Genomic DNA, 51703 nt, shown 5'->3' with positions numbered 1-51703 from the left:
GGGTTATCGCCCTGATGCCGGGGCCACAGGGGGTGATGCAATGGCCTGCGGGTCTGCCCAATGTTTCGGTGCTGTGCGAAGAGACGATTTGGCCGATCGAGACGGGCCGGGTGGATCGTCTGGTGGTGATGCACGGCCTTGAGACCTCGGAGCGGCCAACCCAGCTTCTGGAGGAATGCCGTCGCGTGTTGGGACCTGGGGGGCGGGGAATCTTTGTGGTGCCGAACCGGGCCGGGTTCTGGGCGCGCTCGGACAAGACGCCATTTGGCTATGGGCGGCCCTATACGCTGACCCAGCTGGAAAACCAGCTTCGCCTGCATGAATTCACCATCGAGCGGCACGCCGCAGCCCTATATGGTTTGCCAAGCCAAAAACGGTTCTGGTTAAAATCAGCCGCGCTGTTTGAGCGGGTCGGCAGGCAGCTGCCCGCCATGCTGGCTGGGGGCGTGTTTATGGTCGAGGTCAGCAAGCAGACCCATCCGCAGCGCGGCCATATGACCAAAGTCCGGCGGGCCAACCCGATCCGGGTGCTTGAGGGATTATCCAACCCGATTGCCGAGCCAGCCTGATCCGCCCGATCAGTCCGCCTGATCAGCCCGCCTGATCAGAAGGGCGGGGCTGGATGCTGCGGCGAAAAACAGATCCACAGGCGGCCAGAGGGCGCCCAGGCCAGAGAAATCTGGTCACAATCTGGCCTGCGGTGTGCGGATGATTCTGTTTTGGTGAGTTTAGCGGCAAGGTCTTGTATTTGAGCTGCCGCCGACAGGGGTGTTTTGGACATTCTGGTCGATTTTGGCCCTTTTGGAATCGTAAATAGGGGCTGTTCAGAGGTAAAAATTGTCAGTCTTTGCAGAGGCAGAGGGCCGCACTTTGGCTAAGGTCTTGAAAACGCTACATTCAGGGTTTTTAGTGTTGCCATTATAGACAGTTGATAGGTTGCTACCGCTCTGTTACATCCACGCTGATTTTAACGCCCTGCCGCTCTGGCGGGGCTCGCTCACGCCCCCGGACGCCGTCTGCTCTCAGACATGCCAACCGGGGCCAAAATGTCGGAAGGGTGGACGTGTCCGAACCAGCTTCGATTTCAGCAGGCATTGCTGCGCGCTATGCCACTGCGGTCTTTGAGATCGCCGAAGAAAGCAAGGCGCTTGATAGCCTTGAAACCAGTATCAATGATCTGGCAGCTGCCCTGGCTGACAGTGACGATCTGCAAAACCTGATCAGCTCTCCGCTGATCACACGGGAAGAGCAGGGGGCCGCGATTGCCGCGATTGCCAAAAAAATGGGTCTTGCACCTGTTCTGAGCAATAGCCTGGCTCTGATGGCGCAAAAGCGCCGCCTGTTTGTGGTGCCTGCCCTGATCACAGCTCTGCGCGCCCGTCTGGCGGATGCGCGCGGTGAAGTGACCGCCGAGGTGATCTCGGCCAAGGCACTGACCAAAACCCAAAGCGAAAAGCTGGCCAAGACGCTGGCCGAGCGCGTGGGCAAAAAGATTACCATCAATGCAACCGTCGATGAAAGCATCATTGGCGGTCTCGTCGTTAAAGTGGGCTCAAAGATGATCGATAGCTCGATCCGCTCCAAGCTCAACTCCCTACAGAATGCAATGAAAGAGGTCGGATAAATGGGTATCCAAGCAGCAGAGATTTCTGCGATCCTAAAAGACCAGATCAAGAACTTTGGTCAGGAAGCCGAGGTGGCTGAAATTGGTCGCGTGCTGAGCGTTGGTGATGGTATCGCCCGCGTCTACGGCCTCGACAATGTTCAGGCTGGCGAAATGGTCGAATTCCCCGGTGGGGTTATGGGCATGGCGCTGAACCTGGAGGCCGATAACGTAGGTATCGTTATCTTTGGCTCCGACCGTGACATCAAAGAAGGTGACACAGTCAAGCGCACCAACTCGATCGTTGACGTTCCCGTTGGCCCCGAGCTGCTGGGTCGCGTTGTGGACGGTCTGGGTAACCCGCTGGACGGCAAAGGCCCGATCAACGCCAAGAAGCGCGGTGTTGCCGACTCTAAGGCGCCTGGCATTATCCCGCGTAAATCGGTTCACGAGCCGATGGCAACTGGCCTCAAGTCGGTTGACGCGATGATCCCGGTTGGCCGTGGCCAGCGTGAGCTGATCATTGGTGACCGTCAGACCGGTAAAACCGCGATTGCTCTGGACACCATTCTGAACCAGAAATCCTACAACGAGGCTGCAGGCGACGACGAGTCGAAGAAACTGTACTGCGTCTATGTTGCTGTTGGCCAGAAGCGCTCTACCGTGGCGCAGCTGGTGAAAAAGCTGGAAGAAGCCGGCGCGATGGAATACTCGATCGTGGTTGCTGCAACCGCCTCCGATCCTGCACCGCTGCAGTTCCTGGCCCCCTATGCCGCGACCGCAATGGCCGAATACTTCCGCGACAGCGGCAAGCACGGCCTGATCATCTATGATGATCTCTCCAAGCAGGCTGCTGCTTATCGTCAGATGTCGCTGCTGCTGCGTCGTCCGCCCGGACGTGAAGCCTATCCTGGTGACGTTTTCTATCTGCACTCCCGCCTGCTGGAACGCTCTGCGAAACTGAACGAAGACTTCGGCTCCGGCTCGCTGACGGCTCTGCCCGTTATTGAAACCCAGGGTGGCGACGTTTCCGCCTTTATTCCAACCAACGTGATCTCGATCACCGATGGTCAGATCTTCCTGGAAACCGAACTGTTCTACCAGGGCATCCGTCCTGCTGTGAACACCGGTCTGTCGGTTTCGCGTGTTGGCTCTTCGGCGCAAACAAACTCGATGAAATCTGTTGCGGGTCCGGTTAAGCTGGAACTGGCTCAGTATCGCGAAATGGCTGCCTTTGCGCAGTTCGGCTCTGACCTTGACGCCGCCACTCAGCAGCTGCTGAACCGTGGTGCCCGTCTGACCGAGCTGATGAAGCAGGCGCAGTACTCACCGCTGACCAACGCAGAAATCGTCTGCGTGATCTTTGCAGGCACCACAGGTTACCTCGACAAGATCGACGTCAAGGCGGTTGGCCGCTACGAGGCGGGTCTGCTGGCGCATCTGCGTGGCAAGCACGCTGATCTGCTCGCGTGGATTTCCACCGAAGATCCAAAGATCAAGGGCGATGCTGCCGACAAGATCAAAGCAGCGCTGGATGAATTCGCCGCAGATTTCGCGTAAGGGGATAAGGCAATGCCAAATCTCAAGGACCTGAAAAACAGGATCGCGAGTGTCAAAGGCACCCGTAAGATCACTAAGGCCATGCAAATGGTGGCGGCGGCGAAACTTCGCCGTGCCCAGGAAGCTGCTGAAGATTCACGGCCCTACACCACGCGGTTCAATGCCGTCATGGCTGGGCTGGCGGCTTCGGTTGGCAGCAGCGACAGCGCACCAAAACTGCTGCGCGGCACCGGCAGCGATCAGGTACAACTGCTTGTTGTCATGACCGCTGAGCGGGGCCTGTGCGGTGGCTTTAAACGGCAATATCGCCAAGCTGGCGCGCCACAAGGCGCTCGAGCTGAAAGCAGCTGGCAAGACGGTCAAGCTCCTGACCGCTGGTAAAAAGGGCCGCGACGCACTGCGTCGTGACCTGGCTGATGATTTTGTCGGCCATGTGGACCTGAGCGAAGTGAAACGGGTTGGCTATGCCGACGCGCAAAACATCGCAAAGGATATCCTGACCCGCTTTGACGCTGGTGAATTCGACGTTGCGACAATTTTCTTTGCAGGATTTGTCAACGTTGTGACCCAGGTGCCAACAGCGCAGCAGATCATTCCGGCCTCCTACGAGGGCGGTACCGCAGAAGAGGCTACGGCCGGTTACGACTACGAGCCCAGTGAAGAGGCGATCCTCGCCGACCTGCTGCCACGTGGCGTATCGACCCAGATCTTTTCAGCGCTGCTGGAAAACGGTGCATCCGAACAGGGTGCCCGGATGAGTGCGATGGATAACGCCACCCGTAACGCTGGCGAGATGATCGACAAGCTGACAATCGAGTATAACCGCTCGCGTCAGGCCGTCATCACCAACGAGCTGATTGAAATCATTTCGGGCGCTGAGGCGCTCTAAGAGACAACCGGAGACAAACACATGGCAAACGCAAAAGGCAAAATCACGCAGGTGATTGGCGCCGTTGTGGACGTGCAGTTCGAGGATGCCCTGCCGGAAATCCTGAACGCCGTTACCACAGACAACAACGGTAAGACACTGGTTCTCGAAGTTGCTCAGCACCTTGGTGAGAGCACCGTTCGGACCATCGCTATGGACGCAACCGAAGGTCTGGTTCGCGGCCAAGACGTGACTGACACAGGCGCGCCTATCTCGGTTCCAGTTGGCAATGCCACACTGGGTCGTATCCTCAACGTCATCGGTGAGCCGGTTGACGAAAAGGGCCCCGTAGACGCAACCGAAACCCGTGGTATCCACGGCGACGCGCCTTCGTTCTCGGAGCAGTCGACCGCAACCGAGATCCTGACCACAGGTATCAAGGTTATCGACCTTCTGGCCCCCTACACCAAGGGTGGTAAAATTGGTCTGTTCGGCGGTGCCGGCGTTGGTAAAACCGTTCTGATCATGGAACTGATCAACAACATCGCCAAGGTGCACTCGGGTGTTTCCGTGTTCGCCGGTGTTGGTGAGCGGACCCGTGAAGGTAACGACCTTTACCACGAGATGATCGAATCCGGTGTTATCGTTCCCGATAACCTGCCCGAGTCGAAAATTGCGCTGGTCTACGGCCAGATGAACGAGCCTCCAGGTGCGCGTATGCGGGTTGCTCTGTCGGGTCTGACCCTGGCGGAACAGTTCCGTGACGACAGCGGCTCGGACGTTTTGTTCTTCGTGGAAACATCTTCCGCTTCACACAGGCGGGTTCCGAGGTTTCGGCTCTGCTGGGTCGTATTCCTTCCGCTGTTGGCTACCAGCCAACACTGGCCACCGACATGGGTGCGATGCAGGAACGGATCTCTTCGACCAAAAATGGTTCGATCACTTCCGTTCAGGCCGTTTACGTTCCTGCGGATGACCTTACTGACCCTGCTCCTGCGACTTCGTTTGCGCACCTTGATGCGACAACCGTTCTGGACCGTGCGATCTCGGAAAAGGGTATCTACCCTGCCGTTGACCCGCTTGGTTCGACCTCGCGTTTGCTGGATCCGCTGATCATTGGTGACGAGCACTACAAAGTTGCCACCGACGTGCAGCAGATTCTTCAGCGCTACAAATCGCTGCAGGACATCATTGCCATTCTGGGCATGGATGAGCTTTCGGAAGACGACAAACTGGCTGTGGCCCGTGCGCGTAAGATCGAACGCTTCCTGTCGCAGCCGTTTGACGTTGCCAAAATCTTCACCGGCGCCGACGGCAAACAGGTTCAGCTGGAAGACACTATCGCATCGTTCAAGGCCGTTGTGGCTGGCGAATACGACCATCTCCCCGAAGGCGCCTTCTACATGGTTGGCGGCATCGACGAAGTGATCGCAAAAGCCGAGAAAATGGCTGCTGACGCGGCCTAAGGAGGGCTCTGATGGCTGATACCATGCAATTCGATCTCGTGAGCCCGGAGCGGAGCCTTGCTTCGCTGCAGGTGAATGCGGTCCTGATCCCCGGCGCGGAGGGTGACATGACGGCGATGCCGATGCATGCGCCCACCATCACCACCCTGCGTCCGGGTGTCCTGCGGGTGGAAAGCTCGCAAGGCACTTCGGAGTTTGTGGTCACCGGCGGCTTTGCCGAAATCAGTGCAGAGGCCCTCTCGGTCCTGGCTGAAAAGGCGATCCCAATGGATGAGATGACCCGTGCCCATCTGGACGAGCTGATTGAAGATGCTCGTCAGACCTACAAGACCGCCCAAGACGATGATCAGCCCCACGGGTTGGTTGAAGAAGCAGCCAAGCTGCTGGCGGACATGGAGGCTCTGGGCACGCATATGAGCCTGTAAAGGACCATACAGCGTCGCCGAGTGTGACCAGAAGATCTAAAAACCGGCCCTCCGATGTGATGGGCCGGTTTTGTTTTTTGATTGTTAGAAAGTATTGATGTGTAATGCTTTTGCTGCCGACCAAACGGGTGGCACAAACGGACAATGGAACGGCAAGATATGCAGAGACTACGCAATCCACGTATCGGAATTGATCAGGGCGATCTGCTGCTCTTTTCCGAATTCGACAGCGGCGGCAGTATGTGGACCGGCGAAGGGTCGCGGGAACGGCGCAAGCAGGTTTCCTTTCGCGAGGTGTACCGTCAGCCGCCTGCGGTGCAGGTGTCGATCTCGCTTTGGGATATGGACACAAATGCGGCCATTCGGGCTGAATTGGTTGCTGAGAATGTATCAGTTACGGGGTTTGAGATGGTGTTTCGCACCTGGGGCGATAGCCGCGTGGCGCGCCTGCGTGCTGCCTGGACCGCGATTGGCGAGCTGCCCTTTGAAGATGACTGGCATGAGGTAGACTGAGGCTTGGGGACGCGTTGGGGCCTTATCCGCCCTCTGGTCGTCGTGTTTTTCAGTCTTCGCGACTTTCAGCTGAGCGGACTTTTCAGTCGTTGAGTTGGCGTCAATCCGGGACTAGGCTCCCTGGATGGCTAAACCGGTTTTGAGAATTCTAGAGGGGCCTTCTCCTACAAAAGAAGGCATATCGCAGGCTGCAACAGCAGGACTGGCTGGCGTTCTATCGGCCGGGAGCAAAGCGGCTGATTTGTTCCCGCATGATCTCGAAGGTCTCCTTGGAATACTCCACTTCAGAAACGAAACAGCAAAAGCTGCGCGCCGCAGAAGCAGTTGGTTTGGCGGGAAGTTATACAACAAATTCTCGGGTGACGAGCCTGACTACATTCCAGTTTCGGGCACTCATCTTCGACAAGCGCTTTCCACCGTGGGAATAGAAACTCCAGACTTCATCGTAGCATCTGGAAAATACCAACTCCGGTTGGACATATCAGAAGAAGCGGTCAGTATCCTTTCGGAAAAGCGCAGATAGCCAGTGTGCTGATTTGGCTGTAGTTTTCGACACTCAGGGCTCATTGCAGCGCGCGCCCGAAAATACGTTCCCCGCAGCATCGCCAGCCACACTTGATATGAAAAAAGGGCCCCGGCAGGTCACTGCGCGGGGCCCTCTCAATGCGGGTTGATGGCTTAGACACCGGGCGCGTAGAGCGACTCGTAGATCGGTATCAGGGTTTTGTCATCAAACAGCGAGGACACGGAGGTGCCATGCCAGATGTTCAGGATCGCCTGGGTGAACAGGGGCGCTGTGGGCAGGACGCGGATGTTGGGCGTGTCCAGAATGTCCTGTGTTGGCTGGATGGAATCGGTCAGCACCAGGGATTTCATCACCGAGTTGCTGACGCGTTCCACGGCAGGGCCGCTCATGACACCATGGGTGATATAGGCGTGCACCTCTTTGGCGCCATTGTCCATCAGGATTTGCGCCGCCTTGCACAGGGTGCCGGCCGTGTCGCACATGTCATCCACAATGAGGCAGATCTTGTCTGTTACATCGCCAATCACGGTCATCTCAGCAATCTCACCGGCTTTTTCGCGGCGTTTGTCGACGATCGACAGGGGGGCGTTGATGCGCTTGGCCAGCTCGCGGGCGCGGGCCACGCCGCCAACATCGGGTGAGACCACCATGAGGTCGTCCATACGGTCTTTGAACTGGTTTTTGACATCCAGCGCAAAGATCGGCGAGGCATAGAGGTTGTCGACAGGGATATCAAAGAACCCCTGGATCTGGGCCGCATGCAGGTCCATGGTCAGCACCCGTTCGATGCCCGCACCCGTCAGCATATTGGCGACCAATTTGGCAGAAGTTGGTGTGCGCGCTTTGGTGCGGCGGTCCTGACGGGCATAGCCGAAATAGGGGATCACCGCCGTGATCCGCTGCGCCGACGAGCGACGCAGAGCGTCGGAAATGATCAGCAGCTCCATCAGGTTGTCATTGGCCGGATTTGAGGTCGGCTGAATGATAAACATATCTTCGCCGCGTACGTTCTCATAGACCTCGACAAAGATCTCGCCGTCGTTAAAGCGTTCAACGCGGGCATCAACCAGTCCTTGGTCGACACCGCGGTGCATGCTCATACGGCGGGCAATTGAGTTGGCAAGCGGGAGGTTGGCGTTCCCAGCGATAAGCTTGTGTTCGTTCAAAGTCGGCATTGGCTGATATCCCCGGCAGCAATGGCTATGTGACAGATTCGTGATCTTGCCCACCGCTTAACATGTGCGTAGCTATCAGCCTAGTTCTAAGCGGGAGAAAACCATTCATGGCTACCATTGATTATTACTTCTCGACCCTGTCGCCCTATGCATACCTGGCCGGAACCCGGCTTGAGGCGGCAGCGGCGCGACAGAATGCCCAGATCAATTACAAGCCTTTCGACATCATTGCGCTGTTTGGGCGCACTGGCGGCACGCCTCCAAAGGACCGTCACGTCTCGCGTCAGGAGTATCGGTTGATTGAACTTGAGCGTCAGGCCAAAAAGTATGGGCTGAAGATCAATCTGAAACCGGCGCATTGGCCGACCAATGCAGCACCCGCCTCATATGCGATCCTTGCAGCACAGGCGGCCGGCGGCGGTGATCTGGGCGCGCTTGTGCATGGGCTGATGCGGGCCGTCTGGGCAGAGGACCGAGACATCGCAGAAGACAGCGTGATCAAATCCTGTCTCGAGAGCGCCGGCTTTGACGCCTCTCTGGCGGATACCGGTCTTTTGGCCGGCGCGGAGAGATATGCGCAAAACCTCGAGGAGGCCGTCAAGGCAGGTGTCTTTGGTGCGCCCTTTTATGTGACGCAAGATGGGGACCGTTTCTGGGGGCAGGACCGGATCGAGGATCTTGAGCAGCATCTTGCAGGCTGACAGCGCTTTGCCCACTGAGAAAACGGGGCGGGCTGACAGAACCGGGCAGGCCGACAGAACGGGGCAGGTTGAGCCTGCCGCAGGAAACGATCACGACTAAAAGGATGGCATTTTGAGCGACATTTACTCTCGCAGTTTTGGGGCGGGGCCGCGCCGGGTTCTGGCAGTGCATTGCTCTCTGGCGCATTCCGGAGCCTGGCGCTGGCTGGCCAGCCAGATGGAGGCGGAGATTACCCTTACCGCGTTCGACATGTATGCCCATGGCCGCAGTCCGGACTGGACAGGTGCGGCGGATTTCCAGACTGCTAATGTCGACGCCGGGCTGGGGCTGCTGGAGGCAGAGGCTGGGCCGGTTGACCTGATCGGGCATTCTTTTGGCGCTACAGTTGCCCTGCGCATGGTGCAGGCGCGGCCAGAACGGGTCAATAGCCTCGCGCTGATCGAGCCGGTGTTGTTTGCCGTCACGCGTCTTGAGGCGCCGGAAGCACAGGCGGCGCTGGAGGCTGAAGAGGCCCCGTTTTCACAGCTCTATGCGGCTGGTGACGTTGAAGGTGCAACCCGATTTTTCAACCGGATGTGGGGCACGGGTAAACCAAAATGGAACGAGATGCCCGAGCAGGCGCGTGCGGCCATGGTGCGGGCGATGCAGGTGGTGCCTCAGAGCTTTGATACATTGTATCTGGATGACAAGGGCGTGTTGCTGCCGGGGGCGCTTGACCCTGTTGCAATGCCGGTTCTGCTGTTGAGCGGAGGGGAGAGCCAGCCGGTGATGCCGCTGATCAATGAGGGGCTGGCGCGGCGCCTGACGGATGCCCGCGCCATTGTGGTGCCGCAGGCCGGTCACATGCTTCCGATCACCCATGCCAGTGAAACAGCCTCCCTGCTGCGGGCCTTCTGGAACGAGGTGGCGCCGTAGAGGGATCCTTTTCTGGGCCGGTGTGTTGGGGGCAGCGTTTTTGGGCCAGCGTTTTTGGGCCAGTGTTTTTGGAGGCAGTGTTTCTGGGCCGGTTCTGAGCCTGTGCGTGTACCCTAGAGCAGGTCCAGAAACTGGTCGATGAGATCTTTGCTCAGGGCCCAGTCACAGACAAAACGGGCGGTAACCTCCTGCTCTGGATCGCCCTCCAATGGGCCATCCCACAGGTGATAGATCGCCCCGGCCTCAAACAAGCGCTGATGCGTGGCGCGGGGCAGGGCGGCAAAGATCATGTTTGCCTGGGCCTCGTGCAGAAACGGCGCACCTTTTTGCTCCAGCCCTGCGGCCAGGTAGGCGCAATTTGCGTTGGCCTTGCGGGCGTTGTCGCGCCACAAATCGTCGGTAAGATAGGCCAGCATCTGGGCCGACAGATAGCGGTGCTTGGAAAACAGATGGCCGCCGCGCTTGCGCCGCACCTCAAACTCCCAGGCATGTTTGGGGTCAAAGAAAATCACCGCCTCGACCCCCATCAGACCGTTCTTGGTGCCGCCAAAACAGACAGCGTCAACGCCGGCTTTCCAGGTCATCTCGGCGGGGGTGCATCCCAGCGCCACCAGAGCATTGGTGAAACGGGCGCCATCCATGTGCAGCGGCAGGCCGAAGTCCCGGGTGACCTGCGCAATCGCTTTGATCTCGTCCAGCGCGTAAATCGTGCCGCGCCCTGTCACCTGGGTGATCGAGACCGGTCCGCGCTGGGGGCCGTGCACGCCACGGCTCTCTTCCCTGGCAATCGTGGCATGCAGGGCTGCGGGCGTCATTTTGTCGTCTGAACCCGCCGCGCCGGGTACCAGCGTCAGTTTGGCGCCGCCCGTGTAGAACTCTGGCGCGTTGCATTCATCCTCATGGATATGCGCCACGGGGGTACAGAATATGGTTTCAAACGGCTGACACAGCGTCGCCAGCGCCAGAGAGTTGGCGGCGGTGCCTGTGGCGACCAGATGGACTGCGGCTTCGGGCGCCTCAAAGATCTCGCGAATGCGCGCTGTCACCTCTGCCATCTCATCATCCGCACCATAGCCCATGGCATAGCCGGTGTTTGCCTGTGTCAAAGCCTGCAGAACCTGCTTTGGCACCGGGCCGGAATTGTCAGAGGCAAAAAACATCAGATAGGCTCCTCGATGATATGATCTTCCCAGTCTTCTTCGGGAGTGTCGAATTCGGAAACGGTCCAGCCGCGGACGCTGACACCAGCCTCATGGGGGCTGTTGGGGTCACCGGTCAAAAGCGGGTGCCACTGGGGCAGGGGCTTGCCCTCCCAAAGCAGGCGATAGGCGCAGGTCTGCGGCATCCAATAGGCATGGGTGTCTAGGTTGCTGGGCTTGAGCACGATGCATTCCGGGATGAACTGGTGGCGGTTTTCATAATGGGCGCAGCGACATGTGGAATCATCCAGCAGGCGGCAGGCCACACGGGTCAGCGCGACCTCACCGCTGTCCTCGTCCTCTAGTTTGTTGAGGCAGCATTTGCCGCAGCCATCACAAAGCGCTTCCCATTCCTGTGGGTTGAGCTTTTCCAGCGGCTTCTTTTCCCAAAAGCGCTTACCAAGCCCCTGCCGGTCAATGCCCTCGCTCATGTGGCAGCCTGTCTGTCAACCTGGCTTTCTGCGGTAAGAATATCGCGGGCCCGATCACAATCGGCAGTCATCTGTGCAATCAGCGCCTCCAGCCCGTCAAATTTCATCTCAGGACGCAGATAGTCCACCAGGGCGACCGAGAGCGTCGCGCCATAAAGATTACCGGTGAAATCAAACAGAAAGGTCTCGATATTGGGGTGCGCCCCATCAAACATGGGCCGCACTCCAATCGAGGCCGCGCCCTGATAGCTGCCCTGATGCGGGCCATCCAGCACATCTATCAGTACGGCATATACGCCAAAGGCCGGCGGGTGCAGCCCGTCAATGGACATATTGGCAGTCGGAAAGCCAAGATCACGGCCGCGCTGCTCACCGCCAATCACTTTGCCCTCGATGCGGTGCCAATGGCTGAGCATAGCAGCGGCATCACGGGGGCGCCCCTCGCTGAGGGCGGTGCGAATGGCGGTTGAGGAAACGGTGGCCTTTGAGTGCGCCATCAGCGGTGCAATCGTCACGCCAAATCCCATCTCTGCGCCAAAGCGCTGCAGATCCTTGGCAGTGCCGCTGCGGCCCTTGCCCAAGCAGAAATCCGCACCGACCACCACATGGCGCAGGCCCAGACCGTCGGCGATCACTTTACGGGCAAAATCCTCAGGGGGCAGGCCGGACAGGGCGGCATTGAAGTTCAGCTGATACAGCCGCTCGACGCCCAGCTTTTCCAGCCGCGAGGCACGCGCCTCGGGGGACATCAGCCGAAAAGGGGCCGCATTGGGCGCAAAGAAGGCACGCGGGTGCGGCTCAAACGTCATGACGCCCAGCGGCGCATCTGGGGCGGCGGCGCGCGCCAGTTCAATCACCGACTGATGGCCGCGATGGACGCCATCGAAATTGCCGATCGCGACGCTGGCGCCACGATCTTGCTGCTCTACAAATTGATAGTCTTGGATGATGCGCATGTGGTCTGCCTAGCGCTCTGCACAGAGGCTTGCAAGCACCTGATTGGCACAAGGCCGCCGCGAAAGATCAGCCAGGGCAGAAACCGCAGCCAGGTCGCGTGGCGCGCCCTTAGTCGAACTTGCGCGAGGGGGCCATAACCATGGCTTCGCCCACCAGAACCTTCTTGCCATCAACCATGCAGCGGCACTCAAGTTTGACCCGGCGTTTGTCGATGATGATATCCGTCACCTCCACCTCGGCCAGCACCAGATCGCCGGGCCGCACGGGCGCGAGGAATTTGAGCGACTGGCTCATGTAGATGGTGCCGTGGCCAGGCAGCTGCTCTCCAATCACCGCCGAGATCAGACCCGCCGTCAGCATGCCGTGGGCAATGCGACCCTGAAAAATGGTGTCCTGGGCATATTCATCATCCAGATGCACCGGATTGCGGTCGGTCGAGACCTGCGAGAACATTTCGATATCTTCGTCGGTGATCACCTTGCGTACAAAGCGCGTCATGCCCATCTCGATATCTTCGATGCAGATGGTTCCGCGCGGCATGTTATCCAACATTTGACCCTCCATGAGATCGCCTCTGCCGAGGTGGTCTTGAAATTTTCGGGCGCGGTGCTGCACCCGTTTGCAACTTTATTACTTTGCAGGTGCAGAAAATCAAGAGGTTTTTAGGCGCATGCAGCATCTGCGCGCAGGGTGCAAAACAGGGGCTGCAGCCGCAAGGGGCGCAGCAGACCCTGCCTGCATTGCTATCTGAATACCTTCATAAAGTACTGAAAGTAAAGAGCTTTCCGGGTCAGAGAAGGAAGCCGATGCTATAGGTCGGAGCAGATTGTTCCTGGGTCAAATAGGCCGCGAGGGCTGTCGGGTCAGGCTGCTGCGCTGTTTTTGTTTCACTGGCCGCAAGGCCGCCGGTGATAAAAAGGGAATCGATGGCTTCGCCCATGGCGCCGGCAATATCGGTGTGCGGCCCATCGCCAATAGCCAGAATGTCACCGTCCGAAATATCGGTGCCCAGTTCCGCCAGACGGCGGCGGGCCAGATCGTAAATCGGCGGGTGCGGTTTTCCAAAGTACAGGCTCTCTCCGCCCATCTCGGTATAAAGCCGGGCCAGCGCCCCGGCACACCATTCACGGGTCTCGCCGCGATCAACGACGATGTCGGGATTGGCGCAGAGCAGCTTGATGCCTTTTTGTTTGGCCAGCAGGAAGTCAGCCCTGTTCACATCCGGGTGGGCCATAGGATCAGTTGGGCCACAGCAGACGATGCCTTCGGCCTCACTCAGGGGGACACGGGTGATCTCGACCGGATCATGGATCACATGCAGGGGCTCAAAGAAGCCGGCGTCGCGCTGCCAGTCGCCCATAAAATACACCTTGTTGCCGACGGCTCCGGTCAACATCGCCGAGCGCGCAGAATCGCCGGAGGTGGCGATGGTGTCATAGGCGTCATCGGGCACGCCGAATTGCGTCAGTTGAGTGACCACGCCTGCACGTGGCTTGGGAGAGTTGGTCACCAAAACCACCTTGCCGCCGCGGGCGCGGTACGCTTTCAGGGCGGCAACCGCATCGGGAAAGGCGGTGACCCCATTGTGGACGCAGCCCCAGAGATCGACAAACAGCGCGCGGTATTGATCGGAAACTTCGGCAAGCGTTTGAATGATGCGGGTATGATCGGAACCTTTCTCGTGTGAACCTGTGGGGCGGCGATGCGGCCAGATATGACCGAGTTCCCCGCGCGACGCCACCGGGAAAACCGGGCCTGTGGTCCGCGGCTTTTGGCGCCGGTGGCAGGTTTTTGCTCAGCTCATGGCCATGGCGAGACGGTAGGGGTTTTTTAAATATTCCAAAAATATAATATGACTGCGCGCGGGCAAAAATAAAACAGTCTTGAAAGGCAGTACAATGACATACAAAGGTTTCATTCAATTTCTTGCGCCGGCTCTGGCAACAGCGGTTATTGGAGTTTCAGCCAACCCCGCATTTGCGGATCACGGGAATCCCTGGGCGGAGGAAGACGATGTTGTGCGGTCACAGTTTCACGATGTGAACCAGGCAAAGTCTGTAGGTACGCCCGGGCAGGATGAGATGAAAGGCGCTATGGTCCAGAGCGCGCAGGGCAAACAGGGGTCGGCGAACCGTGGAAGCGGCGGGGTCGGAATCGGTGGCAGCGGCGAAGGTGCTGGTGGTGCTGGAAACGGTGGCGGCGGTGGTGCTGGTAACGGTGGTGGCGGCGGTGCTGGTAACGGTGGTGGCGGTGGTGCTGGAAACGGTGGTGGCGGCGGTGCTGGTAACGGCGGCGGAAACGGCGGCGGTCGCGGTTGATCAAGGCAGAGACGCCCACGAAAAAAAGGCGCCCTCAGGGGCGCCTTTTCTATTTCCTGACCAAAAAAGGAATCAGACCTTGAGGTTGGGGATGATCTGCTTTTTGCGGCTCATGATGCCGGGCAGAACCACGGCGTCGCCTTCGACAACAGCGCCAAAGCTCTTTTCGGCGACGGTTTTCACCAGATCGTTGGGCACCAGCAGAGTGGCTTCCTCGTTCAGGATGTCGACAACAAACAGCAACACCTGCTCGACACCGTCTTCGGCGGCAACAGTGGTCATTGTCTGCATCAAGGAGGCCTTGCGGTCGAGCACAACACCGGGGGCGGTTGTCTCAAGAACGCTGACGCGGAATTTGGTGCCCTCGACGGTGAATTCCTTGCTGTCCATGCGCAGAAGCTCTGCGTCAGAAAAGGACGAGACGTCGGATTTGGCGGCGAACATTTCGGCGGCATAGGCGGCGATGTCGATGCCCAGATCAGCGGCCAGTTTTTCGGCCACGGCGCGGTCGTGATCGGTGGTGGTGGGCGAGCGGAATTCCAGCGTGTCCGACAGGATGCAGGTCAGAGCCGCGCCTTTGATGGCCTCGGGCATTTTGGCCATGTCGTCACCGATCAGGTCATGCATGATGGTGGCGGTGCAGGCGAGGGGCCGGATGGTGATGTCGATGGGACCTTTGGTCTCCAACCCGCCAACCAATTTATGGTGGTCGATGATGGCCTGAACGTCGGCGCCATTGATGTTGGCAGGCAGCTCGGCCGGGTTGTTGGTGTCAACGATAACCACCGCCTGGTCATCGGCCACATCTGCGATGATCTCGGGCTTGTCCAGATTCCAGCGCTGCAGCATGAAGGCCGCCTCGGTGTTGGGTTCGCCAAGCAGTTTTGCTTCGGCAGCAACACCTTTGATCTCAGAGAGGTACCAGGCCCAGACAATGGGAGAGCCGGTGGAATCGGTATCGGGAGATTTATGGCCAAAAACTTGGACGGTCATCTTGCTATCCTGTGCACTTATTGGAGTTTGCGCGCCTTATAGGCTGGCAGGGCTGGCTTGTCACCCCACCAGCGCTGCAATGCAGCAATGCAGCATGCGTCTGGCGGTGCGGTGCCCGACTGGCTGCGGAGGCTAGGTTTTGGCAGGGTCTGCTGGAGCGTCGCAGCTTGAAAATATGCGGGGGAAAATGAGCGAGTGAAATTAAGCTGGGAAATTGGGCTGGCACCAATTTCAGGCCATGTTCCAGATGTGCGCTTTTGTTCGCCGGGCCCGGTGGCTATGGTCGCCGCCATGGAACGCGAAGATCAACTTTATCCGCCGGTAAAGGCCATGCTTGTGGCGCAGGGCTATGAGGTCAAGGGCGAGGTGGGCGCCGCTGATGTGATGGCGCGGCGCGGCGGCGAGGACCCGGTGATTGTCAGCTGAAGCTCAGGTTTTCATTGTCGCTGTTTCATCAGGCGGTGACGCGTCAATCAGTGACCGATCTGGTCTACATTGCGGTACCCCGGCCCACGGGGCGGCAGGCGCGCCGGATGCTCAAGGATAATCTGGCGCTGTGCCGCCGTCTTTGTCTGGGCCTGATTCTGGTGCTGCCAGATGGGCGCTGCGAGGTGCAATGCGACCCCGGCCCCTATGCGCCACGCAAGTCAAAGAAGCGTAAGCAACGTCTGCTGCGGGAGTTTGACCGTCTGCAGGGGGATCCCAACGCCGGTGGTGCAACGCGCCATGGTATCGTCACCGCCTATCGACAGGATGCGCTGCGTTGTGCGGCCTTTTTGGCGGGCGCCGGGGCCAGCAAAGGGTCTGAGGTTGCCAAGGCCACAGGGGTTGCCAGAGCGACAGGCCTGATGGCCTCCAATCACTATGGCTGGTTCGAACGGGTGCAAAAGGGCATTTACCAACTTACCGAGACTGGGCGTGACGGGTTGAAGCACTGGGCCTATAGCTGGGAAGCCGAGGGGGAGGGCGAAGGGGAAGGCCAAGGGCAAGGCAAGGCTGACGCGCCCGCGTCATAAAGCGGTGTCATAGAGCAGTGCTGTAGCGCTGTGCCATAAAGCGGTGGTACCTGATGACGCGGATCCTGTTTATCATCGCGAATTTTTCTTCCTCAATATGGTTGACACAGGCCCATCCCCTGCATAGCTGTTCGTCCGTTAGCACTCATCAAGTGTGAGTGATAACGCCTCGGCAGAGATGCGGAGGCTATCCAGAGATAACAACCTTTGAGCCTTATAAGGAGCTGCAAAGATGGCATTGAAACCACTCCACGACCGCGTGCTTGTTCGTCGCACTGAAAGCGAAGAAAAAACTGCTGGTGGTTTGATCATTCCAGAATCCGCTAAAGAAAAGCCCAGCGAAGGCCAGGTCGTCGCAATCGGCGAAGGCGCACGCAAAGACAGCGGTGAGTTGATCGAAATGGCTGTGAAAGCCGACGATACCATCCTGTTCGGCAAATGGTCCGGCACAGAAGTCACCGTCGACGGCGAAGAGCTGCTGATGATGAAAGAAAGCGACATCATGGGCATCATCGAGTAAGCCTCGCAGCTTCTCTGATCCCAACGCATATCGCTGACACACAAAGATTTTCTCGAGGAGAATAAAACATGTCTGCTAAGGACGTCAAATTCGACACCGATGCCCGCAACCGCATGCTGGCCGGCGTTAACATTCTGGCCGATGCTGTCAAAGTGACCCTGGGCCCCAAAGGCCGTAATGTCATTCTGGACAAATCTTTTGGCGCACCGCGCATCACCAAAGATGGTGTATCCGTTGCCAAAGAGATCGAGCTGGAAGACAAGTTCGAAAACATGGGCGCTCAGATGGTCAAGGAAGTTGCTTCCCGCACCAATGACGAAGCAGGCGACGGCACCACCACTGCCACCGTTCTGGCCCAGGCCATCGTTAAAGAAGGCCTGAAGCAGGTTGCTGCTGGTCTGAACCCAATGGATCTGAAGCGCGGCATCGACCTGGCAACTGCCACCGTCGTTCAGGGCATCAAAGACATGGCACGCGAAGTCAAAGACTCCGCTGAAGTTGCACAGGTTGGCACTATCTCTGCCAACGGTGAAGCCGCCATCGGCCAGCAGATCGCAGACGCGATGCAAAAAGTTGGCAACGAACGCGTGATCACTGTCGAAGAAAACAAAGGCCTGGAAACAGAGACCGATGTTGTCGAAGGCATGCAGTTCGACCGTGGCTACCTGTCGCCCTACTTTGTCACCAACGCTGACAAAATGGTTGCAGACCTCGAAGACTGCATGATCCTGCTGCACGAGAAGAAGCTTTCTTCGCTGCAGGCCATGGTGCCTCTGCTCGAGCAGGTGATCCAGTCGCAAAAGCCTCTGCTGATCATCGCAGAAGACGTCGAAGGCGAAGCGCTGGCAACTCTGGTTGTCAACAAACTGCGCGGCGGTCTGAAAATTGCTGCTGTTAATGCGCCTGGTTTTGGCGATCGTCGCAAAGCGATGATGCAGGATCTGGCCATTCTGACCGGTGGTCAGGTGATCTCCGAAGATCTGGGCATGAAGCTTGAGTCCGTCACCATGGACATGCTGGGCACTGCCAAGAAAATCGAAATCACCAAAGACGAGACCACCATCGTTGACGGTGCCGGCTCCAAAGCCGAGATCGAAGCCCGTGTGGGTCAGATCCGCGCTCAGATCGAAGAAACTACTTCTGATTATGATCGTGAAAAACTGCAAGAGCGCGTTGCCAAACTGGCCGGCGGTGTTGCTGTTATCCGCGTTGGCGGAATGACCGAAGTTGAAGTCAAAGAGCGCAAAGACCGCGTAGACGATGCCCTGAACGCGACCCGTGCGGCCGTGCAGGAAGGCGTGATCGTTGGTGGTGGTGTTGCTCTGGTTCAGGCCGGTAAAGCCCTCTACGGCATGGAAGGCGCAAACGCTGACCAGACCGCAGGTATCGTGATCGTGCGTAAAGCAATCGAGGCGCCTCTGCGTCAGATCGCTGAAAACGCTGGTGTTGACGGTGCAGTGGTTGCTGGCAAAGTGCGCGAAAGCGACGACAAGAACTTTGGCTTCAACGCTCAGACCGAAGAATATGGCGACATGTTTGCCTTTGGTGTGATCGACCCTGCCAAAGTGGCACGTACCGCTCTGGAAGACGCAGCCTCGATTGCTGGTCTGCTGATCACCACCGAAGCGATGATCGCTGACAAGCCTTCCAAAGATGGCGCTGCCGGTGGCGGCATGCCTGACATGGGCGGCATGGGCGGCATGGGCGGCATGATGTAATCACAAGTCCCTTGGACTTGTGATGCCCGACAGGCGGCCGTCCTTTTGGAAGGCTTGCCGATAGGGAAAATCACGCCATCCTTACCGGATGAATTTGGGGTCGCCTTCGGGCGGCCCCTTTTTTGTTTAGGCCAGTTGTGTTTTGATTGCCGTGTTGGACAGGCTTTGGATAGGGCAATAGCAGGATGGTCATTGGCCCCGATACGCTGCGCGATGTGGTGCCGGCCCAGTTTGATGCGGTCGACGATCTGCTGAAAGCGGCCTTTCCTACGGATGACGAGGCGCGTCTGGTGCGCATGCTGCGCGAAGACGGCGATATGCTGCATGAGTTCCAGAAACCATGGGCCGGCAAGATCGGCGGATACTTCGCCCTAAGCCGGATGCAGGCACCCGCGGGCTGGGCCTGTCTTGCTCCCGTGGCGGTGCGGCCGGAATGGCAGGGCGGTAAGCAGGCGGAAAACAATCCGAATATGGAGGCTGGAGGCCCTGGCGACGAGCTTTATCGCGGCCCCTGGCGGTTTGGCTCCCGGATGCTTCGCGAATTGAGTGGCCTTTATGACATCCCTTCTAACAGGTTGCAGGCAAGCCTTCCCGAGGCGATTGTTGTTTTGGGGAGGCCCTCATTTTATGCGCGTGCAGGCTTTAGCCTTGCGCTGGCACAAAACCTCATCAGCCCCTATCCGTTGGATCATACGTTGATCCTGAAACGGGGCGATGATGTGCCTGAGGGCACCCTGATTTACCCTGCAGCCTTTTCAAAAATTGAATGAGACGGCCCAAAAGTTTTGATTTTTCTGCGCGCATTCCATTATTGTTAGGCTTTTAGTCAAATAGTTTAGGGGGAAGACATGAAGGTTTTGGGAATAGTCGGGCTCGTTATGGCCTCTGTCATGGCGGTGCAAACAGCAAGCGCCGACAGTTTGAAATGGACCATCCGCAGCGATTATCCGCATATTGTCAGTCTTGAATTCTACAGCCAGGACTACAACCGGGCCTGGCCAGGAGACGGGCAAGTCTACATGGTTGATGATTATGACACCCGTGAATTCAGCCTCAGCTGTGAGAGCGGCGAATCAATTTGCTATGGGGCCTGGGTGCGCGGAAATGAAAACAAATACTGGGGCACTGGTATGAACAATTCACAAAGGTGTAATGACTGTTGCTACACCTGCGGATACGGTGATACCGACCTGCGTATTCTGAACTGATACGCCGGGCACGCCCGGCCTGATCGAGGCCCGGTTATGCAGCTGATTGCGCTTGTCCTGCTTGTTTTGATTGCCTTTGCGGCAAACTCGGTTCTGGGCCGGATGGCGATTGGCTGGGGCTATATGGACGCCCTGGGCTTTGGCCTTTTGCGCCTTGCCTCGGGGGCTGCCATGTTGGCGCTGCTGTGTCGGCTGCGCGGGCTTCGGATGCGACAGCCGCTTGTCTCCAGCCTCAAGGGCGGCGGGGCTCTTACGCTCTATATGATTGGGTTCTGCCTTGCCTATCAGGGGCTTGATGCCGGGCTTGGGGCTTTGATCCTGTTTGGCGTTGTCCAGATCGCAATGTTTGGCTGGGGCGCTGTGACCGGAAACCGGGTGAGCCTTGGGCAACTTGCAGGGGCTGGGATTGCCTTTGCGGGACTGACCTATGTGATCTGGCCAACCGAAAGCCTGCAGGTGCCCTTCTGGGATGCGGTTCTCAGGGGCCTGAGCGGGCTGGGCTGGGCGGCCTATAGCCTTTTGGGACGCGGCGTGCGCGAGCCTTTGGTGGCGAGTTCGGTCAACCTTCCTTTGGGCCACGGCGATGATGCTGCCCTTTGTGCTGCTGCTGGATGGCGGCAGGCTGATAACCACGCCTGGGGTGGGACTGGCGGTTGTCTCGGGGGCTGTCACATCCGGGCTGGGCTATGCGCTCTGGTACAGGGTTCTGCCGTCGCTGCAACCGGCGCTGGCGGCCACCATCCAGCTGAGCGTGCCGGTGCTTGCCATCCTTGGCGGCGTGGTGTTTCTGGCCGAGCCTCTGGGGCTGCAGCTGGTTCTTGGCACGCTGGCAGTTCTGGCAGGTATTGCGCTGGTGATCTGGTCGCCAAAAGTCGCCGGATAGGGGTTTTCTCGCGCTGCCGCAGGCCCTATCTGGAAGCCATGCAAAACCTGATGAAATCTCTGCTGCTGCCGGTGCTGTGTGTGATATCCGGTCTGGCTTCCGGTCTGGCGCCCCGTCCGGCACAGGCCGACTGTGTTGTCTTGCTGCACGGGCTTGCCCGCTCAGAGGACTCCTTTGTGGTTTTAGAGCAGGTGCTGGAATCCCGCGGCTATCAGGTCGCGCGTCCGGGATATGCCTCGACCGAGTTTACCATCGCGCAACTGGCTGACGAGACGCTGCCTGCGGCGATCCAGTCCTGTGGCGCGGATCAGACCGTGCATTTTGTCACCCACTCCATGGGCGGTATTTTGCTGCGTCACTACCTGAAGGATCCGCAGCATCGCCCGGCGAATCTGGGGCGCACGGTGATGTTAGGGCCGCCTAATCAAGGCAGCGAGCTGGTCGATGAGCTGGGCGACTGGACGGTTTTCAACATGATCAATGGTCCGGCGGGGGCCAGTTTGGGAACAGGCAAAGACAGCGTGCCAAAGATGTTGCCGCCGGTCGATTTTGCTCTTGGGGTCATTGCCGGAGATCACTCCATCAGTCCTGTCTTCTCGGCGCTGATCCCAGGCAAGGACGATGGCAAGGTCTCGGTTGCCAGTACCCGGGTTGCAGGTATGCAGGACCACATTACCCTGCCTGTCACCCATACCTTTATGATGAATGATCCTCTGGTGATCGCTCAGGTGCAGCAGTTTTTGCAGCAGGGCCGGTTTGACCCGGACATAACCTGGCTGGAGGCGCTGAACGCGCTGGTTGAGGGCCCCTGTATCGCCGCAGACTGCGGCTATGGGCTGAAGAACAAAGCTGATCAAGAGACAAAGAGTGAATGACAATGCTGGATTTGACCCTTCAGGGGGCGGATGTGCTGACGCCCGCAGGTTTGGACGTGCGGGCCGAAATTGGTGTCGCCGAGGGCCGGATCACCGCAAACCCACAGGGGCGTCGGGTGGATCTGTCAGGCTATATGGTGCTGTCGGGCATTATTGATCCACATGGCGACGGGTTCGAGCGTCATCTGGCACCGCGCCGTGGGGCGATGAAACAGATGACAGAGGGGGTGGTGGCTGCGGAGGCCGAGCTTGCAGCCAATGGCATCACCACGGCGGTGCTGGCCCAGTTTTATAGCTGGGAAGGCGGCTTGCGCAGCCCCGACTATGCAGCTCAGGTGTTTTCGGCCATCCAAAATGTGCGGTCAAGCCTGGTGACGGATCTTGTGCCGCAGTTGCGCTTTGAGACCCATATGCTCGGCGACTATGAGGGGCTGCCGGATAAGATCACGCAGTGGGGCGTCACTTATATCGTTTTCAACGACCACCTTGACCATGACCGGCTTGCGGCTGGAAAAAAGCCAGCCCGCCTCACAGGACAGGCACTAAAGGCCGGGCGCAATCCGGACAAGCATTTTGAGATGCTGCTGCAGATGCACCGCCGCAGCCATGAGGTTCCAGCCGCGCTTGAGCTCTTGTGTAAAGAGCTTCTGGCGCGTGGGCTCAGGGTCGGCAGTCACGATGATAAAACCGCTGAGGGGCGCGCAATCTGGCGTGCGCGGGGCGCCCAGATCAGCGAGTTCCCTGAAACGCTCGAGGCGGCAGAAGGCGGCGCGGGCAGGCGGCGACCAGATCATTCTGGGGGCCCCCAATGTGGTGCGGGGTGGCTCTCACAAGGGCAATGCCTCGGCGCTGGATCTGATTGCCATGGGGCTGTGTGATGCGCTGGCCTCGGACTACCACTACCCCAGCCCGCGCCGCGCGGCCCTCCTTCTGGCGCGCTCGGGAGTGATGGATCTGGCCGCGGCCTGGGCACTTGTCTCCTCTGGGCCGGCACGCATGTTGGGGCTGCAGGATCGTGGTGATCTTGCAGCAGGGAAGCGCGCCGATATGGTTATTATCGAGAAACAATCCGAACGGGTTGCTGCGACCCTGTCTGGGGGCCGTGTGAGCTATATGTCGGGTGACATTGCCGCACGGTTTATCGGCTAACTTGGGTCTGGCTCAGCTCGGAATAGTCGCAGCCGTCCGTTTGCATCCAGTCAAAGCAGCGCCCGTCCTCAGCCGAAGCGCGGGCGCTGTTTTGTCAGGGCTCTACCGCCGTGCGGGAGCTTTTTGTGGCCGGATGATGCGGTTCACATGCGCCATTTTGCGGCCGGGCTTGGCCTCGGCCTTACCATAGAGGTGCAGGGCGCAATCGCGCTCTTTGGCCAGCTCAGGTAAGCGGTCCATATCGTCGCCGATCAGGTTCTCCATCACCACATCCGCGTGCCGCTGGCCATCGCCCAGTGGCCAGCCCGCTACTGCACGGATGTGCTGCTCAAACTGATCAACCGCGCAGCCGTTCTGGGTCCAGTGACCAGAGTTATGCACCCGTGGCGCGATCTCATTGACCACCAGCCCCTGCTGGGTAACAAATAATTCGACCCCCAGAACTCCAACATAATCCAGCGCATTCAGCACCTTGGCCGCCAAAAGAACCGCATCCATGCGCTGACTGCCGCTAAGGCGGGCAGGCACGGTGGTGGTATGCAGGATGCCGTCTCGATGTACATTCTCACCGGGATCAAAACAGGCCACCTCTCCCGTGAGGCCGCGCGCGGCAATCACCGAGACCTCGTGACTGAAATTGACAAAACCTTCCAGAACGGAGGGGGCACCGGCCATGGCCTCCAGCGCGTCGTTCGCGTCCTCGGTCGCCATGATGCGGGCCTGCCCCTTGCCGTCATAGCCAAATCGACGGGTTTTCAGGATCGCAGGCGCGCCAATTTCGGCCAGGGCGGCGTCAAGACTGGCGGCATCACTGATATCGGCAAAGGGCGCGATCTGCAGGCCGAGGTCCTGCAGGAAGTTTTTTTCGGTCAGCCGGTCCTGCGAAATCCGCAGCGCCTCGCGGCCGGGGCGGATGGGGCAATGGGCCTCGATGATGTCCAGCGCTGCGGTGGGGATGTTTTCAAATTCGTAGGTGATCACATAACCGCATTGGCAAAGGCAATGAGGGCCTCGCTGTCCTCATAGCCGGCCGTGGTTACCTGATCGGCGACCTGGCCTGCGGGGGGATTTGCGCCGGGCTCAAAAATATGGGTTTTGAACCCCAGGCGGGAGGCGGCAACAGAGAGCATGCGGCCCAGCTGGCCACCCCCAAGGATGCCAATGGTAGCACCGGGTTTTAGCGGGGTTGCCAGCGGGGTTGATTGCGCTTGCGCGGAGAGATCACTCATCAACCGGCTCCTCGGGGATCGAGGCAGACAGGGCGGCGCGCCAGGCATCGAGACGCTGGGCCAGAGCGGGATCTTGCAGGGCGAGGATACCAGCAGCCATCAGGCCTGCATTTGCAGCGCCTGCAGTGCCAATCGCCATGGTGGCCACGGGAAACCCTTTTGGCATCTGCACAATGGAGTAGAGCGAGTCGACACCCGAGAGCGCCCGGGTCTGGACCGGAACGCCCACCACGGGAATACGGGTCTTTGAGGCGACCATACCGGGCAGATGCGCAGCCCCCCCGGCGCCGGCGATGATCACCTGCAAGCCCCGATCAGCAGCCGATTTACCATAGGTCCACAACCGATCCGGGGTCCGGTGGGCAGAGACAATTTTGGCCTCATAGGGCACGCCAAGCTCCTCAAGCAGAATGGCGGCCTCTTTCAGGGTGGGCCAATCAGACTGGCTGCCCATGATGATGCCTACTTTGATGTCGCTGGGCGAGACTTGGCTGGAAGCTTCTGGGCTGGGGGCGTCTGGCATGTGTTTCGGTCCTGTCATGCCGCAGGCCCGAAACGTGGAACCTGCTGGGGTGGAAGGAAGGCGCACTATAGTCGAAGATCCATGTGGTGCAATGCGACAATGACCCCAATGGAGGCGCTGTCATTGAGGCTATGATTCAGGAGGGCTGGCAATTCTGGGGGCAGGCAATTGACGGCGACCTGCAATTCTTGTGGTCAGCCAATTCTTGTGGTCAGGCTATTCTTGAGGTTAGGCGATGATGTCGGGTGTCAGGCGATCTTCGATCTGTGAGATCTTGTCCTTGAGGCCCAGCTTGTTCTTTTTCAGCCGCCGGATTGTCAGCTGGTCACTGGTGCCGCGGTCTTGCAGGGCTGTAATCGCCTCGTCCAAATCGCGGTGCTGGCGGCGAAAGACTTCCAGCTCGACCTTGAGCACCTCATCTGTCTTCATAGAAATATCGGCAGAAGCATTCATTGGCGACTCAAAAACTGTTGGGTTCAGGGAGGGCCAAGATACTTCCTTAACGGATTTTCCGCTAGACCTATGCAGCCCTGCACTTGAGAATTCGAAAGAAGTCTCCATATTCTAGGCATGCGGTTGCCGTTACGGGATCGCAAATTCAACGTCGCTTTGAAGCAAAAGGACGAAATACGTGTCGAAACTCACACTGGGCTCTTACCCGCATATGCTGGGGTTTGAGCAATTGGAACGCCTTCTGGAACGTTCGGCTAAATCCGGAAATGAAGGCTATCCACCTTATAACATTGAGCAAACTTCGGAAGTTTCTTACCGAATTACTCTGGCTGTTGCCGGGTTTTGCGAAGAAGATCTGGCGATTACGGTCGAGGATCGCCAGTTGGTCATCCGCGGCCGACAAGGAGATGACTGCGACGGTCGGGTCTTTTTGCACCGGGGAATCGCCGCACGACAGTTTCAACGCATGTTTGTTCTGGGGGATGGCGTCGATGTGGGTGAGGCAGTGATGGAAAACGGGCTCTTGCACGTCGACCTCTCTCGCTCGCGACCCGAAACCGTGGTTCAGACAATCAATATCAAGAAGGGGTAAGAGCAATGCACACACCATTTGACTTCACCACAACCGGTTTGCCTACCGTGTACGTAAAGGCGATTGCCGTGGCGGATCTGCCCGAAGACATGCAGGCCGGCGCAGAAGGCCGGGAGCTGCTTTATGCTGTGCATGAGGCCGAAGGAGAGCAATTGGCCGTTGTGGCCGACCGCCGCATGGCGTTTGTATTGGCCCGGCAGAATGATTTTGCTCCGGTACCCGTTCACTGAGCTCCCGTTTTCTGGGCCTCCTCCACTGAGGCCCGGATGACTGAAATCCTGTTCCTGAAATCCAGTACAGCAGAGCCCTGTTCACTAAAGCCCTCTGCAATCAATCTCTGTGCCCCAGCCCCTTGAGGGCTGCGGGCCACAGTGCCTGTAGCAGAGATGCACGCCTGCCTTCGCGCCTGCCTTGATGGTTTTTACCCAAAAAGAGTTGGGCTATGCTGATCGCGACCCTCGAGAATAAACCGTAGGGCATAATCAGGGCAGGGACTAAGATGCGACACTATGATTTTGACTGGGTCGACGCCTTTTCTGCGCGCGCCTTTGGCGGCAATGGCTGTGCGGTGGTACATGCGGCGGCACATCTGCCTGTAGAGGTTTGCACCGCATTTGTGCGTGAGACGTCGCTTGTGGAATGCACCTTTACCGGGCCGTCTGAGATTGCCGACATTCGGGTACGGTATTTTCTGGCGAGCCGCGAAATTCCGTTTGCAGGTCACCCAACCATTGCCACAGTTGCCGCTATGCGCGACCGCGGCCTGATTGGCGACGGCGAGATCCGGCTTGAGACCGGGGCTGGCATCGTTCCTGTCACCGTCTCGGGTGATCAGATTGAAATGACCCAGGTGGCGCCTGTATTTGGAGTGAACCCCGACCCAAAGCTGGTCGCCGCGGCGATCTCGCTGCCGGTGGATGCGATCCTTGGTGCGCCGCAACTGGTCTCAACGGGGCTTCCGTTTTGTATCACTGTGCTCAGGGATCACTCCGCGCTGGCCGCGGCCCGCCTTGATCTTGCAGCTCTGGCACAGCTGGGCGCGGCGCTAGGTGCCGATGGTATTGATATGATGGAGCCTTTTTTGGGTTACATTGCAGGGGGCAACTGCTTTGGGCGACACCTATTCGCGGCTTCTGATGGCGCCGCCAAGCCCGCCGGAAGATCCCTTTACCGGCTCAGCCACCGGGGCGATGGCCGCCTATCTGTGGCAAAATGGCATGATGGATAAAGACAGCTTTATTGCTGAGCAGGGCCATGCAATGGGCCGCCCCGGTCAGGCGCGGGTTACGCCCGTTGGCAGCAGGGATGCGGTGCAGGGCGTGCGGGTTGCCGGCACGGGCTACGTCCTGATGCGCGGCACAGTTGATTTGCCAGAGGCGCTTGATTTGCCAGAGGGGTTGTAAAACCAGCTTCGCTCTCAGGGCTGCACACAAAAACGGCCCGCCTGGATGCAAAAACGGCCCGCCAGGATACTGGCAGGCCGTTGTTTGATTGGCGGATGTGGTGCCGTCACCTGTTAGCCGGTGATCAGGCCCATGTTTTCCAGTTTCAGCAAGACCTGGTGCGCGCAGTTGTCGACATCGACATTCTCGGTTTCAACGCTCAGCTCAGGGCTCAAAGGAACGTCATAGGGGTCAGAGATCCCGGTGAATTCCTTGATCTTGCCTTCGCGGGCAAGCTTATAAAGACCCTTGCGGTCGCGGCGTTCGCATTCCTCGATGGTGGTGGCAACATGCACTTCGACAAAGGCACCAAAGGCTTCGACATCTTCACGCACGGCGCGACGGGTGGTCGCGTAGGGCGCGATTGGCGCGCAGATGGCGATACCGCCGTTTTTGGTGATCTCAGAGGCAACATAGCCGATGCGGCGGATATTGAGGTCGCGGTGCTCTTTCGAGAAGCCCAGCTCAGAAGACAGGTTTTTGCGGACAATATCCCCATCCAGCAGGGTGACGGGGCGACCGCCCATTTCCATCAGCTTGACCATCAGGGCATTGGCAATGGTGGATTTTCCCGAACCGGAGAAGCCGGTGAAAAACACGGTAAAGCCCTGCTCTGAGCGTGGCGGCTTGGTGCGGCGCAATTCCCTGACCACCTCGGGGAAGGAGAACCACTCGGGGATTTCCAGACCTTCGGCCAGACGGCGGCACATCTCGGGCACCGAGATGTTCAGGATGGTGACGTCATCCTTGTCTTCGATTTCGTCGATGGCCTCGTATTGTGCGCGTTCAGAGACCCAAACCATATGTTTGAAGTCGACCATCTCGATGCCCATTTCTTCCTGATGTTCGCGGAACAGGTCCTGCGCATCATAGGGGCCGTAGAAATCTTCACCGGCAGAGTTCTTGCGGGGCCTGCGTGGTCGCGACCAACAATAAAGTGGGTGCAGCCGTGGTTCTTGCGGATCAAACCATGCCAGACCGCTTCACGAGGGCCCGCCATGCGCATGGCCAGGTTCAGCAGGCTCATCGAGGTGGTGGAGGCTGGATATTTGTCCAGCACCGCCTCGTAGCAGCGCACGCGGGTAAAGTGGTCGACGTCACCGGGTTTGGTCATGCCGACAACCGGGTGGATCAAAAGGTTTGCCTGGGCTTCGCGCGCGGCGCCGAAAGGTCAGTTCCTGGTGGGCACGGTGCAGCGGGTTGCGGGTCTGGAACGCAACAATCTTGCGCCAGCCCAGCTTGCGGAAATACGAGCGCAGCTCGTTCGGCGTGTCGCGGCGGGCGCGGAAGTCATAGTGAACCGGCTGCTGAATGCCAATCACCGGGCCGCCCAGATAGACCTTGCCGGCCTGATTGTGCAGGTAGTTGACGGCAGGGTGGGCGTCATCATCGGCCCCAAAGACCTTTTCGGCCTCGCGGGCTTTGTTTGGCACCCAGCTGTCTGTGACGGTCATGGTGGCGAGGATCACGCCTTCCTGATCGCGCAGGGCAATGTCTTCGCCTTGTTCCAGCGAGGCGGCAAATTCTTCCGAGACATCCAGGTTGATCGGCATAGGCCAGAGGCTGCCATCTTCCAGACGCATGTTTTCTACGACGCCATTATAGTCGGCTTCGTTCATGAACCCCTTCAGCGGGGTGAAACCACCGTTCATCAGCAGTTCCAGATCGCAGATCTGGCGGGGCGTCAGGTCGTGGCTTTTCAGTTCCCCGGCTTCGACTTTCAGTTTCTGGGCGGATTCATACGAAACATAGAGTTCAGGAATCGGAGCTAAATTACTCAACATTGTCACGAAGTCTCTCGTCACTTGCGCGGGGGAAAGCCCTGAATTCAATCCAGGGAGGGGGCTGATTTATGCGGCCAACTACCCCGAAGAGATCAAGCTTGTCTAGCCAGTGCACTGAAAAAGGACATCATGTGCCATTTTGGATCCAAATTAGACCATTTCAGGCTAAATCCCGCTGATTTGGGAGTATTGTCCGGCGGTGTTGCGGCGCGAAGGGTCTAAAGCCTGCCAAGAATATGGAGCAGATCGCTGGCGCGCTGCACCGGCAGGGCTGACAGCGGGGCGGCGACCCCGCGCAGGCCAAGCGTTTGCATGTCCTGCCCTGGCGGGCGGTAGCCCGCAGCCAGCAAAACAGAGGCTGAAAGGATCAGTTCAACCTCCTGACCTTACTGGCCCCCTCAAGACGGCTGGCTGTGTTTACAGAATCTCCGATGATGGTGCGTGGCGCGTTGCCCGCAGCGCCGATTTCGCCAATAACCAGCTCCCCCAGATGCAGCCCCATGCCAATCTGGACCGGAAGCTCGCCTTCTGCCAGCAGCGCCTCATTGAAGGCCTCCAACGCCTGGCCGATAGTGTTGGCCGCAGTCAGGCTTGCCTGAGCGGAGTGTTGTGCGTCTTTTGCCTCAAACACAGCCAGCAAGCCGTCGCCGAGGTATTTGTCGACGCCGCCGCCTGCCTGGGTGATGCAGGGCACGATGGCATCAAAGAACCGGTTCAGCAGGAAAACCACATCATAGGGCAGCTGACCCGAGGTGCGGGCGGTAAAGCCGCGCATATCCAGAAACAGGATGGCGAGCTGGTGTTCCTCTCCCTGGCTGGCATGTGCCCGGCCTTTTTTACCGTCGGGGCGGAACATGCGGCAGACCGCCAAGTCGGAAACAGGGCGAATTTGACAGGCAAGGCGCATGTTCTGCGGCGCGTTGACCGCCGCCAGGCTGCGGGCCTCGGCATCACTTGCTGGCGGCAGGGCTGCGGCTCCCTCTTCGATGATGACGCGACAGGTGGTGCAGCGCCCCTTGCCACCACAAAGCGCCGTATGCGGGATGGCATTGGCACGCGACATTTCAGCAGGGTCATGCCTTTTTCCGCCGTCACCGCAGGCCCGTTGCGATAGGTGATGCGGACGGACCTGCGCCGCCGCAACAGCTTTTTGGCGCCATAGCTCAGGGCGGTGAGAGCCACCAGCAGCACAAAGATCTGGACCATGCGGCTCTCGATCAGGCGCAGCGTGTCAAAGCTTTCGCGGCTTGGCCAATTGTAGCTGGCCATCAGGGCGGCGCGCTGGCTGCCCTCAACAAATATGTCATAGATCCGGCGCCCTTCGGTCAGCAGTCCCGCAAGCGCAAAGCTGGGGATAAAGACAGCAAGCCCAATCATATAGGGCAGGGCCCTGTGCCACCAAGTGGTGAGACGCAGCCAGAAATGCAGCCCCATGCAGCCATGCACCCAGACCGCAAGCAGCAGGGCGGATTGCCACCAGACGACCGGCGCGTTCCACATCAGCACGATGATATAGGGGTAGTCGTCATTCACGGCGAAATACTGATGGGCAATGGTGGTGTGGGCGATATGGGGCAGCAGCTGCAGCGGGATCAGCAGGCCCAGCAGGGTCTGAAAGGCCTCGGACAGCGGCATCCGCAGGCTGCGCCGTTGTGCCAGTTGCCAGAGGGCCAGACCGGGATGCACCAAAAGGGCTCCTATCAGGATCACGGCCCCCAGAGGGTTGCGGGTGATCACCTGCCGAGCAGCTTGCATGGTCTCCATCGCCTCGGTGGACACAAGGCCAAGTCCAAGATTGAGGAAGTGGAAAAAGGCGTAGGTGAGTAGGATCAGCCCGCTCATGATACGGGCGCGGGTGATCCAGTTGCCATTCCATAACATTGTTTTGCAGACTCCCGTCCCGATGGGCGCCTGTATCCTTTTGGCAGACACGCCTTCACGTCAACTTGCGGCGCAGGAAAACCGGGGTCAAGGTAAAGCCCTGTTTGAAGCCCCTGTTCAAAACCCTGTGCACGTCGCAACACAGATTGTGACAGCGAGGGAGACAGAAACCGCACCAGGCTGACGACAGACCTTGGACAGACCTTGGACAGATCTGCGAAATACTGGGGGAGGACTGGGAGGGGACTGGCGAAAGCAATGAAAAAGCGGCAGGGGATGGCCCTGCCGCCTGTGTCGAAATATTTAGCTGTGCCGGAGCGCGTGCCGTTAGTCTTGCTCGGCCAGAAAGCGCTCTGCGTCCAGCGCGGCCATGCAGCCCATGCCGGCCGAAGTCACCGCCTGGCGGTATTTGTGATCGGTCAGATCGCCTGCGGCAAAGATACCGGGTATTGTTGTCTCTGTGGTGCCGGGCTTGACCAGGACATAGCCACCGTTGTGCAGCTCCAGCGTGTCTTTGACCAGCTCATTGGCCGGAGCATGGCCGATCGCAACAAAGACGCCTTTACAGGGGATTTCGCTGATTTCGCCGGTCTTGACGTGCTTTACCTTTACACCCTCAACGCCCAATGGCGCATCGGTGCCGGTCACTTCTGCCAGCTCATGGAACCACAGGGTTTCGATCTTTGGGTTTTTGAACAGGCGGTCCTGCAGGATCTTTTCCGAGCGCAGCTCATCGCGGCGGTGGATCAGAGTGACCTTGGAGGCAAAGTTGGTCAGAAACAGCGCTTCTTCTACGGCGGTGTTGCCGCCGCCGATGACCCCGATTTCCTGGCCGCGATAAAAGAAGCCGTCGCAGGTGGCACAGGCGGAGACGCCAAAGCCCTTGAATTTTTCTTCTGACTCAAGCCCCAGCCATTTGGCGCGCGCACCTGTGGCCAGGATTACCGCATCTGCTGTATAGGTCATGCCGCTGTCGCCCTTGGCAACAAAGGGGCGCTGGGCTGTGTCGAGCGAGGTGATAATGTCGCCGATAATGTCACAGCCCATGGCCGCAGCATGCTCTTGCATTTTGATCATCAGATCGGGGCCCTGAACCTCGGTTTCGCCGGGCCAGTTCTCAACCTCGGTGGTGGTGGTCAGCTGGCCGCCGGGCTCGATGCCCTGAACCAGAACCGGCTCCAGCATGGCGCGAGCCGCATAGACCCCGGCGGTATAGCCTGCGGGGCCGGAGCCAATGATCAGAACCTTGGTGTGGCGCGTGTCGCTCATCTCGTATCCCCTAGTCTGCACAGTATATCAGCACTGCATATCAGCACTGTGGCTGGTGTGGCTGTCGTCAGGGCTTGCATATAGCGACAGCCCGGCGGCTCTTAAACCCCCTTATGGGGCCAAAGGGCGCAACACGAATGTCGCGCCTTTGCGAGGGGTCTTTGAGAGGGGCCTTTAGCGAGGGGTGTGGGTCTGACGGGCAGGGGTGGCAGGTGCCCTGTTTCGGGCTTGAACTCGTTTGAAGCAAAGATTATTGCGCTGCTGTGAAATAATATTGCGCAGTGCCGCAGTGGTGCTATAAGAAACGCAATCTGACAGGAGCTCTACACATGGTCACAACCCGTCTTGATCCGATTGATCGCAAGATACTCTCGGAGTTGCAGGCCGATGGGCGCATGACCAATGTTGAGCTGGCGAAACGGGTTGGTATTTCAGCGCCACCTTGCCTGCGCCGGGTGCGCGCCCTGGAAGAGGCCGGTTTGATTGGCGGCTACCACGCCGAGGTAAACGGCCGCGAGCTGGGCTTTGAGGTGCAGGTGTTTGCCATGGTGGGGCTGGAAAGCCAGGCCGAATCAGAACTCTCTGCCTTTGAAGAGAAATGCCGCAGCTGGCCTTTGGTGCGCGAGTGCCACATGCTGAACGGCGAGGTGGATTTTATCCTCAAATGGGTTCCCCGGATCTCAGCACCTTTCAGAGCTTTCTGACCGGCGATCTTTTGACCACGCCCAATGTGGCCAGCGTCAAAACCTCACTGGTCATTCGCGGCGCCAAGGATGAGCCTGGGGTGCCCTTTGATGTTTTGGAAGAGCGCCTGCTGCGCGAAGCCTGAATTTACGCGGCAGGTCTGGGCGCGTTGCGGCGACCTCGCGGATACGGGTGCGGATAGGGCTGGGATACGGGCGCGGTTTTTCAGGTCGTTGTTTTTAAGACACTTCTACGGCTTTGATCGCCCATATCGCCCATATCGCCCATATCGCCCGAGCAGGTGCGATACGAGCGATCATGCGACTCAGACACTATTCAAACACTATACTGACCATTCGACAGCGGCGTGGCGTGTTCATAGAGCAGCGGGCCAAAGCCGTTCAGGGAATCGACGTGGCTGAACAGGTTGAGATACAGCGTTTTTATGGCGTAGCTGACCAGCTTGAGCGCGTCCGGACCTGGATGATAGGTCTCAAACTCAAGACCTCCCACCTTGATCACCGCATGTTTAGGCAGGCACAGATGGAACAGATCCACGACAGTGGGCGGCGCGGTTTCAAAGATATTCATGCCGTCCTGGAATTCCTGCACCAGCGTCAGCAGCGGGGGTGTCTCGGGGCGGACCCGCATATGCGGTGGCAGCCGCAACAGCCGGGCAGCTGGTCCTGCCACAACGCAGGAGGTCGGCTTTTGCAAACCCAGACTGTCCGCCATGAAACTGGTCAGGCGATGGCTGCGCCCGCGGGCATCGGCCTTTGAGGGCACCAGGCTGGTCGAGCCCTTCCAGATCAGCGGCTGGCAGTCGCCATTCTGTATCATGATCTCGTCGCCCGGCAGCAGGTCTTCAACAGCGACCGGGCCTTGCGATGTGTCGACCAGAGATCCCCGGGTAAAGGCGCAAAAGGCGTCTTCAAACAGGGGCAGCGCCGGAGCGATATGGCGGGTCTCGGCGATTGTCCCATTGGGCAGCAGACTACTCACCTCATAGCGGCGCAGTTGCGGCTTGGACGTCAGCCGCAGCGCTGCAGGGTCCTGCAGGAGGGCGCTGGTCTCCGTCGCCATGGCAGCTGCCTGTTGCAGCGAGTGCGGGAGTGTCATCTGATCCAGACCTTTCCTGGTGAATTACGAGCTGTCGCCAATCCGCTTTGGCCCAACGGGGAGGCAGAGATGTTGGGCGGTAGAACTGACTTTTGCATACTCAATATTGTGCACCAAAGTGCCCTGCTGTTTGTCTCTCAATGGCACGATGCAGAGACGCTGCTGCTCAAAGCGAGGCCTCCGCAAAGGGGTCTTTCTCTCAGACTGTGGCGGCTATTGCCTAAAAAAGGGTCACCGTGCGCTGAAGGCGCAGTCCAGTGCCGGGGCTCAGTCCACTTGCCTTGTCCATCAGCAACGCGCTCTTTGGCGCTGTGTGTCTCTGTATCCGCTGGTCCAAAAGAGGGGCTGCGCCCCGGTTATGCCTGCTTAAGAGGCTGTGCCTCAGATTGCGGATGAGGGCGCGCGCGTCGGGATGCGACAAAGGCCTGGCGTGTCGCGCCGCGGCACCAGGGCATCTCTGTAGTCTCTGATTTTGCAGTGGAAATCACTGACTTTATGAAGCGGGTGCTGGCTGTCATGGGGCATATCCTACCTGAGGGGAGCGGCTTTGCATGCGCTCCGTTGGCTTCAGTATCGGTAATCATTGCGCCCTGAATATGGCTTGGAGGTGGAATTGAAATGGAGCTGATTGGATTGCCAGACGTGGCACCTCACAGCTGAAATTTCATTTAAGTATCTGAAATTTATCTAAATTTGCTGATAAAATGCCTCTGCGCAGTGGTGCGGAAAGCGGCTGAATGTGGCGAGAACAGTGCAATTGTGCCCAGATCCGTGCCTAAAGAGTAATGCAGGAAATTAACCTTCCGTAGTCGGCCTCGCCTGCGTGGGTGGTACGGCGGTAGGAATAAAACCGGTCCGGATCGCTATAGGTGCAGTGGCGGGTCCAGTCTGCCTGGCCAATCCCGGCCTGGCGCAGCAGGTGCAGCCCCAGCCCTGGCAGATCAAACAGGAAGCGGTCGCCTTCTCCATTGGCAAAGAAGCGGGCGTGGCCGGGATCTTGCTGCAGGAAGTCTTCAAAAAATTCGGGGCCGACCTCATAGGCGCGTTGCGAGATTGCCGGGCCGATAACGGCATGGGTATTGGCGCGGTCGGCGCCCAGGGCTTCCATGGCGTCCAGTGTTGCCTCAAGCACCCCGTCAAGTGCGCCGCGCCAGCCGGCATGGGCGGCGCCAATGACGCCAGCCTCGTGATCGGCAAAAAGAACGGGCTGGCAATCTGCGGTCAGAATAGCCAGGGCCACGCCGGGTGTCTTTGTCACCATGGCATCGGCGCGCGTGCGGTTGGAGGCCAGGTCAGAGGCTGGGTCAGAGGCTGGGCCAGAGGCCGTGTCAGAGGCCAGGTCGGTGGTATGGCTGTTGTCTGTAGTGGGGCCGGTGATGACGGCGACATCGGGCGAATGCACCTGGTGAACCCCCACAAGGCCAGCGGGCGCCACCCGCATCGCCTCAGCCACCCGGGCGCGATTGAGCGAGACCGCTTCGCGCTGATCACTGGACCCCAGGCCACAGTTCAGGCCCTGAAAGATGCCTGAAGAGGCGCCACCCCGGCGGGTAAAGAACCCGTGGTGGATAGGGCCCAAAAGATCAGAGGTCAGAATTTCCAGCGTCATGAGAGCAATCCTGGTGGCGGAGGGGTGTTAGCGGGGGTGAGCCCGAGTACTTTAAACAGGTTTCCCATTTCCTCCGGATGCGTCAAGCGCCGATGTGCGCTGATCAGGTTTTCCAGGCTCTCCCCCTCCAGTTTGGCGGCAAGCGCGCGGGCGCGCTCTGGGATGCCAAGGCGTTCCAGAAAGATCCCCTGTGGCGTCAGTTTGCTGTGGCTGCAGCCTGCCCCGGACGCCACGGTGCAGAGCACCTCGAAATCCACATGCGCCGTGAGGTCGGCGGTGCCGGGGGCGTCTAGCGGATCGGCTGGCGCATGCGCTTTGAGCGCTTGCAAGGTGTCGCCCAGTGAGCGCCAGTCGCCATAGTCGACAATAAGTGCAGCGCCGCCATGGCTGGCAATGCGTTGGGCCAGGGTGGCGGTGATCGGCGCGAGGCCCGGGTTCAGCTCAACCAGATCGTCTGGTTTGGTATCCAGCAGGCGGTGTTCCAGCGCGGGTTGTGGCGCTTGCGGCCCCAGCCCAAAGGTCAAACTACCATCGGCCAGCCCGACGCGTTTTTCCCGCCAGCCCTCTGTGTCGCGGACAAACTGGCGAATGGGCAGGGCGTCAAAAAATTCATTGGCCACCAGAAACAGCGGCTGTTTGGGCAGCGCATCGACGCTGTCGGCCCAGTGGATCTCATAGGTTTTGAGTGCCTCTTTTTGCGTGGCGCGCAGGTTTGGCGAGGCCTCAATAAGGTAGAGCTGCAGGGCGGCGTGAAAGCCGGGCACGTGGCGCGTGGCGCGCAAAAGATCTGCCATCAGGGTGCCACGTCCGGGCCCGAGCTCGGCCAGGGTAAAGGGGCTTGGCGCCCCCTGATCCAGCCAGCACTGCGCCAGCGACAGGCCTATGAGCTCACCAAACATCTGGCTGATTTCCGGCGCGGTGGTGAAGTCGCCCGCAGCGCCAAAGGGGCTGTGCGTGGTGTAGTAGCCATGCTCGGGGTGCAGCAGGCATTCCGCCATATAATCCGCAAGGCTGATCGGGCCATCACTTCTGATCCGGCTGCTGAGTTGCTCCAGCAGGGGGCTCATACCATCTGGTCCTGTTTGGGCTTGCGGCGCAGGGCAAAATAAAGCCCCAGCGCAATCATCGGCAGCGACAGGATTTGCCCCATGGTCAACCCGTATCCGCCCATATGCCAGGCCAGCCCCAGTGGATTGCCGAGGCTGACAAACTGCGCATCGGGCTGGCGAAAGAATTCTACCACAAAGCGGGCCATGCCATATCCGGCCAGGAACACGCCAAGGTTCAGGCCCGGGTGCTGCAGGCTCTGCCGCCGCCAGGTGAGCCAAATCAGCAGCAACCCCAGGATCAGGCCTTCCATGGCGGCCTCATAGAGCTGCGAGGGGTGGCGGGCGCAAAGTGCACCGAGGGCCTGGCCGCAGTCCTGCGCTGCCTGACCGGGAAAGGCGACGCCCCAGGGCAGATCGGTGGGACGGCCCCAAAGCTCGGCATTGATGAAATTCGCCAGGCGCCCAAGCAGTAATCCTGCGGGCACGGTATAGGCCACCAGATCAGCCATCTGGATCTTTGAGATGCCGTGACGGCGGGCATAGGCCCAGCAGGCCAGGATCACCCCGATCAAGCCGCCGTGAAAGGCCATACCACCCTGCCAGATGCGCAGGATTTCGGCAGGATGCGTCAGGTAATACCCCGGCTGATAGAACAGCACAAAGCCGAGCCGCCCGCCGAGAATCACACCGATGATGATCCAGGTCAGCAGATCTTCGACCTGCTCTGCACGCATCGGCGCCTTTTGGCCGGGCCAAAGCTGCGGCGCGTTCAGCGCCAGCACGGCCAGCCGCCAGGCGATGATGATGCCCGCTATATAGGCCAGAGCATACCAGCGCAGGGCAAACTCCATACCAAACAGGGGAATCGAGAAAATCTCGGGCGAAATTTCGGGGAAGTGGATAATGGCCTGCATGGTGTCCTGAATGCCTGAGCGCGAGATGAGAAGTCAACGGCTTGCCGCAGACCCTTTGCCACCCCATATAGGGAGTGAGCTTGATACGGAGAAGACAATGCAAAGCCGCAATAAGATGATGGACGATATTTCTCAGCTGATGACCAATGCGATGGGCGTGGCCCAGGGCGCAAAGGACGAGGCGGAAACCGCGATGAAAGGCCTGATGGACCGCTGGCTGGCCGATCGCGATTTTGTCACCCGCGAAGAATTCGACGCGGTGCGTGCCATGGCGCAAAAAGCCCGCGAAGAGAATGAGGCTCTCAAAGCCCGCCTTGACGCGCTTGAAACACAGGGCTGAACCGCAGCTACATTTGATCAGGGCACGTGCTGTTGTGCCTTGGTCTCAGACGGTGCCCGGATCGGAGATAGATCTAGGGTTATGGCTGCGCCCGCCGGGGCGTGCGCAGCGGTTTGCTAACGCGTGCTGCACAATCAGCGGCCCCGGTCGCGTCAGGGTGCCGACTCAACGTCCTCCGCAGCCCCCACCCCAGCCCAAATCTCAGGCCCTATCCGGGCTGTTCTCTCACGGCGCAGCCCTCCGCAATAAAACCGATATCTTGCGGGTGAATGCTTTTCATCCACAACTTATTGAAGATATCCCCAAATAAAGGGTTGCCAGAGTCTACCCCCCTTGCCACCATATATAGTATGGATATGGGGATGCTCCCCGGTCCATTGACCAGAAACCTAGCTGTAGGGGGCAAATCCTGTCCTGACAGCTGGTGAGCAGAGAGGTGAGACTATGGCCCTTTCCGAATATCTTCTGGAGGATGAAATCCATCCTATCGACATTGTCGAAAACCTGGCCGCCCATCACGATTGGGATTTTGACCGCATTGGCGATGACCAGATTGCCATGGCGGTCGAGGGCCAATGGCGCACCTATTCCCTGACGCTGGCCTGGTCGGCCTATGAGGAAACCCTGCGCCTGGTCTGCAGCTACGAGATGGAGCCCCCTGAGGCGAAGATCCCGCAGCTCTATGAGTTGATCAATCTGATGAATGATCAATGCTGGGCCGGTGGCTTTACCTATTGGGCAGAGCACAAGGTGATGCTCTATCGCTATGGGTTGATCCTGGCGGGCGGGCAGTCGGCGAGTTCCGAGCAGATTGATGCGATGATCCATGCGGCGGTCTCCAACTCGGAACGCTATTACCCGGCGATCCAGCTCACCACCTGGGCAAATCGTTCGCCACAAGACGCCATTCACGTTGCCATTGCAGAGGCCTACGGGCGGGCGTAAACCTATACCTCGGCAAAGATAATAAACCGGGGAGCGGTGACAGAATGACCACAACAGATATCGAAACACGCGGGCTGGTCTTGCTGGGCTGCGGCAAGATGGGCTCAGCCATGCTGGCAGGCTGGCTTGAGGGCGGACTGCCTGCCTCCTCGGTCTGGGTGCTGGATCCGCACCCCTCTGACTGGCTCAAGGGCACGGGCGTTCATATCAATGTGGAATTGCCCGCCGTGCCGGCCCTGGTGCTGATCGCGGTAAAACCCCAGATGATGGGAGCCGCCCTGCCGAAACTGCAGGCGCTGGGCAATGGCGAGACGCTGTTTGTCTCGGTCGCTGCCGGGACGTCGATTGCCAGCTTTGAGGCCATTCTGGGCGAACAGACCCCCATTGTGCGCGCCATGCCCAACACACCTGCTGCCATTGGGCAGGGTATCACCGCCTTGATCGGCAATGCCCGCGCCACCGCTGCCAATCTTGATATGACCGAAGAGCTGCTCGCGGCCATTGGTCAGACCGTCCGCCTGGAGAGCGAGGCGCAGATGGATGCGGTCACCGGCGTCAGTGGCTCGGGGCCTGCCTATGTGTTTCATCTGATCGAAACTCTGGCTGCTGCCGGAGAGGCCCAGGGTCTGCCCGCAGAGCTTGCTTTGACACTGGCCAAGGCAACTGTGGCCGGGGCAGGGGCGCTGGCTGCGGCCTCGGATGAGAGCCCAAGCCAGCTGCGTGTCAATGTCACCAGTCCCAATGGCACCACGCAGGCGGCGCTGGAGGTGTTGATGGACGACAAAACCGGCTTTCCTGACCTTTTGAAACGGGCCGTTGCCGCTGCCGCCAACCGATCCGAGGAGCTTTCGCGTGGCTGAGATAAGTTTTGATGACTTTATGAAAGTGGATGTTCGCGTCGGCGAGGTGATTCGCGCCGAAGCCTACCCCGAGGCCCGCAAGCCAGCGATCAAGATCTGGGTCGATTTTGGCGCCGAGATTGGCGAGAAAAAAACCTCGGCGCAGGTCACGGCGCATTACACACCAGAGAGCCTTGTAGGCAAACAGGTGATGGCGGTGGTGAACTTTCCACCCCGTCAGATTGGCAAATTCATGTCCGAAGTCCTGGTGCTGGGACTGCCGGATGAGACAGGCGAAATTCGCCTCATCGGGCCAGACGGTCCGGTGCCGCTGGGAGGCCGAATGCATTGACGATGAACCTATTGATCGCACGCCCGATGACCGCAGAGGTCGAGGCCCGCGCGCGCGCCGAATTTGATGTTGAGATCCGTGCTAATACTGCCGTGCTCAGCCAGGATGAGATGGTGCGGGCGCTGCAGGACTATGATGTGGTGATGCCGACACTGGGCGATGCCTTTGGCGCAGAGATATTTTCTCGGGTGCCTGCGCCGCGCTGCAAGCTGTTGGCCAATTTTGGCGTCGGGTTCAATCACATCGATGTGGCCACGGCCGCCGCCCATGGGGTGCAGGTGAGCAACACGCCGGGGGCTGTGACGGATGCCACCGCAGATATCGCGCTCACGCTGATCTTGATGTCGGCGCGCCGTGCCGCCGAAGGCGAGCGTCTGGTGCGCAGTGGCAACTGGCCCGGCTGGCACCCGACCCAGATGCTGGGACAGCATGTCACCGGCAAAAAGCTGGGGATCATCGGCATGGGCCGCATTGGCGAGGCGATTGCCCGGCGGTGCCACTTTGGCTTTGGCATGCAGGTTGCCTATATCGCGCGCAGCGATAAAAACCCGGGGTTTGCGGCCACCCGGATGCCGGATCTGATGCAGATGGCGGCTGAGGTGGATTTTCTGGTGGTCTCAGTTCCGGGGGGGGCCGAGACACGGCATCTGGTGGATGAGACCGTGCTTGCTGTGATGCAGCCGACGGCGCATCTGATCAATATCGCCCGTGGCGAAGTGGTGCAGCAAGAGGCGCTGATTGCCGCGCTGCAGGACCAGCGCATTGGCGGCGCAGGGCTGGACGTCTATGAGTTCGAGCCAGAGGTGCCACAGGCGCTGTGTGACCTCAACAACGTGACATTGTTGCCGCATCTTGGCACTGCGACCGATGAGGTGCGGAGCGCCATGGGGCATATGGCCCTGGACAATGTCGCCGCTTTTGCGGCTGGCAAGGCGCTGCTAAACCCGGTTTGAGCGCAGCCTGGCGATGCAACCGGGCAGCCCAGCCGTGCAGCAGGGAAACTAAGGCCCAGCCTCAGGTACAGGTGGTGCGGCGGCTGGCGGTCGCCTCAGCCGTCGCCCTCTACCGCCGCGCGCCAGTGGCGGCGGCATAGCGAGACATAGCTTTCGTTGCCACCGATCTGAACCTGATCGCCTTTTGTAATGGCGCGTCCCGTAGCATCCTGGCGGATCACCATGGTTGCTTTCTTGCCGCAATGACAGATGGTGCGCACTTCGCGCATCTCGTCCGCCAGTGCCAGCAATGTGGCGGAGCCGGGAAACAGATGGCCCTGAAAATCAACCCGCAACCCGTAGCAAAGCACGGGTACGCCAAGATCATCCACCACCGTGGCCAACTGCCAGACCTGTTTTGGTGTCAGAAACTGGGCCTCATCGACAAAGACACTGGCGATCTCACCGCGCGCGAGGCGGGCGCGGACTTTGGCGAGGAGATCCTCGTCGGCGGCAAATGTGTCGGCGACCTCACTGATTCCAATGCGGGACGCGATTCTACCCTTGCCTTCCCGGTCGTCGAGATGGGGCTGTCAGCAGGTAGGTATCCATGTTGTTTTCGCGGTAGTTGTGCGAGGCCTGCAAGAGGACCGCCGATTTTCCCGCGTTCATGGTCGAGTAGTTGAAATAGAGCTTTGCCATGCGCTCCATTTATCGCGCCAGAGCCGGGGGCGGCAAGGGGGGGCGGCGCTTCAAAAGGCCGGTTTGGACAGAAAAATAGCCTTGGCAATCCTTGCAGAGACTTGGGGCGTTTTGGGGACGTTTTTAGTGCGGGGCAGGTGCGGGACTGAAGCGGGACAAGCGCGTTTTATGGGGTTTTGCCTCTGGCGCTGTGATCGCGGCCTGCGTCAGGTGAATTGCACCCTTCCTGGTTACCCAAAGGGCAATCCGGAAAACAAGCCGGCACACCAAGAAGGGTACTGGGCAAAACAACTCGCCCACTAAAAACGCACGGAAGGAAAACAGTTCCGTGTTGAAGCATGGCCCACTCACTAAGCCAGCTTCGAAACACCAGGGAGGTGAAAAATGCCACGTCCGTTACTAGTTAAATCCCTGAAAACCTGAGGGATGGCGCTAAGATAACAAATACATTACAACATCAGCATGGGAAATTATTCCCTTCCTTCCCCTTTGGCGCGGCATACCTGGTGAGAACTTATGGCAGAGATTGGTACATATCTGAAAAAGCATACAGAGGCGCTTGTAAAGGACGTGGGGATCGAGGCCGCTTGCCAGATCACCGGGAAGTCGAAGGCGACATTGGGGCGCTATTATTCCGACAATGCAGAGCACGCGGACCGCTTTATGCCGGTGGATGCTGTGGCCAGACTGGAAAAAGAAGCCTCCTTTCCGCATGTGACCCTGGCGCTGGCTGATTTGAAAAACATCACGCTGTCCTATGATCCCAATTGCCCTGAGGGCACGGACCGGGGCTCTAACCGCAAGGGGGGCGTCAACGCGGATGTCATCGCCTTGAGCCAGAGATTTGCCTTTTTGATGAGCGAATATCAAACCGCGATCGAAGACGGGATTATCACCGTGAATGAGGCAAAGCGGCTGCTGCGCGAAACCGTGTTGCTGCAGCATGTGCTGCTGGACATGAAATTGCATCTTGAAGAAGAAAGTACCTGACTCTTGGATCTGAAAGACCTTCCGCAAGTCAATTCTGCGGCTGTATCTGACATCGATGTTGCGGCTTTGGCGCATCCCGATGATCCGCAACATCCGCCGCGAATCCTGTTGCTGTATGGCAGTCTGCGCGATGTGAGCTATTCGCGCAAAGTCGCTGAAGAATCTGCGCGTATTCTGCAGCTCCTGGGCTGTGAAACCCGGATTTTTGATCCCTCAGGACTGCCCTTGCCGGATGATGGTGCCGCCGCCGATCACCCCAAGGTGCAAGAGCTGCGGGATCTGGTTGTCTGGTCCGAAGGTATGGTTTGGTCCAGCCCCGAACGCCACGGTGCCATGAGCGCGGTCATGAAGCTGCAGATCGACTGGCTGCCTTTGTCCCTAAAGGGCGGCATCCGTACCACGCAGGGTAAAACGCTGGCTGTGATGCAGGTATCAGGTGGCTCTCAAAGCTTTAATACGGTCAATCAGATGCGTATTCTAGGACGCTGGATGCGGATGATTACCATTCCCAATCAAAGCTCTATTCCAAAGGCCTGGCTGGAATTTGAAGAGGGTGACCGCCTGCCGGAAGGGCCGCTCTTTCGCCGGGTCTTTGACGTGATGGAGGAGCTGGTGAAGTTCACCTGGCTCACCCGTGGGCGCAAAGACTACCTGGTTGATCGCTATTCAGAGCGCATGGAATCTGTAGAGGCCGTGCACGAGCGCGTGTCACAGAAAACCTAGAAAACCGGGCGTGGGCTCAGGTTTTATAGATCGAGGGCGCGCCAATGTTTTGGCGCGCTTTTTTGGTCTTGTACCGTCTTTTGGTCAGCCCCCCTGATCAGACCCTGTGATCGGGCCTTGCGATCAGACCCTGTGATCAGGAACTGTGGCGGCGCAGGATGACCGAGCCAACGGAATAGCCGGCCCCAAAAGAGCAGATCAGCCCAAGATCGCCCTCGCCCAGATCCTCGGAGAATTTTGAAAAGGCAATGATTGATCCCGCAGAGGAGGTGTTGGCATAGTCCTGCAGGATATTGGGTTGCTCACCCGGGGCAGGAGTGCGGCCAAGAGCCTTTTTACCGATGAAATCATTCATTGATTTATTGGCCTGATGCAGCCAGAGCCGCTTTAGCTCATCACTTTGAATGCCTTCGTCGCGCATATGGTCTGCGATGTGCTTGCTCACCATCGGCAGAACCTCTTTGAACACTTTACGACCGTTTTGCATGAATTGCATGTCGCGCCGGTCCTCGACGCCATCCGGACGCGAGCGTCTGAGAAAGCCTAGGTTGTTGCGGATATTATTGGAAAACTCGGTGGCACAGCGGGTGGAGACCACCTCAAAATGGGGGCCCTTTGCGTCCTCGATGCGTTCGAGAAGGGTCGCTGTGGCGACGTCGCCAAAAATGAAATGGCAGTCGCGGTCGCGCCACTCTAGGTGGCCGGAACAGATTTCAGGGTTCACCACCAGGGCCGAGCGAATGCTGCCCGAGCGGATCATATCGGCGGCAGCCTGAATGCCAAAGGTGGCCGAGGAACAGGCGACATTCATGTCAAAGGCAAAGCCCTTGATGCCCAAAAGATCTTGTATTTCAATAGCAACGGCGGGGTAGGCCCGTTCCATGTTGGAGGCGGCACAGATCACCAGATCAACATCTGCCGCCGTCTTGCCCGCCTGTTCCAGGGCCTTTTGGGCGGCATCAAGAGCCATCTCGGCCATGATCCCCGGCTCGTCATCGTCGCGCTGGCGCAATTGCGGGTACATCAGGTCGGGGTTCAAAACACCGGCTTTATCCATCACATAGCGTTGCTCGATCCCGGAGGCCTTAAAGATGAACTCTTCCGAGGAATGCGGCAGCGGCTCAACGGTGCCAGCGGCGATGGCCTCGGCATTTTCAGCATTGATCCGGTCGGCATAGGCGTTAAAGGCCTCGACCAGCTCAGCATTGGTGATGATCTGCGACGGGGTGAAAACCCCGGTGCCGGTGATTGCGGCTGTATACATGGCTCAGGACCTATGGGGGTTAGTGTGGCTATATTTGTGACGCTTTTGCTACGGAAAGGTCAAGGTTCGTGGCCGGGTTTCCTCGGGGAAATTTCACAAAGAATTGGCAGGACACTTCTCTGCGCGAAGTGTGACCTTCATTACATGAAAGGTTCATGGGGTGAAGTATAGCAAGGGAATCACGCACAAAAGCGCCAGCCAGATGCCAAAACACACCGCAGACTCACCTGTTGCCGAAGAAATCACTGCAGAAATTCACGCCCTACGGGGTGTTTTTGCGCTGTATTGGCGCATTGATGAGGCCTTTGGGCAGCTAGAGTTCACCGGCGGGCTTGGGCGGGTCGAATGCTTCCTGCTGATGCAGCTGGATTGCCCCCGCCGGATGGGGGAGCTTGCACGGATTCTTCTGATGGTGCCGTCGACGGTTACATCGGCGGCCGACCGGCTGGAGCAAGAGGGGTTGGCGTTGCGGGTGCGCGATGAAAAGGACCGGCGCGCCTTTCGGCTGCAACTGACCCAAAAGGGGCGCAGCCTGCGTTTGGAGCTCGAGAAACGGGCAGGCGATGCTTTTCGCCAGATTTGCGGCTTGAATGCAGAGGAAATTCAGGAATTCGCTGTATTATCCGGAAAGATTCATCAAGAAATTTTAGGCCCTGCAGAGCAGCGGCCTGGCAAGGAGACGTAGAAGATGCACCTTATGCAAAAACTCACCACGGCGATGATGCCTGCTGTGGCAGGCGCGGCACTTGCGCTGTCGGTTGTGATTTTGCCGGCCGCTGTCTCTGCCGAAGAGATGCTCAAACCGGTAAAGCTTTTGACCACTCAGTCGGGCGCGCGGCTGTTGGAACGGCAGTTTTTTGGCCAGGTGGCAGCCACACAGACTGTTGATCTGGCCTTTCAGGTTCCCGGCCAGGTGTTGCGCTTTCCGGTCACCGAAGGCGTCATCGTGCCCACCGGGCAGCTGATCGCTGAGCTTGATCTCGAACCCTTTGAGCTGAACCTGGAACAGGCCAGGCTGCAAAAGGAGCAGGCGGACAGAACCGTCGCCCGGATGGAGCGGTTGAAGGGGACTGTGAGCACAGTTTCGATTGAGGATGCGACCACCCAGGCCGCCCTGGCGCAGGTTGCCCTGCGCAACGCCGAATACGCGCTGAACCACGCCACCCTGAATGCGCCTTTTGATGCATTGGTCTCAAACCGCGAGGTGGAGAATTTCACCACCGTGGCGGCGGGGGCTCCGATTGTCCGGCTGCACGATATGTCAGAGCTGCATATTGATGTGGATGTGCCGGAGATCCTGTTTCAGCAGGCAGATCGCGGCGAAAATGTCTCGACCACCGCCACATTCCCGGGGAGCGATATTGTATACCCGCTGCAGATCTTTGAGTTCAAAGCGGAGGCAAGCAATATCGGTCAGACCTTTCGGGTCACCTTCCGCATGTCGCCACCCGAAGGCCGTCAGATCTTGCCGGGGGCCTCGGCCTCTGTGCGGGTCGCGGTTGATACCGGCGAACGCGGCATTCTGGTGCCTTCCTCTGCCATTGTGACCTCTCATGACAAGAAGGCAGGCGTCATGGTGTTCTCGCCCAAAGGCGGCGATGAAGGGATCGTGACCTGGACCGCGGTAGAGCGCTGCAGGCGACCCAGCATGGCGATTTTGCCATCACCGCAGGTCTTGAGGGCGGCGAGGAAGTTGGCTCCACCGGCGGCAATGCCCTGATCGACGGACAAAAGGTCCGCCGGTTTGCCGGCTTTACGAACTGAGGCTGAGAGCATGGATATCGCACGCGCGTCAATCAACCGCCCTCTCTATACATGGATCATCATGTTGGCGGCCCTTCTTGGCGGCATCTGGGGGTTTGTAAACCTCGGACGCCTGGAGGATCCCGCCTTTACCATCAAACAGGCCGTGATTGTCACGGTCTATCCCGGTGCCAGCGCCGAGCAGGTCGCCCGCGAGGTGACGGAGCCGCTGGAATCCGCGATCCAGAAAATGGGCGAGGTGAAAACCATCACCTCGATCAACCGCCCCGGCAACTCGCTGATCGAAGTGGAGATGCATGACATATATGATGGCTCCGAACTGCCAGCGATCTGGACGGACCTGCGGGCTAAAATCCAGGATGCGTCGCGCGGCTTGCCAGACGGGGTGTCGCAGCCCTTTGTCAACGACAGCTTTGGCGATGTGTTTGGCCTGTTTTATGCTGTGACCACCGAAGGCTACAGCGATGCTGAAAAGCACGAATTGGCGACCTTTTTACGGCGTGAGTTGCTGGCCGTGGACGGGGTGGCGGATGTCGAGATCACCGGCCTGCCGGATGAGGCGGTCTTCGTCGAACCTGACATGGCGATTTCGGTCAATCAGAACATCTCGATCAGTGCGATTGCCGGCTCGATTGCAACCTCGAACACCGTGCGCTCTGGGGGTTTTCTGGACAGCGGCCAAACTGAGACGCGCATTAGTGCGCCGGAAGGCTCTGACACCGTGTCCGAAATCGCGGGTCTGTCGATTGGCGCGCAGGGCGAGGTGATCAATGTGGTCGATATGGCCAAGGTCTACCGGGGGCGCATAAGCAATCCTGAGCTGATGATCCGTTTTAATGGCGTCGAGGCCTTTACGATGGGCATTGCGGGCCTTGCAACAGAAAACATCGTCGAAGTCGGCGCGCGGGTTGATGCGCGTCTGGCAGAGCTTGATTTGCAGATCCCCTTTGGCGTTGAGTTGCTGCCGATTTATCAGCAGCATCTGGTGGTGGATAAGGCCTCCAATGATTTTCTGGTCAATCTGGCGACCTCGGTGGTCATCGTTGTGGCTGTGCTGGCGCTGTTCATGGGCTGGCGTGCGGCTGTTGTGGTTGGCACCACGCTGCTGCTGACGGTTGTTGGTACCCTGCTGTTCATGAACCTGTTTTCAATCGAGATGGAGCGGATCTCGCTGGGGGCGCTGATCATTGCCATGGGGATGTTGGTGGACAACGCCATTGTTGTGGCCGAGGGTATGCAGATCGCTATGCACCGTGGCAGGACCTCTCGCGAGGCCGCGCATGATGCTGCCTCAAAGACCCAGATCCCGCTGTGTTGGGAGCGACGGTGATTGGGATTATGGCCTTTGCCGGGATTGGACTCAGCCCGGATTCTGCCGGTGAATTCCTCTTTTCTCTCTTTGCGGTGATTTCAATTTCGCTGCTGCTCAGCTGGGTTTTGGCCCTCACCGCAACTCCTCTGTTGGGGCACTACTTTTTCAAGCAGGGCCATGAGGACGCGGCGGATGCCTACGGCGGATTGCTGTTTCGGGCCTATGGGGCTCTGTTGCGGATCTCGCTGAAACTGCGCTGGCTGGTGGTTGCTGGTCTGATCAGCCTTACGGCCGTCTGTTTTGCGGCCTTTGGCACGGTCAAACAGCAGTTCTTCCCTGACGCCAACACGCCGCTGTTCTTTGTGCACTACAAATTGCCCCAGGGCACCACAATCGAGACCACCTCTGCCCACCTGGCAGTGATCGAGGACTGGCTGGCAGAGCGGCAGGATGTGGTTGAATTCACCACCTTTGTGGGGCAGGGAGCGACCCGCTTTATGCTGACCTATGATGGTCAGAAACCCAACCCGAGCTACGGTCATATGATCATTCGTACGGCGGACCTTTTGGCGATACCACCGCTGCAGACCGATCTCGAAGCCTTTGGTCAGGCGCAGTTTCCAGAAGGCGAGTTCCGCACCAAGCGTTTGGTGTTTGGTCCCGGTGGCGGCGATCCTATCCAGGTCAGGTTCTCCGGCCCCGACCCGCTGGTGCTGCGGCGATTGGGCGAGGAGGCGATGCGGCGTCTTGAGGCGGCATCGCCAAACATCCTCAATACCCGGCAGGACTGGCGCGAGCGCGAGCTGGTGCTGACGCCGCGCTATGCAACCGAGCGGGCCCAAACCGCCGGGATCGCGCGCGAAGATGTCGCCGATACGCTGATGTTCTCGACGGACGGGCTGCAGGCCGGGGTGTTTCGTGAGCAGGAGCGCCTGATCCCCATTGTTATTCGGCGGCCTCAGGACGGCCCGTATAACATCATGGATCAGGTGGTCTATTCCAATACCGCGCAAAAGTTCCTGCCAATGGAGCAGATGATCGACGGTGTCGATGTGGATTTGGAAGACACCCTTTTGCATCGCCGTGACCGGGTTCCAACGCTCACCGTGGGGGCTGATATTCCGGTTGATCTGACGGCGGCCACTGTGTTCTCTGAAATTCAGGCCACCATCGAGACAATGGACCTGCCAGCAGGTTACAGCATGGAATGGGGTGGCGATCATGAAAGCTCGGGCGATGCAAATGAAAGCCTCGGCAAGCAGCTGCCGGTGACGGCGCTGATCATGGTGATGATCTCGGTCTTTCTGTTTAACGCCATTCGCCAGCCCATCATCATCTGGCTGCTGGTGCCGATGTCGGTCAACGGTGTGGTCATTGGCCTGTTGGGCACCGGGCTGCCCTTTACCTTTACCGCGCTTCTGGGTCTGCTCAGCCTGTCTGGCATGCTGATCAAGAACGGCATTGTTCTGGTCGAGGAGATTGATCTGGTGCGCGCCGAGGGCAAGCCGTTGCGCGACGCAATTGTTGAGGCCTCGGTTTCGCGTTTGCGTCCCGTCATGCTGGCGGCAGTGACCACCATTCTGGGCATGATCCCACTGCTTTGGGATGCCTTCTTTGTCTCGATGGCGGTGACCATTATGGGGGGCTTGGCCTTTGCGACGGTGCTCACGCTTGTGGCAGCGCCGGTTTTCTACCTGATCTTTTTTGGCCGGGACGAAAAACGCAGATTGGCTGCCGCCTGAGATCGCTGATCATGACAGAAAAAGGCCCTGGCAATCCGGGGCCTTTTTTACACCTTTTCACTCTTGGTTCAGGTCGGCCAGATCCGGTCAAGATCAGATCAGGGGAATAAAGGGCACACCACAGGCGCTAAGCGTCACGAGAGTCATAAGAAGGATGGTCAGGCGCATAATGAGCGTTCCTTTGCTACTGCAGAACCGTTGTTTCAGTTGACACCAAGCATCAGGGGCAGGTCAAATAGTTCATGACCGCTGGATCTGGTGAAGGGCGGAGGGAACGCCCTTTCTTCCCAGCCTCTTTCTCACCGCCCTTCCTGCCGTAAAAGCTGCCGTAAAAGTATCATAAAAATTTCCTAAAATTATGGGACAAAGCGGAAATCTAAAAGCTTACAGGTATACTGGTCGGCAAATTAAGGACGTCGTAAGATTTAGTAACCGCTGAGGGAACTCTCAATGAAAACAACTACATCTATGATTGCTGTGTCTCTATTTTCCTGGGCCGCCATGACTGGCAGTGCCTTTGCTGCCTCCAGCGGGCATGAGGTAGAAGCCGTGCCAAACTCCGTTGTTGAAAAGCAACGCAAGCGTCTGTCAGAGAATACTCTTTTTGCAGGCTTTGGGCCCCAGTCTCCGCGTGATATAGACAGTCGAGCCGGGGCAAATCACGTGGCGTTTGAAGCAGCCCCTCCCTACACCGAGATGAACCTGTGCAACATTCATTTCCATGAGAATGCCGAGCATCGCGGCGGCGAGTTCACGACCTATGCCGGCAATGGTGACGGTCATGGCTATGGCAGTGGCTACAAATCTTCAGGGGTGCTGACTCCGGCGGAGTTGGCGCCGCTGGACGAAGAGGTCGGTGTAACCGAACACGGCAGCCTGGTGCCGGGAGACACCATTGAGGTGCACTATGTCCACACCACGGCGCGGTTGATCCGGGCCCAACCCTGGGCTCCTGCCTCAGCGAGGCGATCAAGAACCCACAGCTGCGGGTCGAGGCGCAGGTCTATGTGCTGGTCAATGACGAGACCGCGTTGGATTTCATCAAACTGACCCGAATTCAGCAGCAAAACGGTCTGACGCAGGCCGTCAACATTCCGACCGATACCGGGCGTGCGGTGGAATACGCGGGGTCAACCACAGGGCCGGGATACAATGAAAAGGGATCTCCCTTTCAGGTGAGCTGGGGCGTGCGGCCCAAGGTTGCCAAGGTGAGCATTCAGTCGGTGGCCAAATGGCTCTCTTACAACACCTTTGACGAAGATCACGCCCATGGCGTGCGCAATCTGGTGATCAATCCTGACCTTTTGTCGGTGATCGGGCGGTAAATCTCAGTCGCAAACAGGTGTTCTGATCAGCTTGCATGTGAACCGGATCCATTGGTTTTCCCCGGTGTCCCCGGTGTCCCCGGTGTCCCCGGTGTCCAGGGGGGGGAACCGGGATCCGTTCGCCGCCTGAACATGGGGGGGCGTCCGCTGTAAGCCCAACCTGCAAGCGGTAGAAAAAACTCCGCGCAGTCTTCCAATCAGAAGTGAGCATAAAAAAGAGCCCCGGAGATACTCCAGGGCTCCTTTTGTTTCGTGTCGCCGGAAAGGTCTAGCCCTGCAGGCTCTTCACCTCAACGTCGCCTTCGGCCTGGGCCTTGATCGCTAGGGCGGCCGCATTTGAGGCGGCGGCGGTGGTGAAATAGGGGATCTTGCCGTAGAGCGCGACCGAGCGCATTTCCTTGCTGTCCTCAACCGCCTGCGCGCCCTCGGTGGTGTTCATCAGCAGCTGCACATGGCCGTCTTTCAACAGGTCCACCACATGCGGACGGCCCTCATAGACCTTGTTGACCAGCTCACAGCTCACGCCGTGACCATCCAGCCAGCTCTGCGTCCCACTGGTGGCCATCAGTGTAAAGCCCTGCTCAAGCAGCACCTTGGCGGCTTCCAGCATGGGGGCTCCCTTGTCGGCGTCCTTGATCGAGATAAAGGCACGGCCCTCAGATGGCAGCACCATACCCGCGCCCATCTGCGCCTTGAGGAAGGCGCGGGGGAAATCACGGTCCCAGCCCATGACCTCACCGGTAGAGCGCATTTCTGGCCCCAGCAATGTGTCAACGCCGGGGAAGGCGGGCAAAGGGCAGCACCGCTTCTTTGACCGAGAACCAGGGCATGTCGGGATCGGCCAGTGTCATGGGGTCGGCCATTGGGGTGTTCACGTCATAGCCAGCATCGGGCTTATAGGCGCC

General features: G+C 58.8%; 41 protein-coding genes and 14 pseudogenes. 34 read left to right on the top strand and 21 right to left on the bottom strand.

The window, feature by feature from the left end:
• From B4968_RS12065 to B4968_RS23095, 8 genes and pseudogenes are all read left to right on the top strand, one after another.
• Positions 1–569 (top strand): class I SAM-dependent methyltransferase (locus B4968_RS12065; protein WP_083099341.1); only part of this gene is annotated, 569 nt, incomplete at its 5' end.
• Positions 570–1063: 494 nt separating this feature from the next.
• On the top strand, positions 1064–1624 hold the full coding sequence (locus B4968_RS12060) for a F0F1 ATP synthase subunit delta (protein WP_083099340.1): 561 nt from the start codon (positions 1064–1066) through the stop codon (positions 1622–1624).
• Positions 1625–3163, top strand: a complete 1539-nt coding sequence (gene atpA / locus B4968_RS12055; RefSeq protein ID WP_083099330.1) for a F0F1 ATP synthase subunit alpha — start codon at positions 1625–1627, stop codon at positions 3161–3163.
• Positions 3164–3175: 12 nt separating this feature from the next.
• Positions 3176–4052: pseudogene (locus B4968_RS12050) on the top strand (F0F1 ATP synthase subunit gamma).
• Between the two features lie 21 nt (positions 4053–4073).
• Positions 4074–5497: pseudogene (gene atpD / locus B4968_RS12045) on the top strand (F0F1 ATP synthase subunit beta).
• A gap of 11 nt (positions 5498–5508) precedes the next feature.
• A complete protein-coding gene (locus B4968_RS12040; protein WP_083099329.1) occupies positions 5509–5922 on the top strand; it encodes a F0F1 ATP synthase subunit epsilon in 414 nt (137 codons plus the stop codon).
• 159 nt (positions 5923–6081) lie between these two features.
• Positions 6082–6435: an H-type lectin domain-containing protein gene (locus B4968_RS12035; RefSeq protein WP_083099338.1), complete on the top strand. Its 354-nt coding sequence runs from the start codon at positions 6082–6084 to the stop codon at positions 6433–6435.
• A 124-nt stretch (positions 6436–6559) separates the two neighbouring features.
• Complete coding sequence (locus B4968_RS23095; RefSeq protein WP_139792780.1) at positions 6560–6958, top strand: hypothetical protein; 399 nt, start codon at positions 6560–6562, stop codon at positions 6956–6958.
• Between the two features lie 155 nt (positions 6959–7113).
• Here B4968_RS23095 and B4968_RS12030 read toward each other — a convergent pair whose 3' ends face one another.
• Positions 7114–8136: a ribose-phosphate pyrophosphokinase gene (locus B4968_RS12030; RefSeq protein WP_083099327.1), complete on the bottom strand. Its 1023-nt coding sequence runs from the start codon at positions 8134–8136 to the stop codon at positions 7114–7116.
• A 107-nt stretch (positions 8137–8243) separates the two neighbouring features.
• Between B4968_RS12030 and B4968_RS12025 the strand changes: the two genes are divergently transcribed.
• Both B4968_RS12025 and B4968_RS12020 read left to right on the top strand, forming a co-directional pair.
• On the top strand, positions 8244–8837 hold the full coding sequence (locus tag B4968_RS12025) for a 2-hydroxychromene-2-carboxylate isomerase (protein WP_083099326.1): 594 nt from the start codon (positions 8244–8246) through the stop codon (positions 8835–8837).
• A 112-nt stretch (positions 8838–8949) separates the two neighbouring features.
• On the top strand, positions 8950–9753 hold the full coding sequence (locus B4968_RS12020) for an alpha/beta fold hydrolase (RefSeq protein ID WP_241525697.1): 804 nt from the start codon (positions 8950–8952) through the stop codon (positions 9751–9753).
• A 113-nt stretch (positions 9754–9866) separates the two neighbouring features.
• Here B4968_RS12020 and B4968_RS12015 read toward each other — a convergent pair whose 3' ends face one another.
• The 5 genes from B4968_RS12015 to B4968_RS11995 form a co-directional block, all read right to left on the bottom strand.
• Positions 9867–10913 (bottom strand): threonine aldolase family protein, encoded by a 1047-nt coding sequence (locus B4968_RS12015; protein WP_083099323.1) that lies wholly within the window; start codon positions 10911–10913, stop codon positions 9867–9869.
• Positions 10913–11383: a YcgN family cysteine cluster protein gene (locus B4968_RS12010; RefSeq protein ID WP_083099321.1), complete on the bottom strand. Its 471-nt coding sequence runs from the start codon at positions 11381–11383 to the stop codon at positions 10913–10915. Before B4968_RS12010 ends, B4968_RS12015 begins: the two co-directional genes overlap by 1 nt.
• Positions 11380–12339 (bottom strand): bifunctional riboflavin kinase/FAD synthetase, encoded by a 960-nt coding sequence (locus B4968_RS12005; protein WP_083099320.1) that lies wholly within the window; start codon positions 12337–12339, stop codon positions 11380–11382. Before B4968_RS12005 ends, B4968_RS12010 begins: the two co-directional genes overlap by 4 nt.
• Before the next feature lie 109 nt (positions 12340–12448).
• The gene (locus tag B4968_RS12000; RefSeq protein WP_083099337.1) at positions 12449–12892 is read right to left on the bottom strand and encodes a MaoC family dehydratase; all 444 of its coding nucleotides are present in this window, start codon (positions 12890–12892) and stop codon (positions 12449–12451) included.
• A gap of 238 nt (positions 12893–13130) precedes the next feature.
• Entirely contained in the window at positions 13131–14054 is a 924-nt protein-coding gene (locus tag B4968_RS11995) for a TIGR01459 family HAD-type hydrolase (RefSeq protein ID WP_083099335.1), read from the bottom strand.
• A gap of 184 nt (positions 14055–14238) precedes the next feature.
• On the opposite strand from B4968_RS11995, the gene B4968_RS23090 reads away from it, so the two are divergent.
• Positions 14239–14658 (top strand): hypothetical protein, encoded by a 420-nt coding sequence (locus B4968_RS23090; RefSeq protein ID WP_139792778.1) that lies wholly within the window; start codon positions 14239–14241, stop codon positions 14656–14658.
• Between the two features lie 72 nt (positions 14659–14730).
• Here the strand turns inward: B4968_RS23090 and B4968_RS11985 are convergent, their stop codons facing one another.
• Complete coding sequence (locus B4968_RS11985) at positions 14731–15651, bottom strand: manganese-dependent inorganic pyrophosphatase (protein ID WP_083099318.1); 921 nt, start codon at positions 15649–15651, stop codon at positions 14731–14733.
• A gap of 291 nt (positions 15652–15942) precedes the next feature.
• Here B4968_RS11985 and B4968_RS11980 point away from each other — a divergent pair.
• The 7 genes and pseudogenes from B4968_RS11980 to B4968_RS11945 all read left to right on the top strand — a co-directional run bounded on the left by B4968_RS11980 (position 15943) and on the right by B4968_RS11945 (position 23020).
• A pseudogene (locus tag B4968_RS11980) lies at positions 15943–16667 on the top strand (DUF2161 domain-containing phosphodiesterase).
• A 232-nt stretch (positions 16668–16899) separates the two neighbouring features.
• Positions 16900–17187: a co-chaperone GroES gene (locus B4968_RS11975; RefSeq protein WP_083099317.1), complete on the top strand. Its 288-nt coding sequence runs from the start codon at positions 16900–16902 to the stop codon at positions 17185–17187.
• A gap of 68 nt (positions 17188–17255) precedes the next feature.
• The gene (gene groL / locus B4968_RS11970; RefSeq protein ID WP_083099315.1) at positions 17256–18905 is read left to right on the top strand and encodes a chaperonin GroEL; all 1650 of its coding nucleotides are present in this window, start codon (positions 17256–17258) and stop codon (positions 18903–18905) included.
• Between the two features lie 185 nt (positions 18906–19090).
• On the top strand, positions 19091–19675 hold the full coding sequence (locus B4968_RS11965; RefSeq protein ID WP_083099314.1) for a GNAT family N-acetyltransferase: 585 nt from the start codon (positions 19091–19093) through the stop codon (positions 19673–19675).
• 78 nt (positions 19676–19753) lie between these two features.
• Positions 19754–20113 carry a hypothetical protein gene (locus tag B4968_RS11960; protein ID WP_083099312.1) on the top strand — a complete coding sequence of 120 codons (360 nt, stop codon included), beginning with the start codon at positions 19754–19756 and terminating at the stop codon, positions 20111–20113.
• A 933-nt stretch (positions 20114–21046) separates the two neighbouring features.
• Positions 21047–21871, top strand: a complete 825-nt coding sequence (locus B4968_RS11950; protein WP_083099333.1) for an alpha/beta fold hydrolase — start codon at positions 21047–21049, stop codon at positions 21869–21871.
• Positions 21868–23020, top strand: a pseudogene (locus B4968_RS11945) (alpha-D-ribose 1-methylphosphonate 5-triphosphate diphosphatase). The gene B4968_RS11950 and the pseudogene B4968_RS11945 overlap by 4 nt, the downstream one beginning before the upstream one ends.
• A 102-nt stretch (positions 23021–23122) precedes the next feature.
• Here the strand turns inward: B4968_RS11945 and B4968_RS11940 are convergent.
• From B4968_RS11940 to B4968_RS11930, 3 genes and pseudogenes are all read right to left on the bottom strand, one after another.
• Positions 23123–24249 (bottom strand): annotated as a pseudogene (locus B4968_RS11940) (5-(carboxyamino)imidazole ribonucleotide synthase).
• Entirely contained in the window at positions 24242–24772 is a 531-nt protein-coding gene (gene purE / locus B4968_RS11935; RefSeq protein ID WP_083099311.1) for a 5-(carboxyamino)imidazole ribonucleotide mutase, read from the bottom strand. The pseudogene B4968_RS11940 and the gene purE overlap by 8 nt, the downstream one beginning before the upstream one ends.
• Positions 24773–25000: 228 nt before the next feature.
• Positions 25001–25225 (bottom strand): YdcH family protein, encoded by a 225-nt coding sequence (locus tag B4968_RS11930; RefSeq protein WP_083099309.1) that lies wholly within the window; start codon positions 25223–25225, stop codon positions 25001–25003.
• Positions 25226–25403: 178 nt separating this feature from the next.
• Between B4968_RS11930 and B4968_RS11925 the strand changes: the two genes are divergently transcribed.
• The 3 genes and pseudogenes from B4968_RS11925 to B4968_RS11915 all read left to right on the top strand — a co-directional run bounded on the left by B4968_RS11925 (position 25404) and on the right by B4968_RS11915 (position 27220).
• Positions 25404–25817 (top strand): Hsp20 family protein, encoded by a 414-nt coding sequence (locus B4968_RS11925; protein ID WP_162843568.1) that lies wholly within the window; start codon positions 25404–25406, stop codon positions 25815–25817.
• 5 nt (positions 25818–25822) lie between these two features.
• Positions 25823–26047 carry a DUF1150 family protein gene (locus B4968_RS11920; protein ID WP_083099305.1) on the top strand — a complete coding sequence of 75 codons (225 nt, stop codon included), beginning with the start codon at positions 25823–25825 and terminating at the stop codon, positions 26045–26047.
• A gap of 269 nt (positions 26048–26316) precedes the next feature.
• Positions 26317–27220, top strand: a pseudogene (locus B4968_RS11915) (PhzF family phenazine biosynthesis protein).
• A 113-nt stretch (positions 27221–27333) separates the two neighbouring features.
• Here B4968_RS11915 and B4968_RS25230 read toward each other — a convergent pair.
• The 3 genes and pseudogenes from B4968_RS25230 to B4968_RS25710 all read right to left on the bottom strand — a co-directional run.
• Positions 27334–29043, bottom strand: a pseudogene (locus B4968_RS25230) (bifunctional sulfate adenylyltransferase/adenylylsulfate kinase).
• A gap of 367 nt (positions 29044–29410) precedes the next feature.
• Positions 29411–29818 (bottom strand): adenylate/guanylate cyclase domain-containing protein, encoded by a 408-nt coding sequence (locus tag B4968_RS25715; protein ID WP_338153252.1) that lies wholly within the window; start codon positions 29816–29818, stop codon positions 29411–29413.
• A gap of 165 nt (positions 29819–29983) precedes the next feature.
• Positions 29984–30106, bottom strand: a pseudogene (locus B4968_RS25710) (2Fe-2S iron-sulfur cluster-binding protein); the annotation flags it as partial.
• A gap of 359 nt (positions 30107–30465) precedes the next feature.
• Here B4968_RS25710 and B4968_RS25705 point away from each other — a divergent pair.
• Positions 30466–30870, top strand: coding sequence for a hypothetical protein (locus B4968_RS25705; protein ID WP_338153249.1), 405 nt, complete (start codon positions 30466–30468; stop codon positions 30868–30870).
• Between the two features lie 381 nt (positions 30871–31251).
• On the opposite strand, the gene trxB is transcribed toward B4968_RS25705, so the two are convergent.
• Positions 31252–32193: a thioredoxin-disulfide reductase gene (gene trxB / locus B4968_RS11900; RefSeq protein WP_083099303.1), complete on the bottom strand. Its 942-nt coding sequence runs from the start codon at positions 32191–32193 to the stop codon at positions 31252–31254.
• A 329-nt stretch (positions 32194–32522) separates the two neighbouring features.
• Between trxB and B4968_RS11895 the strand changes: the two are divergent.
• Positions 32523–33022, top strand: a pseudogene (locus tag B4968_RS11895) (Lrp/AsnC family transcriptional regulator).
• Between the two features lie 191 nt (positions 33023–33213).
• On the opposite strand, the gene B4968_RS11890 reads toward B4968_RS11895, so the two are convergent.
• The 4 genes from B4968_RS11890 to lgt form a co-directional block, all read right to left on the bottom strand.
• Positions 33214–33996: a Hint domain-containing protein gene (locus tag B4968_RS11890; protein WP_083099301.1), complete on the bottom strand. Its 783-nt coding sequence runs from the start codon at positions 33994–33996 to the stop codon at positions 33214–33216.
• 775 nt (positions 33997–34771) lie between these two features.
• Positions 34772–35605 (bottom strand): peptidoglycan editing factor PgeF, encoded by an 834-nt coding sequence (gene pgeF, locus B4968_RS11885; protein ID WP_083099299.1) that lies wholly within the window; start codon positions 35603–35605, stop codon positions 34772–34774.
• Positions 35602–36672, bottom strand: a complete 1071-nt coding sequence (locus tag B4968_RS11880; RefSeq protein ID WP_083099297.1) for a class I SAM-dependent methyltransferase — start codon at positions 36670–36672, stop codon at positions 35602–35604. The genes pgeF and B4968_RS11880 overlap by 4 nt, the downstream gene beginning before the upstream one ends.
• Positions 36669–37568 (bottom strand): prolipoprotein diacylglyceryl transferase, encoded by a 900-nt coding sequence (gene lgt, locus B4968_RS11875; RefSeq protein ID WP_083099295.1) that lies wholly within the window; start codon positions 37566–37568, stop codon positions 36669–36671. The genes B4968_RS11880 and lgt overlap by 4 nt, the downstream gene beginning before the upstream one ends.
• A gap of 97 nt (positions 37569–37665) precedes the next feature.
• Between lgt and B4968_RS11870 the strand changes: the two genes are divergently transcribed.
• From B4968_RS11870 to B4968_RS11850, 5 genes are all read left to right on the top strand, one after another.
• Positions 37666–37908, top strand: a complete 243-nt coding sequence (locus B4968_RS11870) for an accessory factor UbiK family protein (RefSeq protein WP_083099294.1) — start codon at positions 37666–37668, stop codon at positions 37906–37908.
• Between the two features lie 444 nt (positions 37909–38352).
• Positions 38353–38853 (top strand): type III secretion system chaperone family protein, encoded by a 501-nt coding sequence (locus tag B4968_RS11865; RefSeq protein ID WP_083099292.1) that lies wholly within the window; start codon positions 38353–38355, stop codon positions 38851–38853.
• A 44-nt stretch (positions 38854–38897) separates the two neighbouring features.
• A complete protein-coding gene (gene proC, locus B4968_RS11860) occupies positions 38898–39713 on the top strand; it encodes a pyrroline-5-carboxylate reductase (protein WP_083099290.1) in 816 nt (271 codons plus the stop codon).
• Positions 39706–40044 (top strand): tRNA-binding protein, encoded by a 339-nt coding sequence (locus B4968_RS11855; RefSeq protein ID WP_083099289.1) that lies wholly within the window; start codon positions 39706–39708, stop codon positions 40042–40044. The genes proC and B4968_RS11855 overlap by 8 nt, the downstream gene beginning before the upstream one ends.
• A gap of 2 nt (positions 40045–40046) precedes the next feature.
• Entirely contained in the window at positions 40047–40997 is a 951-nt protein-coding gene (locus tag B4968_RS11850; protein WP_083099287.1) for a 2-hydroxyacid dehydrogenase, read from the top strand.
• A gap of 95 nt (positions 40998–41092) precedes the next feature.
• Here B4968_RS11850 and B4968_RS11845 read toward each other — a convergent pair.
• Positions 41093–41678, bottom strand: a pseudogene (locus B4968_RS11845) (thymidine kinase).
• A gap of 516 nt (positions 41679–42194) precedes the next feature.
• Here B4968_RS11845 and B4968_RS11840 point away from each other — a divergent pair.
• Together B4968_RS11840 and arsH are read left to right on the top strand one after the other, a co-directional pair.
• A complete protein-coding gene (locus tag B4968_RS11840) occupies positions 42195–42668 on the top strand; it encodes a hypothetical protein (RefSeq protein WP_083099286.1) in 474 nt (157 codons plus the stop codon).
• A 3-nt stretch (positions 42669–42671) separates the two neighbouring features.
• The gene (gene arsH / locus B4968_RS11835) at positions 42672–43391 is read left to right on the top strand and encodes an arsenical resistance protein ArsH (protein WP_083099284.1); all 720 of its coding nucleotides are present in this window, start codon (positions 42672–42674) and stop codon (positions 43389–43391) included.
• A gap of 136 nt (positions 43392–43527) precedes the next feature.
• Here arsH and B4968_RS11830 read toward each other — a convergent pair whose 3' ends face one another.
• Positions 43528–44655, bottom strand: a complete 1128-nt coding sequence (locus B4968_RS11830) for a beta-ketoacyl-ACP synthase III (RefSeq protein WP_083099283.1) — start codon at positions 44653–44655, stop codon at positions 43528–43530.
• A gap of 202 nt (positions 44656–44857) precedes the next feature.
• On the opposite strand from B4968_RS11830, the gene B4968_RS11825 reads away from it, so the two are divergent.
• The 4 genes and pseudogenes from B4968_RS11825 to B4968_RS24415 all read left to right on the top strand — a co-directional run bounded on the left by B4968_RS11825 (position 44858) and on the right by B4968_RS24415 (position 50798).
• Positions 44858–45340 carry a MarR family winged helix-turn-helix transcriptional regulator gene (locus B4968_RS11825; protein ID WP_083099332.1) on the top strand — a complete coding sequence of 161 codons (483 nt, stop codon included), beginning with the start codon at positions 44858–44860 and terminating at the stop codon, positions 45338–45340.
• A gap of 36 nt (positions 45341–45376) precedes the next feature.
• Positions 45377–46419 (top strand): annotated as a pseudogene (locus B4968_RS11820) (efflux RND transporter periplasmic adaptor subunit).
• Positions 46420–46429: 10 nt separating this feature from the next.
• Positions 46430–49473, top strand: a pseudogene (locus tag B4968_RS11815) (efflux RND transporter permease subunit).
• A gap of 450 nt (positions 49474–49923) precedes the next feature.
• Positions 49924–50798 (top strand): annotated as a pseudogene (locus B4968_RS24415) (delta-class carbonic anhydrase).
• A gap of 268 nt (positions 50799–51066) precedes the next feature.
• Here the strand turns inward: B4968_RS24415 and B4968_RS11805 are convergent.
• Positions 51067–51703 (bottom strand): annotated as a pseudogene (locus B4968_RS11805) (carbamoyl-phosphate synthase large subunit); the annotation flags it as partial.

Source organism: Pseudophaeobacter leonis (assembly GCF_002087335.1).
Lineage (GTDB): Bacteria > Pseudomonadota > Alphaproteobacteria > Rhodobacterales > Rhodobacteraceae > Pseudophaeobacter > Pseudophaeobacter leonis.
The sequence above is the reverse complement of the archived record's forward strand: the minus strand, read 5'-3'. Positions and strand labels throughout refer to the sequence as shown.

Coding starts and splice junctions, on each gene's coding strand:
- B4968_RS11840 (WP_083099286.1), top strand. CDS start 42,195: ATGGCAGAGATTGGTACATATCTGAAAAAGCATACAGAGGCGCTTGTA.
- proC (WP_083099290.1), top strand. CDS start 38,898: ATGACCACAACAGATATCGAAACACGCGGGCTGGTCTTGCTGGGCTGC.
- B4968_RS11950 (WP_083099333.1), top strand. CDS start 21,047: ATGAAATCTCTGCTGCTGCCGGTGCTGTGTGTGATATCCGGTCTGGCT.
- B4968_RS11825 (WP_083099332.1), top strand. CDS start 44,858: ATGCCAAAACACACCGCAGACTCACCTGTTGCCGAAGAAATCACTGCA.
- B4968_RS11870 (WP_083099294.1), top strand. CDS start 37,666: ATGCAAAGCCGCAATAAGATGATGGACGATATTTCTCAGCTGATGACC.
- B4968_RS11865 (WP_083099292.1), top strand. CDS start 38,353: ATGGCCCTTTCCGAATATCTTCTGGAGGATGAAATCCATCCTATCGAC.
- B4968_RS11960 (WP_083099312.1), top strand. CDS start 19,754: ATGAAGGTTTTGGGAATAGTCGGGCTCGTTATGGCCTCTGTCATGGCG.
- B4968_RS11830 (WP_083099283.1), bottom strand. CDS start 44,655: ATGTATACAGCCGCAATCACCGGCACCGGGGTTTTCACCCCGTCGCAG.
- trxB (WP_083099303.1), bottom strand. CDS start 32,193: ATGAGCGACACGCGCCACACCAAGGTTCTGATCATTGGCTCCGGCCCC.
- pgeF (WP_083099299.1), bottom strand. CDS start 35,605: ATGACGCTGGAAATTCTGACCTCTGATCTTTTGGGCCCTATCCACCAC.
- B4968_RS11965 (WP_083099314.1), top strand. CDS start 19,091: ATGGTCATTGGCCCCGATACGCTGCGCGATGTGGTGCCGGCCCAGTTT.
- B4968_RS25705 (WP_338153249.1), top strand. CDS start 30,466: ATGCAGCCCCATGCAGCCATGCACCCAGACCGCAAGCAGCAGGGCGGA.
- B4968_RS11930 (WP_083099309.1), bottom strand. CDS start 25,225: ATGAATGCTTCTGCCGATATTTCTATGAAGACAGATGAGGTGCTCAAG.
- purE (WP_083099311.1), bottom strand. CDS start 24,772: ATGCCAGACGCCCCCAGCCCAGAAGCTTCCAGCCAAGTCTCGCCCAGC.
- B4968_RS11975 (WP_083099317.1), top strand. CDS start 16,900: ATGGCATTGAAACCACTCCACGACCGCGTGCTTGTTCGTCGCACTGAA.
- B4968_RS12015 (WP_083099323.1), bottom strand. CDS start 10,913: ATGTTTTTTGCCTCTGACAATTCCGGCCCGGTGCCAAAGCAGGTTCTG.
- B4968_RS11880 (WP_083099297.1), bottom strand. CDS start 36,672: ATGAGCCCCCTGCTGGAGCAACTCAGCAGCCGGATCAGAAGTGATGGC.
- B4968_RS25715 (WP_338153252.1), bottom strand. CDS start 29,818: ATGCGCGGCTTTACCGCCCGCACCTCGGGTCAGCTGCCCTATGATGTG.
- B4968_RS11985 (WP_083099318.1), bottom strand. CDS start 15,651: ATGACCGTCCAAGTTTTTGGCCATAAATCTCCCGATACCGATTCCACC.
- B4968_RS12000 (WP_083099337.1), bottom strand. CDS start 12,892: ATGTTGGATAACATGCCGCGCGGAACCATCTGCATCGAAGATATCGAG.
- B4968_RS12040 (WP_083099329.1), top strand. CDS start 5,509: ATGGCTGATACCATGCAATTCGATCTCGTGAGCCCGGAGCGGAGCCTT.
- B4968_RS12010 (WP_083099321.1), bottom strand. CDS start 11,383: ATGAGCGAGGGCATTGACCGGCAGGGGCTTGGTAAGCGCTTTTGGGAA.
- atpA (WP_083099330.1), top strand. CDS start 1,625: ATGGGTATCCAAGCAGCAGAGATTTCTGCGATCCTAAAAGACCAGATC.
- B4968_RS11890 (WP_083099301.1), bottom strand. CDS start 33,996: ATGACACTCCCGCACTCGCTGCAACAGGCAGCTGCCATGGCGACGGAG.
- B4968_RS12005 (WP_083099320.1), bottom strand. CDS start 12,339: ATGCGCATCATCCAAGACTATCAATTTGTAGAGCAGCAAGATCGTGGC.
- B4968_RS23095 (WP_139792780.1), top strand. CDS start 6,560: ATGGCTAAACCGGTTTTGAGAATTCTAGAGGGGCCTTCTCCTACAAAA.
- B4968_RS11920 (WP_083099305.1), top strand. CDS start 25,823: ATGCACACACCATTTGACTTCACCACAACCGGTTTGCCTACCGTGTAC.
- B4968_RS12025 (WP_083099326.1), top strand. CDS start 8,244: ATGGCTACCATTGATTATTACTTCTCGACCCTGTCGCCCTATGCATAC.
- B4968_RS23090 (WP_139792778.1), top strand. CDS start 14,239: ATGACATACAAAGGTTTCATTCAATTTCTTGCGCCGGCTCTGGCAACA.
- B4968_RS12030 (WP_083099327.1), bottom strand. CDS start 8,136: ATGCCGACTTTGAACGAACACAAGCTTATCGCTGGGAACGCCAACCTC.
- lgt (WP_083099295.1), bottom strand. CDS start 37,568: ATGCAGGCCATTATCCACTTCCCCGAAATTTCGCCCGAGATTTTCTCG.
- B4968_RS12035 (WP_083099338.1), top strand. CDS start 6,082: ATGCAGAGACTACGCAATCCACGTATCGGAATTGATCAGGGCGATCTG.
- groL (WP_083099315.1), top strand. CDS start 17,256: ATGTCTGCTAAGGACGTCAAATTCGACACCGATGCCCGCAACCGCATG.
- B4968_RS11850 (WP_083099287.1), top strand. CDS start 40,047: ATGAACCTATTGATCGCACGCCCGATGACCGCAGAGGTCGAGGCCCGC.